Genomic DNA, 57,671 nt, shown 5'->3' with positions numbered 1-57,671 from the left:
TTTTTCTCTAACTATGTAGAAACGCCATTACCTCCCCGCCAAGAATACGTTATGCTTAGGTTGGAATTGATCACGAAACATTCAGTGGAGGCAGTAAATGATTATCAGAAAACGGAAGACAAATGAAGAATTTCCAATGGAATTGCTCCTCTTGGCAGATCCTTCAGAGGAGATTGTGAAGGAATACGTTTCAAGGGGCGAATGCTTTGTAGCGGAGCTTGAACAAAAGGTTGTCGGCACATACGTATTACTTCCCACAAGACCCGAAACGATTGAACTAGTCAATGTAGCCGTTTTAGAAGACCTGCATGGAAAAGGTATCGGGAAACAGCTGGTAAGGGATGCTGTAAAGATTGCCAGGGAGAAAGGCTACAAGACCATCGAAGTTGGGACTGGGAACTCAGGCGTTGGCCAGTTGGCCCTTTATCAAAAGTGTGGATTCAGAATTGTCGGGGTGGATTTGGACTTTTTTGTCAGGCACTATCCTGAACCAATTTTTGAGAATGGGATCCAGTGCAGGGATATGGTTCGGTTGTCGCAGGATTTATAAGGTATAAGAGACCCGGTTCCGTTTTAGGGACCGGGTCTCTTTAGTATTTGATTAAGGAATGAATAAGATTTTACCAGTACTTTTTCTACTCTCTAAATATTCATGAGCTTTTGCACCCTCGCTTAAAGGAAAGACCGTTGGTTCAGAAACCTTCAACTTTCCTTCCTGAATCCAACCGAATAACTCGTGTGAGCGGGTCACCCGTTCTTCGTGAGATGTCAACACATTCCACAGATCTCCGCCAGTCAGGGTTTTCGAGGTGTCCATCAGCATACGGGGATCAACGGAAACCGGATCGCCTCCCGCCATACCGAAGAATACGACCGTCCCTCCGATCTGTGTGACCTCGAAACTGTCCATCAATGTGGAACCCACTGATTCATAGACAACGTTTACGCCTTTACCATCAGTCACAGCCTTCACCAGTTGCTTCCAGTCGTCGCTATATAAAAACATGTTGTCGGCTCCAATAGACAGGGCCGCTTCTCTCTTTTCTTCTGAAGAAGTCAACCCGATGACGGTTCCGCCTAAGATCTTTACGATTTGTACAAGGAGCTGTCCGACCCCACCTGCAGCTGCATGGATCAAAACAGTATCCCCATTTTTTATCTTATAGCTGTCTTTCGTTAAATAATGAGCAGTAAGACCCTGCAACAAAAGGGATGCAGCCGTTTCATACGATATATCATTTGGCAGCGGGATGGCTTTTTCTTTTGGGACTGCCACAAGTTCAGCGTTGGCATACGGTACATCGGCAAAAGCGATTCGGTCTCCAGCTTCTATTCCCGTGACGTTGCTTCCTGCTTGTTTGACGATCCCTGCTCCTTCATACCCACATATGTACGGAGGGTTTCCAGCCAAGTGATAGTTGCCTTTTCTTCTATATACATCGGCGAAATTCAGGCCGATTGCCTTCATTTCAACTAAAACGTCATCCGGTCCGATTTCGGGCGCATCGATTTCCTGGTAATGCAGGACCTCCGGTCCACCGAACTTTTCAAACACAAGTGCTTTCATCATCTACTCTCCTCTATAACATCATTCCTTTTTTAGTGTACCCACTTCCCAGCCGTTTGACTAGGAAAGAGCTTACCGTTCATAGGTACTTCCAGGTGCCTATGCCACTTCAAAGTGCGTTCTTCCCAAAAAGTTAGCTATCCCTCATAATTCAGTTTAGCTTTTCAAACAGTACCTGCCGGATTCAGCGGAAGGGGTTTGAAAGGCGTATAGGCACTTGGAAGTCCCTAGGTTACAAAAAAGTACCTACATGACTTTAAAGTGTGTACTTCCATAAGTTATTTGTACTCATTATCATAATGTGTACAGAGAAATGAAAGGCGCCTTCGTTTCTTATTTCATTTTAAATCATACAACCAATTAAGGAGGAAGTTACGTTATGAGTTCAACTTCAGCTACTATAGATCAATCAAAAACGAAAGGCGGCACACCGGCGTTACTTGCCCTGGCCATAAGTGCCTTTGGAATTGGAACGACAGAATTTGTGCCCGTAGGATTATTATCATCGATTGCCGATGATTTATCGATATCGATTACACTCGCAGGATTGTTGATTTCAGGTTATGCCATAGGAGTGGCCATCGGAGCACCGGTGTTGACGGCATTGACCGGTAAGATGAGCAGAAAATCTCTGCTTATGTCCTTGATGCTCGTATTCATCGTAGGAAACTCGGTTGCGGCGATGTCCACAAGCTTTGGACTATTGTTAGTTGCCCGTTTTATCACAGCATTTTCACACGGAATATTCTTCTCAATCGGATCGACGATTGCGGCCGATTTAGTGCCTGCCCATAAGCGGGCAAGTGCCATTGCCTTTATGTTTACAGGATTGACAGTTGCGACAGTTACTGGAGTACCACTTGGAACCTTCATCGGACAGGCATTCGGATGGAGAGCCACATTCTGGGGAGTTGCTCTTCTCGGTATTGTAGGAATCATTGCCAGTTCCATCCTTGTACCGAAAGATTTGAAAGAAGCACCGCCTGCTAAGTTCAGCGAACAATTAAAAATTCTTGCGAATGGCCGATTACTATTAGCCTTTGCCATCACCGCACTGGGGTATGGAGGTACGTTTGTCGCGTTCACGTATTTAACACCACTATTGCAAGACGTAACGGGGTTCAGTGCGAAGTGGGTCAGTATTATCCTGCTTGTATACGGAATTGCCGTCGCCATCGGAAATGTCGTTGGAGGGAAAGCATCCGACAAGAGTCCATTAAAAGCGTTATTCTGGATGTTTGTTCTGCAAGCCATCATTCTAGTAGCTCTTACCTTTGCAGCACCCTTTAAAGTGGCAGGTCTGATTGCAATCTTCCTAATGGGATTATTCGCTTTCATGAACGTGCCAGGGCTGCAGGTCCTTGTTGTGAACCTGGCTGAAAAATATGTTCCTTCAGCGGTCAATGTGGCATCTGCACTGAATATTGCCGCATTTAACGTCGGGATTGCCATCGGTTCCTTTGTCGGAGGAATGATTGTGGATGGAATCGGTTTGATCCATACACCTTGGATCGGTGCCATCATGGTGGCAGGAGCTGTACTGTTAACAGCGTGGCTACGAGGCATCGAACGAAAGTCAGCCTAAAGGGGACGATAGAATGGTTGAAATATGGAAAGAGCATGTAGAACAAAGGAAGAAGCATTCTTCCTTGCACTGTTTGACAGTCAGCGTGCGGCTGATCTAAAGATAATAAGAGGTTACTAGCGACGAAACAAGCTCGGAGTATAAGGCCCTGAGCTTGTTTTTTTATCGGTAAAATTTAAAAGATTGTTTTCCGGAATTCTTTTATGATTTTTTCTTCGTTGGATTAAACAATGTCACAAATGTTTACTAGTTTGCCCCGGCGCCTCAAATACTTGACGTAATTCAATCTGACCTTCCCCATGTCCTTGTGGATCCGGCATCCGCATCGCCCACTCGATGGCTTCTTTCCTCGACTTCACATCAATTAGAAAAAAACCTGCAACTAATTCGGCCGTTTCAGGGAATGGACCTGCCGTAAGCACCGGTTTTCCCCCTGGTTCCGGGTACGAGAGGCGAATCCCATTTGAACTTGGATGAAGTCCTTTTGCCGCTACCCGCACACCTGCCTTAACCAGTGCTTCATTGTACTTAGTCATGCTTTCAATAAGTTCAGGGTTTGGGAGATTTCCAGCTTCCGAATTCTTGGAAGCCTTGACAATCATCATAAACAGCATAAAACATTCCTCCTTCTATTTAAAAACCTCATTATTAATACAACGAACAGGTATCATCAAACTCTCTCCTCTTCCTATTCTTTAAATTTAAAGGATATTCCTTCCATTACCCCGAACTATTTCATAGATATAACTTGTAATTTATACTCTATTAAATGCTATAGCATGTTGGATAAAAAATTTGATTCTTCATTGATTATAAACAGGAGGGATGATGATGGTAACTCAAAAATGGGTGTGGATACTTTCCGTTATTCTCTTTATTCTGACCGGATGCGGGGAATCAGATCAGGCTGCACAGCCTGCTGATGGAGAGGGTTCTGAACTGAATGCTGATGTGATGGATATGCACGGTGGAATCACAGGGCTGGATAACATGGAGAATTATTTTCAGCAGGTAGAAAAGGATGAAAAAGGAGATTTAAGAGTCATCCACTATACGATAGAAGGGGATCCCATTATAACGGATTTATCTTACGATGGGCACTATATAGAGGTGAAAAACGACTTTACGAGAGATCAATATGGAAATGGCGGTGTGGATACCTTTCAATGCCGAAAAATGAATAAAGAAGAAAATCCAACCAACCTGACGTATTATCTGACGGGTTGTAAAGGAACCCACGGGGATATGAGTGAGGTCCTTACGGTTTCTTACAATGTAAAACGGCAGGACGTATTTGAAGCAGAATTATCCTATGGTGAAAATGGTCAAAAACAAAAAACCATACAACTAAATGAAAAGGATAAGCAAGAAGTGTACAAGCAGCTGGTGTTGGCGAATTATTTGAATTCAAAGCCCTCGAGTGATGCATGTACTAAAGAGAAACAAACGGATACCTATTCCATGTATGTGAAAATAAATGGAGCAGACCGAACGTTCAACTGGAAATCCTGTGAATCTAGTGAAAAAACGAACAAGTTTACAGATATCGCTGAGTACATCATTCATTCATCTGAAAACCCTACCCAAACCAGTGAAAATGTCATTTATGGTTACGTCATGGAAGTTGAAGAGAATCAGATATTGATTGGAGAGGATTTGACTGCCACCGACTACGAGTCGTTGAAGAATGTAAAACGGGAAGAATTAGCGAATTTTGTTATGACCTTTTTATATGTAGAGACTGAAAATGCCCAAGGTTTTTCTGAGGGAGATAAAATTGTTGTTGAAGTTGACGAAATGTTAGAAGAAGGCTCACTTGGAAGGGTGAGCGCTAGTGATATTAAAAAGATAAGTGAGTGGGAATAGTGTCATATGATTGACGGGCAGAAGATTGGTAGGGATCGTCCCGGATCAGGTGAGACCTTTTTAAAAGTATAAAAAGAGGGGTGTAGAGATGAAAAAATGGGAAAGAAAATTACTGCATACAACTCGTGGAGTATTTGAAGTTTTTATCAAAGGACAGGGAGATCCCCTATGTGTCACACACCATTATTCTGAGTTCAATCATACTGGAGACTATTTTGCAGAGGCGTTCACAGGAACCAACCAGGTCTTCTTGATCAACTTGCGGGAAGCAGGGGGCTCTGACAAAGCAACTGAATCATATCAGCTGAGTATGCTGGAAACCATATTTGATCTGGAATCGGTACGGGAAGAGTTAGGGTTTCGTCAGTGGGGTTTTGCCGGTCATTCTACTGGAGGGATGTTGGGCGTCCTCTACGGAATTCACTTCTCAAAAAATCTGGATTTCACTGTGATTGTCGGGGCGGCTGCGAGAGAGTATATGACCTTTTCGGAAGACTGCATCTACAACAAAGCACACCCTGATTTTGACAGGATGCAGGAGTTGATTGAAACACTGAAGCAACCGAATTTACCACTTGAAAAAAGAAAAGAGCTTTCAGCGGAAAGGACGAAATTGTCATTATATAAACCTGAAAAATATAGTGAACTTTTTTCGCTTGATATTCATAAAGGGATGTCTGCCGCAAGAATGAACTTTTTTATTCGTGAACTACAAGTGTATGATATCACAAGAAAACTGGAGTTTATTTCAGTCCCCACGTTAGTCATGTGTGGGAGATATGATGTCCAATGTCCATTAAAGTACTCGATTGAAATGGCTGAAGGTATACCGGATTCCAGATTGATCATCTTTGAGAAGAGTAACCACTACCCGTTTCTTGAAGAGGCAGAGCGGTTTGCAGAGGAGTATGAGTTGTTTTGGAAGAATAGGAAATAGAGGAGGCAGATATATAGTGCCCATCCATGAAAAGAGAATAAGAGAAGTCTACCCTGAGTTTGAGATTACTCACAGTGAAGTGAATGAAATCGGTCAGAATAATGATGTTCTCATTGTTAACCATTCCATCGTGTTCCGATTCCCCAAGTACATGGAAGGGATCAGGAAGTTGAAGAAAGAAACGGGCGTATTGGAAAGTATAAAGGGAAACCTCTCATTGCCGGTCCCATACCCCCTTTACCAATCCATGGAGCCCGCAGAAGTGGGGAAAGTGTTTACCGGATACAGGTTGATTGAGGGTGATCCTTTATGGCCAGGGGTTTTTAAAGAGTATGAAGAACATAGTCTTAAAATCGCTTCCCAATTGGTGAAATTTTTGACTGAATTGCACTCCCGGCCTGTCGAAGATTTAGAGGTTGAAAAGAACAGCATCGATGATATTCGGAGCTCGATTGAAGATTTATACGAAAGATTCAGAGAGAAACTCTTTCCCCATATGAATGTGAAAGCTAAGCTGGAAGTCAGCCGGCACTTCGATTCGTTCTTATCCAAAAATGAACTTCTGGATTTCAAACCGGTCCTCACACATGGAGACTTTGGTGCATCGAATATTCTCTGGAATAGGGAAAGAAATGAAGTATCCGGAATCATCGATTTTGGTGAATCGGAAGTGGGCGATCCCGCTTATGACTTTGCAGGACTATTATCCAGTTACGGCGAACCTTTCGTCAGAAGGTGCCTGGAGATGTATCAGAATGGGGACCGGATTTTTGCCAGAATGAACTTTTACCGGGGTACATTTGCGTTGCAGGAAGCACTCCATGGAGTTGAGAATGACGACCCGGAAGCATTTGAGAGTGGGATGAAGGGATACAGGTAATGCTTATGGATGAAATAGTATCAAGATTGATTCAATCCGATATCGGGACGCTATAATCCTTTGAAAATAAATAGATCCCCTATTAAAGTCCTTCAACTTCGATAGGGGAAGAAGAAATTATTATTCTAAATCAATGATAATGGGTTCGAGTTCCATTTCAGTATGATCTTTCCCGGACCCCAGACTGGCAATTTCCACGGGTTTGATGATGAGTTTAGTTGCACCTTCTTGAATGGTACTGAATGTTGTTGTGCCTTCCAATGTTTTGCCATTATCCGCTGAAAAGCCTCCGCCCCCCGTTCCATCCAGGTAGACATGGCCCAGGTCGTCCGTCACTTTGAATACCGGTGAAACTTCCGGCCACTCCAGGAGAAGTGTGTCTGTGACCACCTGTTCATAGGCGATCACTGTTGAAACATCGGTAAGCTCAACTGATTTTAATGTAAAGTGAATATCGTTCGTTTTAACGGTTTCGTTTACGAGCCTGACGTCTCCTACCAGTCGTTTTAAGGAAAAGGCGAATGACCATTCTCCATGGACCTTTACATCATTCGACGTGCTGTAAAGCGTCTGTGGTTCCCATGTGATATCCACCTTTTCCGGAAAGTCCCCGCCTTTAAAGCTCGGCGTGATGGTAGACAAACCGACATAGCGATTAGGGCCGATCTTCGTGATTTCACTACTCCCGCCGCTTCCATTCGAACCTGCGATGTCGAACCAATGTGCCCCGCTGTTCATGCCTTCCCCGAAGTCTTTATCCGTTTCAATCGCATAGGAGACCGTTATATTCGTTCCGTCATACACGGCATTATCGATCATGACGGTCACCCCGTTGCTCATCTCAGCCAGACCGATATCCGTCGAGAACTCGTCGAATTCTTTGCCTGCCTCGTCATTACTGAAATACTGTATGACATCATCCATGAAGGGAACCTGCGATGCCAAGGAAGGGTAGGCATAACCCGCAGCAGTGGAGATTCCGATCAGCATAACGGATGCCACAGCGATATTCCTCCATGCGTGCTTATTTTCGAGCTTCTTCAGTACATGCTGTTTCACGCGCTTTTTTTCCAACTCTGTCACTTCTTCAAGTTCAAGTGACTCTATATCTAAATCCATCCATTCCTTCATGCTCATACCAGCCGCTCCTTTAATTTCACATTCGACGCTAACTTTTTCTTTCCGCGGTATAAACGGTTATCCACTGCCGCTTTCGAAAGGTTTAATTGATCTGCAATTTCCTTGTTCGTTAAATCTAAATAATATTTCATCATGAAAATATCCCGGTCCAGGTCCTCAAGCTGGCTGATCGCCGCTAATAATTCATTTTTTTCTTCCCGCTGCAATACGGAGGTATCGGTTTCGAGAGAACTTCCTTTTTGAAGTAGGGATTCGTCCGTTTGTTCACGTGCGTTGCGCTTCTCTGCCTGCCGGTATCGGTCGATTGCTTTATACTTTGTGATCATCCCAATCCATTTTTTGAAGTCCTCAGGTTCTCCTTTAAACTGATGGGCATTTTGCCAGACGGTCAGGAACACATCGTTGATACATTCATCGATATCAAGTCGATTTCTGTTGTGCAAAATCTTTTTGGCAATGGTTTTCGCGAGTGGCATGTAAGCATCGATAATGTACTCCAATGCATCCTCTTTTTTCTTTTTTAACCTGATGATGAAATTGGTCGGTGAACTTTTCATTTACTTCGCTCCTTATATGGTTGAAAGGCCTTTACATGATGTACAACGAATGGATGTTGGAGTTATTCTCATGTTTTTTATTGAATGATTGGATTTTTCACTATGAGTGCAGCCCTAATAAGAATTAATTTAAATGTAAAAAGGGGATTTCACTATCATCAGTATATATGTATTTATTGCGATTGAGCTCGTCTTGAAAGGTATGTTTTTTTCGAATCCAGTATTTAAGGAAACAGTTATCATAAATATTCAAAAGTATGGAAAAATAAAGGTATTATTTAATTTTTGGGGATGGGCTCTTATTGGATAACTATACGAACGATAACACTGCAAGGAGATATACCGCTCATGTCAGTATACTTGGAACAACCCAAATCCATTTAAGGAATCCGTACATCATTGCATGGTGGTCAGTGTCTTTTCCCGGGTTTGGCCATTTATTACTTTCTAAGTATATAAGAGGATACCTTTTGTTAACTTGGGAAGTCGTGATAAACCTGAAAGCACATGTCAATCTGGCCATGATTTATTCTTTCCAGGGGAACGTACCTATGGCAAAAGAAGTATTGGATACCCGCTGGCTCTTGATTTATATTCCAGTCTACATCTTTGCGATCTGGGATAGTTACCGCACGACCGTGGATTTGAATAACGTTTATATTCTCTCTGAACGTGAGGATCACAAAATAAACACCTTTAGTATCGCGGCATTGGAAATGAATTATTTGGATAAAAGAACCCCCTTCTTAGCAGCATTATGGTCTTTATTTATGCCTGGGTTGGGGCAGCTTTACATTCATCGGATCGTGACAGCACTTGTCGTAATCGTTTGGAGTGTTGTGTTCTTTTACTACTCTCACATGTTGGAAGGAGTATCCTTGCTTTTTATTGGGGAAATCGAAAGAGCTACTGAGGTATTGAATCCTGAGTGGTTGCTGATGTTTCCCTCCCTATATGGGTTTGCTATAGTCGATGCCTATATGAACACAGTCGAAAATAATAAACTTTATCAGAAAGAACAGAGGCGTTTTTTAAAAGAACATTATCAAAAAAGAACATTTCACATTCTGAAAGGAAAAAAACGTATATGACCATGCAATTGTTTTCAACTTTCGAAAATCATATCTTTTTAGAAATTGCTATCGCAAACTTAGAGAAAATAGGGATAAAAAAGGAAGATATATATGCAGTCCCACTTGATAATCGGAAAGAAAGCAGGAAACTATTTGATACGTTGCACCGGTCCGACGGATTATCCCTTATTGATATTGCGATGCCTCTGGCCACAGCATCTGCTGTCGTTACGGCTAGCATCGGTTTTGAACTGAAGTGGGGTCCCATCTATTGGGGGTTAATAGGTGCAATTGGAGGGTTTGTGGTTGGACTGGTGATCCGGTTGTTCCTTGTCTCTTTCAAAAATCGGGGAAAGCATAGATTAAAGGGGAAGCAATCTGAAGTCATTCTCATTGTGGAGTGTGACGAAACAAAATCTCAGATTGTAGAGAAAATCCTTTGGGAGCATCTTGCTTTAGGACTAGCGAAAGTCATAAAGTAAAAGTCTATCTTTCAATTTTTTCAACTAAAGGCCAGGTGATCCCCATGAATCGAGCCTGTCTTTGTTATAGGCACCAAGCGTTTTGATCATTTTATTGGAAGATACAGAGGGGGGAGAGGAACGTGAGGTGAATTTGGCTAATCTTGGAAATTGGCGCAATTAACACTGAAAATGATGCAATCAAGCCCTCTTTTGACGCAATTCCTAAAATAACGACGCAATAAATTGAATTTTGACGCAATCACAGCCTCAAATGACGCAATCAAGTAAAAAGGGAGATAGAAAATACCACCAAATGCGTATCGAATAGGGATACCGACAAGCAAATGACCGCTCTAGATGCCGGTTTCACTATTAAAGTGCACGAATTCAACAAAAAAGAACCTGTCATCCATCCGACAGGTTCACAACAAAACTAAGCTCATCACTCCTCATACCTCAACTCCAACGTAATCTGTGTAGTCGTATAAAAGTACATCTCCCGCACTTTCAAATTAAAGGACTTGTCATTCAATTTAACGGTTTTATTTTCAATGATCTTCTTGATGAGTTCCTTATTCCCGTACACCGTTTCTAAGTCTTTGGTCAAAAGGCTCCGCAAATCCTCGCTCAACCGGTCCTCTGTTTCGTGTATACTGAGTAATTCCACTTTTGTTTTCGTATTGTTGATGATCTTTACTTTGACTTCCTGGATGGTGAGTTCGTCTTCGTTTTCGTTGTTTAATTGTTTGTATTCTTCTTGAAGATAGGAGAGGGTGTTTTTCAGTTTGCTAATGTCATGTTTTTGTTCTTCTATCTTCTGCGCTTGCTTCTCATGCATGGTTCCGAACATGAATAAGAAGATCATCCAGCTGATGATTCCGCCTACAACCATTCCTGCAAAGAATCGCTGCCAGGAAGGAAGCCGGTAAAAGGGTGGGATTCTCATGACGGCATATGCTCCTGTGTGAGCCATGAAATGATCATGGCAGCGGTGTTAGCTCCTCCTAAAGCGGAAAGAATCAATAGGAATTGTTTGAAGAGTTCTTTCGTTTCTCCATTCAGAAAGCCTTTTTCAAAGCTGTAAACCGTATCGAAAGTGCCGCCGATTGCCGCGATGATGGCCCAGATGCGCAGGAAATCGGAAAGTCGTCTCATTTCAATGAATAAAGGCTGCCCCATGGCGAAGGAGGCCAGCCCGCCAAGAAGGGAGCCCCCCAGCAGTACCCCCATAGCAATAAAGAAGCTTTTGAATAATTCCGGAAAGAAAGCTTCTGCCATTTCATCATCTCCATCTATTACGTGTCTTTACGATAACTATATGGGATTAGGGGACAAGATATGAGGGAGAACATATTTTCTTTTTTGCGGTTTCTTACCTATAATAAAGGTATATTGAGAAAAAGGTTGTGCATAACATGTCATTTGTTCATTTACAGGTAGCGAGTGCCTATAGTCTCTTGTCTAGCACGATTTCGATAAATGGACTAGTACATAAAGCGAAGAATTCAGGGTTTAAAGCACTGGCTTTAACCGATAAAAATATGATGTATGCCGCCATCCCTTTTTATAAGGCGTGTTTAAAAGAAAATATAAAACCGATCATCGGGTTGACCGCTGATATTTTAACAGAAGACGAAGAAAGGTCCTATCCGCTTGTTCTCCTCGTGAAAAATCAGACGGGCTATCAAAATCTGTTAAAGATTTCGAGTGCGATCGGGGCCAAGTCCAAAAATGGGATTCCGTTGAAGTGGCTCGGATCCTATAGTGAGGGATTAATCGCGATCACTCCAGGAATGAAAGGGGAGATTGAAACCCTTTTGCTGGAAAATGAAACAGAACAAGCGATAAAGTGCATTCAAACGTTCCAAAGCATGTTCGGTAAACATTCATTTTATTTGAGCCTTCAAAAGCATGGCATCCCGGCTGAAGAAGAACTCATCCCCTTATTAAAGAAGGCGGCAGACGAAACGGGTGCCGGAATCGTCGCTACCAATGATGTTCAATATCTTGACCAGGAGGATCATTTTGCCCATGAGTGCATGAGTGCGATCCGGGACGGAGTGAAGCTTTCTGAAGATGACCGGGACGTGTTGGGTTCACAGGAGTATTACTTCAAGTCCAAAGAGCAGATGGTGGATTTGTTTTCTGATCATGTCACGGAACTCGAAAACACGATGAAAATTGCCGATCAGTGCCACCTGACAATCCCTTTCCATCAACAGCTCCTGCCGAAATATCCCCTGCCTGAGGGAGTGTCCGCCCTTCAGGAATTGACCCATCTTTGTGAAAAGGGGTTGAGTGAGAGGGTAGAAACGGTTTCGGATGAGTACATAGAACGATTGGATTATGAGCTTGAAGTCATCGGCAGGATGGGATTCAGCGATTACTTCCTGATTGTTTGGGATTTTATGAAGTTTGCGAAGGAAAGAAAGATCCTGACGGGACCTGGAAGGGGATCGGCAGCGGGTTCCTTGGTATCGTACGCATTGAGGATTACAGATGTGGACCCGATCGAGCATCATTTGCTGTTTGAACGATTTTTGAATCCTGATCGGGTGTCGATGCCGGATATTGATATCGATTTTCCCGATCACCGGCGGGACGAGGTGATCGAGTATGTGGAAGGGAAGTATGGGAGCCTTCATGTTGCTCAGATCATTACGTTCGGGACCTTTGCTGCAAAGGCGGCCATGCGTGATACAGGTCGTGTATTCGGCTTGAATATGAAGGAGCAGGAGCAAGTATCCAAGCTTGTTCCCAATCAGTTGGGTATCACGCTTAAGGAAGCCTATGAAAAGTCTAAGGGATTCCGGGAATTTGTGACAAGCTCTGATCATTACAAGAAGTTATTCGAGACGGCATGTAAACTCGAAGGACTTCCGAGACACACGTCCACCCATGCTGCGGGAGTCGTGATGAGTGAAGCCCCGCTAGTGCAGTGGGTACCCATCCAGGGCAGTGCATCCGGTATTCACTTGACTCAGTTTTCTATGGACATACTGGAAGAAATCGGATTGTTAAAAATGGATTTTCTGGGACTCCGTAATCTAAGTATTTTAGAGAGAATTGTGAAGAACGTCCAAATGGGAACAAATAAATCCTTCTCACTGGACTCGATTCCCATGGATGATCCAAAAACCTTTGAATTGCTGAGTAAAGGACAGACCAATGGAATTTTCCAGCTTGAATCAGAAGGAATGCGAAATGTATTAAAGAGATTGAAGCCTAATTCTTTTGAAGATATTGTGGCCGTTAACGCATTATACCGTCCAGGCCCGATGGAAAACATCCCGACGTATATCAAGCGGAAACATGGGGGCGAGAAAGTGGAATATCCTTTGCCTGACTTAAAGCCGATCCTTGAAATGACCTACGGCGTCATTGTATATCAGGAACAAATCATGCAAATTGCTTCGAAAATGGCCGGCTTCTCACTTGGAGAAGCAGATTTGCTCAGAAGAGCGGTTTCGAAGAAGAAAAAGGATGTCCTTAATCAGGAGCGGGAGCATTTTGTTTCCGGTTCGACTCGAAAAGGTTATACCGAAGAAGTGGCGCATACGATCTATGATCTTATTGTGAGATTCGCAGATTATGGATTCAACCGGTCGCATGCCGTCGCGTATAGTATGATCGCCTATCAACTGGCCTATCTAAAAGCGCATTATCCTGCTTTTTTCATCTCTTCCCTCTTAACATCTGTAGTGGGAAATGAGACGAAGGTGGCTCAATACATTAGGGAAGCAAAGCTTTATGACCTTGAGATTTTGCCTCCTTCCATTAATACGAGTCAGTTTGTTTTTACTGTGGAAGGAAAGAATCGCATCCGTTATAGCCTGGGGGCAATTAAGGGAATAGGAGCGGCAGCTTTAAAGGAAATCATTCGTGCGAGAAAAGAAAAGCCATTTCAGGACCTGTTTGATTTTTGCATGAGGGTTTCTTCCAAAAGCATCAACCGTAAAATCCTCGAAAACCTGGTGTTGGCAGGGGCTTTCGATGAATTTGAAGTAGATCGGGCTATTCTCCTTGCGAGCCTGGATGTGGCGGCTCAACATGCTGAACTGGTGAACCCTGAAGATGATCCTGATTTGTTTCATGAAGAAGAGGCCTTCATCTTGAAGCCTAAATACGTGGAAGTGGAGGCTATGACGATTGATACCATGCTTCAATTCGAGAAGCAGGTACTGGGGCTATACTTATCCAATCATCCCGTTTCTTCTCATCGTCCCCTGTTTGATCAGTGTGGACTGCAGCAGATAGCCGATCTTCAGAAAGGTTCGAAAATCACATTTGGCGGTTATATTATGGGAGTGAAATCCATCCGGACCAAAAAGGGAGAAGTGATGGCATTCCTTGAAATAGGTGATGAAAGTGGGGAAATCGAAGCAGTGGTGTTCCCAAATGTGTATCGCCATAACATGACGCTTCTGAAAGAAGGGAACATCCTCCTGTTTGGCGGTAACGTGGAAGATCGCAATGATAAGCTACAGTTCATTGTGAATCACCTCGAAACCATGCAAGAGGCAGAAAGGAAAGTGAAAGAAAGGGATCAGAAGCTATATTTGAAAATTGCCAGGGAGCAGGATGAAGAGGCGTGCATGCAGCACATCCACCAGACCATTAAACGGTTTAAAGGGAAGAACCCGGTGATCGTTTATTATGAACGTGAAAAAAAGAGCATTCAGCTTCCAGACAATTTACGCGTGATTCCGTCTGTAGAGGCAATACGTGAATTACATCAAATTCTTGGTAAAGCAAATGTGATATTGCAATAACATACTTTACTAATACCATTATTTATATTATTGTTTAATAGAAAAAGGTGGTCTGACCACCTCTGAACTTATCATTTTTATTATACATTTTACATTTAGAAGATTCGTCTAAGTACGGATCGATCCATAGCATGTAAAACAATCAGAAGGAGTGAGTCAATTTGTCATTACGTGAAGAAGCTCTGCATATGCATCGAGTGAATAAAGGGAAATTAGAATCAAAATCCAAGGTGGAAGTCCGAAATGCGGATGACCTGAGCCTGGCTTACTCCCCCGGGGTAGCCGAACCTTGTAAGGTTATTTATGACAAGCCTGAAACGGTTTACGATTATACGATGAAAGGGAATATGGTGGCCGTTGTTTCAGATGGCACAGCTGTTTTAGGGCTGGGTAATATCGGACCGGAAGCTGCCCTGCCTGTTATGGAAGGAAAAGCGGTTCTATTTAAGAGCTTTGCAGGGGTAGATGCGTTCCCAATCTGTTTGAACACAACGGATGTGGACAAGATTGTAGAAACGGTGAAACTTCTTGAGCCTACATTTGGCGGAGTGAATCTTGAAGACATTGCGGCTCCAAATTGCTTTGAAATCGAAGAACGTTTGAAAAAAGAGACGAATATTCCTGTGTTTCACGATGATCAGCATGGTACGGCAATTGTTACCGTAGCGGGCCTTGTGAACGCTCTTAAAATCGTCGGGAAGAAGATGTCTGAAATCAAAGTAGTGGCAAATGGAGCTGGAGCTGCCGGCATGGCGATCATTAAGCTTCTTTACCGCTATGGAGTGAGAGATATCATCATGTGTGATTCCAAAGGAGCGATTTACGAAGGCCGTCCTGAAGGAATGAACGCCATTAAGGACGAAGTGGCGAAGTTTACCAATAAGGATCACATCAAAGGCGGACTGACAGAAGTATTAAAAGATGCAGACGTATTTATCGGTGTATCTGTTGCAGGGGCATTAACGGAAGAAATGGTTGCTTCCATGAAGAAGGATCCAATCATCTTCGCCATGGCCAATCCTGTTCCGGAAATTATGCCGGCGCTTGCTAAAGCGGCTGGAGCTAAAGTGGTGGGAACCGGTCGATCCGATTTTCCTAACCAGGTGAATAATGTTCTGGCATTCCCGGGTATTTTCCGCGGGGCACTGGATGTCCGCGCCACTCATATCAATGAGAAAATGAAGCAGGCTGCGGTTGAGGCGATTGCGTCGTTAATCAGTGAAGATGAGTTGAATGAAGACTATGTCATTCCTGCACCGTTCGATAAGCGTGTAGCACCTGCCGTAGCGGCTGCGGTTGCAAAGACAGCCATGGAGACGGGAGTGGCCCGTCTGAAAGTGGATCCTGAAGAAATCCGTAAAAAAACGGAAGATTTAGCGGTTATCGGGAAGAGTGAATGATGACGGAAGTGAACTCTCTCCATACTCACGCTAAGGTATATATTGGAATTGTTCACCAACTACGAGAAATGATATCGAAGGATGGCCTTCAGCCAGGCGACAAAATCCCATCTGAAAGAGAACTGTCGGAACGGTTGAACGTTGGGCGTTCTTCAGTCAGGGAAGCATTACGAGCCCTGGAATTATTGGGATTGATTGAAACCAAAAGAGGCGAAGGAACCTTTTTAAGAGACTTTCGGGACCATCATCTGATCGATCTTCTGGGCATGTTCATCCTGCAGGATCATAAGGCTCAGGAAGATATACTCTACACGAAAATGATGATTGAGAAGGAAGCGCTGAAAGATCTGTTTATTGAAGAAAAGAAGATGGCAGCACTTCTGGAAACAGCTGCAAAAGCTGAAAGCCTGGATGATGTGTTCAGGGACATCGTGATGATGAGCGCCAATCATTTGGCTCAACGGATCTGGAATATCCTGAATGATTTTGAAACATTGATTTGTGGCGAAATCAAGATAACGGATCAAATGAGAGAAGAGATTACCCGAATGCTTCAAGGAATAGAAAGACAAGATAAAGAGACTGTGCAAGAGACGTATAAAAGGGTCAGGGAAATTGTCGATAAAGATGCGACAATTTCCAACATCTTTTTTTAAACCTTTCCATTAAACTGATAGTCAAGCAGTTTTATATCGTGCATTTACTACTAGAAACGAAAGCGGCAGCTGGTCCCTGGGAAATTGATTTTTTAGCATTTATTCTCTTCATTTTTTCCTTCAGAAGACGTACAAGCTACTGTAATTAGTTAAGGAGGTTTCACCTTGCTTAAGGAACTTTTTAATAAATCCAAAAAGAAAAAATATGCAACGATCCCTTCTGAAGCGGCTAAACATGACGTTCCGGAAGGCATCATGACCAAATGTCCTGATTGCAAAAAAATCATGTACACAAAAGAACTTCAAAAAAACTTAAAGGTGTGCATTCATTGCGGATACCATCATGGGATGAGCTCACCAGAGAGAGTCGATAGTTTTATAGATGAAGGTACGTTCAAAGAGCTTGACCATGACCTTACATCCGGTAATCCTTTGAACTTTCCTGATTATGAGGGGAAAGTGGAAAAGGACCGTAAAAAGACGGGTATGAATGAAGCCGTGTTAACCGGGTCCGGAAAGGTGAATGGAATCGAAGTCGTCACTGCCATCATGGATTCCCGTTTCAGAATGGGGAGTATGGGCTCTGTGGTAGGAGAGAAAATCACGAGAGCCATCGAAGAAGCCGACAAACGAAAAGTACCATTCATTATCTTCACGGCATCTGGAGGCGCGAGAATGCAGGAAGGTGTCCTTTCCTTGATGCAGATGGCCAAAACCAGTGTGGCCCTTAATCGATTGAGCGAGAATGGGGGACTCTTCATCTCCATCATGACGCACCCAACGACAGGCGGGGTATCCGCAAGTTTTGCTTCCGTTGGGGACTATAACTTTGCTGAGCCCGGAGCCCTTATCGGCTTCGCAGGCAGAAGGATCATTGAGCAAACCATCAGGGAAGACTTGCCGGAAGACTTCCAAACATCCGAATTTTTATTGAAGCATGGTCAACTTGACGGAGTCATCTCGAGACTCGAGTTAAAAGAGAAAATCGGGACAGTACTTGATATACATCAGTGGGACGGTGATCTGCCATGGTAAATGAGATGGAATTTGAAAAGCCTGTAGTTGAGCTCAAGAAAAAAATAGCCGAGCTTAAGGAATTCACTCAGAATTCGGACGTGGACTTATCGAAAGAAATCGAAAAGCTCGAGTCGCGTCTGGGAAAACTTGAGAATGACATTTATGAAAATATGAAGCCGTGGGAAAGAGTGCAAGTTGCCCGTCATCCCAATCGCCCGACAACGCTTGATTATATCGGGTATCTCTTTACTGACTTCATCGAAATGCATGGAGACCGTCTGTATGGGGATGACGAAGCCATTGTTTCAGGCGTAGGGAAATTTCATGGGGTACCGGTTACCATCATCGGGCACCAAAGAGGGAAAGATACGAAAGAAAATATTCGCCGGAACTTTGGAATGCCTCATCCGGAAGGATATCGAAAGGCCTTACGCTTGATGAAGCAAGCGGACAAGTTCAATCGTCCGATCATCTGCTTTATTGATACAAAGGGTGCGTATCCCGGTAAAGCAGCAGAGGAAAGGGGTCAAAGTGAAGCCATTGCAAGAAATCTTGTGGAAATGGCGGGATTGACCGTTCCTGTCATCTGCATGGTCATCGGTGAAGGTGGTAGTGGAGGTGCCCTGGCACTGGGAGTCGGAAACCATATTCATATGCTTGAAAACTCCACTTACTCCGTTATATCACCTGAAGGGGCAGCGGCCATTCTGTGGAAGGATTCCACTCAAGCGAAACGAGCTGCTGAATCCATGAAGATCACTGCACCGGATTTAAAGGAGCTTGGGATCATTGATGAAATCGTCACGGAAGTTAAAGGCGGTGCTCATAAAGATGTCGAAGAGCAAGCACAATATATCAATGATGTATTGATAGCCTCCCTGAAAGAATTAATTCCCATGAAGAAAGAAGAATTGATTCAGCACCGATATGAGAAATTTAAAGCGATGGGTGAATATTCTGTTTTAAATGATTTAATTGGGGTAAAATCATAAGGAACGATGGACTGACAAATAGGAATAACCTTTTGTCAGTCTTTTTTCATTAATTTTCCTTTAAATCAAGATTTGTGACGATATTTTGAAGCTTTTAACAATTAAAACGCTTCCATTTTATAGATTATTTCGTCTTTTGCATTTCGTTAGCGTAACTTGTTGAGAACCTTGAATCTTCATGTTATTTTAGAAATAATCCATAGTCTATTGGTCCATAATAATGTAATGAATGAAACAGGATAGATTGTTCCGTTTTCCTTTTCTCAGATATATGTGAAACCATTAACAAGTTTGTACCATTCATTTACATAAAAAGGCATATTTCTTAATGAGGTGATCGTAGTGAAAAAGATTGGTGTATTAACAAGTGGTGGAGATTCACCAGGTATGAATGCAGCCGTTCGTGCGGTTGTACGTAAAGCCATTTTCCTTGATATAGAAGTGTACGGTATTTATCAAGGGTATAACGGATTGATTAACGGAAACATCAAGAAGCTTGAACTTGGTTCCGTTGGTGACATTATTCATCGTGGAGGTACGATGCTGTATACAGCTCGTTGCGAAGAATTCAAAACAAAAGAAGGTCAGCAAAAAGGCATACAACAATTAGAAAAGCATGGAATTGAAGGTCTTGTTGTCATTGGTGGAGATGGATCTTACCAAGGAGCAAAAGCTTTAACGGAATGGGGATATCCATGTGTCGGTGTACCGGGAACGATCGATAATGACATACCGGGAACTGAATATACAATCGGATTCGATACAGCCCTGAACACGGTCATCGATGCGATTGATAAGATTCGCGACACGGCAACCTCACATGAAAGAACCTTCATCATCGAAGTAATGGGTCGCAATGCGGGGGATCTTGCCCTGTGGTCCGGTCTTGCAGGCGGAGCAGAAACCATCCTGATCCCTGAAGAGAAATTCGATCTTGACGATGTAGTGACTCGTCTTAAAAAAGGTCAGGAGCGTGGGAAGAAGCACAGTGTGATCATTGTGGCAGAAGGCGTCATGTCGGCAAATGAATTTGCTAATCGTTTCACTGAAGCGACTGGAATGGATACCCGGGTCTCTGTATTGGGTCATATTCAGCGTGGGGGAACACCAACTGCATCAGACCGCGTGCTAGCAAGCCGTTTAGGTGCACGTGCAGTAGAGCTTTTGATTGATGGAAAAGGCGGAAGAGCAGTAGGAATTGAGAAAAATCAACTAGTTGATTACGATATTATTGAAGCACTTGCCAAGCCACATCAAATTGACTTGGATATGTACAGACTTTCCAAAGAGCTTTCAATCTAAATTGTTGTAAGATTTCAGGAGGTAAAGAAAATGAGAAAAACGAAAATAGTATGTACCATTGGTCCTGCAAGTGAGAGTGTAGAAAAGTTATCTCAATTAATCGAAGCCGGAATGAACGTTTCCCGCTTAAACTTTTCACACGGTGACCACGAAGAGCATGGGCAGAGAATCGTCAATATCCGTGAAGCAGCAGAAAAAGCCGGGAAAACAGTCGGGATCCTTCTCGATACAAAAGGTCCGGAAATTCGTACGAATAATATGGAAGATGGTGCAATCGAATTAACTCAAGGTTCAAACGTCATCGTTTCCATGAATGAAGTACTGGGAACAACTGAGAAATTCTCCGTTACATACGAAGGATTAATCGATGATGTTCATGTTGGTTCAAAAATTCTTTTAGACGATGGTCTGATCGGATTGGAAGTAACGGAAATCGATAAAGCGAATGGCGAGATTCATACGTATGTTGCCAACAGCGGTGTTTTAAAGAATAAAAAAGGTGTAAACGTACCGGGAGTTTCCGTAAACCTTCCAGGGATTACGGATAAAGATGCAAAGGATATCGTATTCGGTATTGGGCAGGGCGTTGACTTTATTGCGGCATCATTCGTTCGCCGTGCATCTGATGTACTTGAAATTCGTCAATTATTGGAAGAACACAACGCTTCTCACATTCAAATCATCCCTAAGATCGAGAATCAAGAGGGTGTAGATAATATCAATGAAATCCTCGAAGTATCAGACGGATTGATGGTGGCTCGTGGAGATCTTGGTGTGGAAATCCCTGCTGAAGAAGTACCATTGGTTCAGAAGATGTTGATCAAGAAATGTAACTCACTAGGTAAGCCTGTCATCACGGCAACTCAAATGCTTGATTCCATGCAGCGCAACCCTAGACCGACAAGAGCGGAAGCAAGTGACGTAGCCAATGCAATCTTCGATGGTACAGATGCGATCATGCTTTCTGGAGAAACTGCTGCAGGTACGTATCCTGTAGAAGCGGTCCAAACGATGCATAACATTGCTTCAAGAGCAGAAACGGCACTGGATTTCAATGAAATCCTATCGGCACGCAGCAAAGACAGTGAGCATAATATGACAGATGCCATCGGTCAATCTGTAGCTCACACGGCCCTTAACCTTGATGTAAATGCGATTGTGGCTCCAACGGAAAGTGGACATACAGCACGCATGATTTCTAAATACCGTCCTAAAGCCCCAATCGTAGCAGTAACGGGAACAGATTCCGTATCACGCCGATTGGCACTTGTCTGGGGTGTTTACCCTACTGTCGGACGTAAAGTGACGACTACGGACGAAATGCTTGATATGGCTGTAGAAGAAAGCGTCAATTCAGGCATGACGAAGCATGGAGATCGTATTATCATCACAGCAGGTGTTCCGATTGGTGAGTCAGGAACAACAAATCTGATGAAAATCCATGTGGTAGGCGATATCGTGGCAAAAGGCCAAGGAATCGGCCGTAGATCTGCTTACGGTAAAGCGGTTGTGGCAACTACTGCAGAAGAAGCCGTTAAGAACACTCAGCCGGGAAATGTTCTTGTTACGATCGGAACAGATAAAGAAATGATGCCGGCCCTGGAAAAATGCTCGGCTCTTATCGTAGAAGAGGGCGGTTTAACAAGCCATGCAGCAGTAGTAGGGATTAATCTAGGAATCCCTGTCGTTGTTGGTGTAGACAATGCCACTTCTCTATTCTCAAATGGCCAGGAAATTACAGTAGATGCCACTCGCGGTGTCATCTATAACGGTCATGCCAGCGTACTATAAGAAATGAATGAAAGCCGGAGTCTTATGTGGACTCCGGCTTTTTTTGGCTAAATAAGTAGGCTATCCTGACTGTGTTGACCGGTGTTCACAATTTGGCACAAGTTTTGTTGAAAGTGGCACAAGTTTAGCTCAAAGTGGCACAAGTTAGATGGAAAATGCCCCAGCAACCGGCGAAAATGCCACAACAAACGCCAATAATTCCGCAACAATCCCCAAACTATAATCTTTTTCACATCCAATGGCTTAAACATGCTGTCTTTCTCTAAGACAATCCTCACATAATACCTTGAAATTCTTAATATGTTATAATAGAAAGTAATAAGGATTAAATGTATGGAGGAATCCCTCATGAGATATATCTTGTTATTGTTAATTATCGTGCCCGCATTGGAAATTGGGTTGCTGGTTCTTTCCGGACAAGCGTTTGGCTTGATCCCGACTGTTTTACTGATCATTACAACAGGAATTTTGGGAGCTTATTTAGCAAAGAAGCAAGGAATGGAAACGCTACGGAAAGCGCAGCAGGATATGCAGTACGGTCAGCTACCGGGTGACGCGATCATAGATGGGTTATGCATCCTGGTTGGAGGGGTCGTTCTATTGACGCCTGGTTTTATTACCGATGCGATCGGATTCCTGCTATTACTTCCACCAACCCGTAAAATGTTTAAACCGTTCATTTATAAGCTATTCAAACGCTGGATTAATAATGGAAATGTGATTATTTACAGATAATAAAAAAAGCACTGCTCGGTAGCAGTGCTTTTTCCTATTTTACACCCATGATAAACTTCCACGTATCTTCAAAAACCCCGGCTCTTTTTAGAGTGGATAGAATGACTAATACAACAGGCCCAACGATTAAACCTAGAAACCCGATTAGCTTAAAGCCGACAAAGAGAGCAATCAGAGTGGCGAGAGGATCGAGTCCGATGCTTGATGACAGTACTTTCGGCTCCATGATTTGACGCTGAACCACGACAACCAGATAGAGAACGGATAAACCGATGCCTAATCCGACGTTTCCTGTAATAAATTCATATATGATCCAGGGAACGAAAACCGCTCCAGTCCCTAGATAGGGTAGAATATCAACGAGACCTGTGACGAGCGCAATGGTGATCGCGTAATCTACTCTCAGAATGATCAATCCGATTAAGACGATGATCGCCGTAATCGATATGAGGGTAAACTGAGCCCTGATAAATCCGAATAGCGCCCTTTTTAGATCAATAAATACTTTTCTGCCGCTGCTCATGGCTTTACCGGGAATGACTTTCTCTGCTTTAGCAGATAATGTATACCAGTCCTTACTAATAAAGAATGTCGCTAAGGCTGCAAAAATCAGTACGGATGCCGCATTTGGGATCCAAGAAATTAACTGAGGCAATTTGGTGAAAAAGTTTTGCAGGAAATCCCCTGCTGATGTGGCGATTTTCGTTCCGGCATTCTGGACATTCTCTAATATGGTGTCCTGTTGTCCGGCATCAAGGTTCTTGAATAAACCTGCCAGCTGGTTGTATAGTGGAATGACTTGGCCTACGACGATATCCTCGGCATATTTGACTAAGGTCTGCACATGCTTAGGGAGCTCTTCAGCTAAATAATTCGCACCGGAAACAATCTCAGCAATCAGTAAGGTGATAAGCCCAACAAAGATTGCAACAATCAATATGAGAGACAAAGCAACAGCCCATATCCTCGGAAGCCATCTTTCAAGCCAATTCACCAGAGGATTGATCAGCAGTGCGATGGCAATGGCGATGATAAACGGATAAGCAAGTTTCCATATGTAATAGAATGAAATCAATGAGAGTATAACGATAGCTAAAACGATCAAGAACCGAATCGTTCGATAAACATATTCTACATTCAACGGCTTCCCTCCTACCCGATCTTCTACTTCTATTTTAAAGGAGACAGGAAATGAAAGGAAGTTTAATTTAAAGAGGCTGCTCATTTTTATAGAGAATCCTAAAAGTTGATATGGTAGGATAATGATTGGATTTATGATAGGGAGGAAGAGTATTCATATGTCACAGCCATTCATGTTTTTACTGCTCTTACTGGGAATAGGCTTTATTGCCAAAAACCAATCCATTATTATAGCCGTAGCATTTTTAATCATTCTTAAGCTGGCAGGCCTCGATGAAAAGGTGTTTGCGACCATTCAGTCCAAGGGGATTAACTGGGGGGTCACCATTATTACGATTGCTGTATTGGCACCGATCGCTACAGGTGAAATCGGATTTAAAGATCTTTATGATTCATTAAAGTCACCCTATGCGTGGATTGCTCTTGCTTCCGGAATGGCGGTGGCCTTAATTGCGAAGAGTGGATTGACACTGTTGGAAGACGATCCCCATATTACGACAGCTCTTGTACTCGGAACCGTCCTGGCGGTGGCGTTCTTTAAGGCTGTAGCCGTCGGACCGTTGATTGGAGCAGGAATTGCATACCTCGCGATGAAATTATATGAGTTCTTTTTATAAGATCATCCGTGCCGGGTGAAGCGTACACTACCCGGCCTCAATTGCAGGAAATCGGATTAACTTCTTATGAGAAATAAACACTTAACTGAATAGCTATGAATTTGATTATACATTTTCTGCATCTATCCGTCCTTTTTATGCAGGCTTATAAATATCTTGAAATGCTTGTACTCTCTCACTTTATGACCTCCCGCTTACATGGTTTATTTTTCTAGAAAAATAATTTTTATAGAAATTAGTGCGTTTTCATTCACAAAAGTCAGATAATTGTTTATAATAGGAAATGTAAGCGCATCCCAAGCTCGATCAAGTAGAACTTTCACTACGGAAGAGCCGGGAATCATTTTTTGTATAGGGATTGAGCAAACGCTCAACGTCTTATTTATGTTCTTTTTAAACAAGCCTACTGACTTATTTCATAGTCTTGTAGGGTTTTATGCTCATATGAAAATGGGTAAAGAGAAATACTTAACAAAAGGAGAGGTTATTATGACAGCAACTCGCGGATTAGAAGGAGTTGTAGCAACGACATCGTCCATCAGTTCGATCATTGACGATACACTTACATATGTGGGCTACAACATCGATGATTTAGCAAACAATGCCAGCTTTGAAGAGGTTATTTACCTGTTATGGCATCTGAAACTGCCTACATCATCAGAACTTCAGGAATTTACAGAGCTGTTAGCAGCTAACGCTGAACTGCCTAAGGAAGTTATCGAGCATTTCAAGATGTACAACATCAAGGAAGTTCATCCTATGGCCGCTTTACGTTCTGCTGTATCTTTACTTGGATTATATGATGATAAAGCAGATGTAATGGACGAAAAGGAAAACTATTTAAAAGCTGTTCGACTACAAGCGAAGATCCCTACGATCGTAACGAGCTTTTCACGGATCCGCAACGGACAAGATCCGATTGCTCCTCGCAAAGATTTAGGATTCGCTGCTAATTTCCTATATATGTTAACAGGTAAAGATCCTGAGCCGGTTGAGATCGAGGCTTTCAATAAAGCACTTGTTCTTCATGCGGATCACGAGTTAAACGCTTCCACATTCACTGCACGTGTTTGTGTCGCTACTCTTTCTGATGTGTATTCAGGCGTCACTGCTGCCATCGGTGCTTTAAAAGGACCGTTGCACGGTGGAGCAAACGAGCAGGTAATGAAGATGCTTACTGAAATCGGTTCAGTTGATAAAGCAGAATCCTACATCCTGGACAAATTAGAGAAAAAAGAAAAAATCATGGGCTTCGGCCACCGTGTTTACCGTCAAGGAGACCCACGTGCCAAGCACCTTAAAGAAATGTCCAAAAAATTAACTGAATTAACTGGACAAAGTGAATACTACGAAATGTCCGTTAAGGTAGAAGATGTATTTACATCCAATAAAGGCTTACCGCCTAATGTTGATTTCTATTCGGCATCTGTTTATCACAGCTTAGGCATCGACCACGACTTATTTACGCCGATCTTCGCTGTAAGCCGTGTGTCCGGCTGGTTAGCTCATATTCTTGAGCAGTATTCAAACAACCGCCTGATCCGCCCTCGTGCTGATTATGTAGGGCCTGGCAAGCAGGAATATGTGCCTGTAGAACAGAGAGGTTAATCATCAATATTTACAAACAGTGAAAATATTGGTGTAATATTAAATAAGGGAGGGGACTGACTCTAAATGCATAAGGCACTTATGGGTCATCCCCTTTGATAATGAATAAATGGAGGTTACATAATGACACAAGGTGAAAAAATTACAAACCAGAACGGGCAGCTTAATGTGCCAAACAATCCAATCGTACCATTCATTGAAGGAGACGGAACGGGTCCTGATATTTGGGCGGCAGCTCAACGCGTTTTAGATGCTTCTGTTGAAAAAGCATATAAAGGTGAACGCAAAATCTCATGGAAAGAAGTATATGCCGGAGAAAAAGCATTCAACAAAACGGGTGAGTGGCTTCCAAACGATACACTTGAAGCAATCCGTGAGTATTTTATCGCCATCAAAGGTCCACTTACGACTCCTGTCGGCGGCGGAATCCGTTCATTGAACGTTGCACTTCGCCAGGAATTAGACCTGTTCACATGCCTTCGTCCAGTACGCTACTTCGAAGGTGTTCCTTCACCGGTTAAGCGCCCTGAAGACACTGACATGGTCATCTTCCGTGAAAACACAGAAGATATCTATGCAGGGATCGAGTACGCTAAAGGTTCTGATGAAGTGAAAAAGTTAATCAGCTTCCTTCAAGATGAAATGGGTGTGAACAAAATCCGTTTCCCTGAAACATCTGGTATCGGTATCAAGCCTGTTTCTGAAGAAGGAACAAGCCGTCTTGTACGTGCTGCGATCAATTACGCGATCACTGAAGGCCGTAAATCAGTAACGCTTGTTCACAAAGGGAACATCATGAAGTTCACTGAAGGAGCTTTTAAAAACTGGGGTTACGAGCTTGCTGAGAAAGAATTCGGCGATAAAGTATTCACTTGGGCTCAATATGACAAGATCAAGGAAGCTGACGGATTGGAAGCGGCTAACAAAGCTCAATCTGAAGCTGAAGCAGCAGGTAAGATCATCGTGAAGGATTCAATCGCTGATATCTTCCTACAACAAATCCTTACTCGTCCAGCTGAGTTTGATGTTGTAGCAACAATGAACTTAAACGGCGATTACATCTCTGATGCACTTGCAGCTCAAGTTGGCGGTATCGGAATCGCGCCTGGTGCAAACATCAACTACGAATCAGGACATGCAATCTTTGAGGCGACTCATGGAACAGCTCCTAAATATGCAGGTATGGATAAAGTAAATCCATCTTCTGTTATCCTTTCAGGTGTCCTAATGCTTGAGCACCTTGGTTGGACAGAAGCTGCTAACCTGATCACAAAATCAATGGAAAAAACAATCGCTTCTAAAGTGGTAACATATGACTTCGCCCGTCTAATGGATGGAGCAACAGAAGTGAAATGTTCTGAGTTCGGTTCTGCTTTAATCGAGAACATGGAGTAATTTTAATTTGAAATTGGGTGGGGTGCTTCGTACTGGAGCACTCCTTCCTTTACATAATGACACGAATGGGAGGAATTATGATGGCAATTAAACGTAGAAAAGTATCTGTTATCGGTGGGGGATTCACAGGGGCGACCACAGCATTGATGCTCGCTCAGAAAGAGCTTGGAGATGTTGTACTGGTTGATATTCCTCAAAATGAAGACCCAACGAAAGGGAAAGCGCTGGATATGCTGGAAGCGAGCCCTGTACAGGGATTTGATTCAAACATCATCGGTACTTCCAATTACGAGGATACAAAGGATTCGGATATCGTTGTAATCACTGCCGGGATTGCCCGTAAGCCAGGAATGAGCCGCGATGATCTGGTTCAAACCAATCAAAAGGTCATGAAATCGGTCACGCAGCAAATCGTTAAGTATTCTCCAGATTGCTACATCATCGTTCTGACAAACCCGGTGGATGCTATGACGTATACAGTATTCAAGGAGTCCGGATTCCCTAAGGAGCGCGTAATCGGGCAATCAGGCGTTCTGGATACAGCCCGTTTCCGTACGTTTGTCGCACAAGAGTTAAACCTTTCGGTAAAAGATATTACTGGCTTCGTTCTTGGCGGTCACGGGGATGACATGGTTCCTCTTATTCGTTACTCATACGCTGGAGGAATTCCCCTGGAAACATTAATCCCTAAAGACCGTTTAGACGCAATCGTCGAGCGCACACGTAAAGGTGGAGGGGAGATTGTGGGCCTTCTGGGTAACGGCAGTGCTTATTATGCCCCTGCTGCTTCACTTGTTCAAATGGTAGAGGCAATCCTTAAAGATCAACGCCGTGTGATCCCAGCCATCGCATATCTGGAAGGTGAATACGGTTTCGAAGGTATCTACCTTGGTGTTCCAACCATCCTTGGTGGAAATGGTCTGGAAAAAATCATTGAACTTGAACTAACCGAAGAAGAGAAAGCTGCACTCTCCAACTCCGCAGACGCTGTTAAAAACGTCATGTCTTCTTTGGCTTAATACACAATCAATTCAAAACTGGCTTCCATGTAGGAGGCCAGTTTTTTTGGTAAAAGAAGTGACCGTTAAAAAACCTTGTTGTATGATTCACAACAGGGTTTTTTTATTCAACAAACGGGCCATTTATTGGAACAACTCTTTACACTTGTTTTGTTATTTTCTGGTATGATTCTTTTGGGGAGATTCATTCATTGTGAGTGCTTCACTTAAGAAAGAGAAAGAGAAAGAGAAAGAGAAAGAGAAAGAGAAAGAGAAAGAGAAAGAGACTGGGACAAAACTAGTTTCTTATTATTTTTTAGTGGATGAATTGAAAGTTAGCATAATTGCGAACCCTAAGCGAAATGTTGAATGGATTATCAAACGGTGTATAGAAGCTTTTTGTATGTTATTACTAGATTATTGGATAATTAAGCTCGTAACTTGGGTAGCAATAGTATGGTGGTCTAAGTCCTATTTTAGACATTGGCCAGGAATCCTCCATATAGACCATCTTTACTTTTTCATTTGAATGGTTTACTAGCAATAGCTTTACTTCTGGATTAAATTCATATCTCAAAATGGTAACTCCCTTCCATTAGGAATGTGTGGATTCTCCCCCATCAACATGAAGGACTTGACCAGTAACAAAACGAGAATCATCAGAAGCAAGATAGACAAAGGTTGGTGCAAGTTCAAATGGATGGGCAACTCGTTCCATTGGATTAAACGCTCCATATACAGCTACTTGGTCTGACGAGAAACTTGCTGAAATAAGCGGGGTCCAAATTCGGCCGGGGGCGACAGCATTGACTCGAATCCCTTGCTTCACGACATTATTAGCCAATGCACGTGTCCAACCAACTATTGCGCCTTTTGTGGCTGTGTAATCAATCATTTGCTGCTCACCTACATACGTTACCACTGAAGAAGTGCCAATGATTGAGCTGCCTGGTTTTAAATGAGGAAGCGCTGCTCTTGTTGTGTAAAAATGAGAGTATATATTAACTTTGAAGGTATCATCGAATTGCTCATCTGTAATGTCAAGCAGACTTAGTTGTTGGAATTGGATACCAACGTGGTTACAAAGAATATCTAGACGTCCAAACGTATTTACTGTTTGTTCTACAATGGAGATACACTGTTGTTTGTCTCGCAAGTCACCAGGCATTAGTAAACAACGTTGTCCGAGTTGTTCAATCCTCGTTTTTGTTCTATTTGCATCCTCATGTTCATCTAAGTATGAAATAGCAACATCTGCGCCTTCTTTAGCAAACGCAATTGCTACTGCTGCACCAATACCACTGTCACCCCCTGTAATAAGTGCTACTTTTCCTGTTAACTTTCCACTCCCTTTATAGTTCGGGTTTTCGATAATTGGAAGGGGGACCATTAATTTTTCCACTCCGGGGTGACGCAGCTGGCGCTGTTCAGGTAAACTTATAGGAATTTCTTCGTAACGTGTGATTTTCCCATAGTTAGGGTACATGGGATAAGGTTGAGTTTTCATGTTCGCTTTAAACATTTGTTGCATTTGCTTTATTTGGTCTAATTGACGACTTTGATCCTTTTGATCCATAGAAACCTCCCATAGAAATAATTTTCTTCTAGGGAATGTATATGTTGTTCACTACAAATAAAGTAATTAAAGTGTGAAAAAAGTTGTTTGCTTTCAACACAGAAGCGTATTCTACCTCCTTTTTTTACTGAACTGACCTTTAGGAAAAGGAGCTTACTCAACATTCTACCCCTTGATAGTGGTAAGAGCTTCGAAGAAAATTTGCTTGTTCATCCATATAAGTTCAAAGTACCTACAACTTGGAAAGATGAGCGAGGCAACCCCCCGCTCAAAAGTGATACACCACTTTGGAAGTGAAAGATAAGGATTCTAATTCGGTTTTTAAAGCAGAATCTTGGTTTTGAAAAGTGTAATTATAAACCAGATATTACTATGTTAAAAATGATGTATAAATGGACAAGAGATTTTGAGAGGGATAGGGCAAATTTTGAAGCAAGGTTAGATCAATATAGAAATAAAGTGATTATAATACCAGATACTAAAAGCATAGCTTCTACTTTGCATTTGATGCATACTAATCGTACAGGCTAAATAAGAGGAGATTTTTTATAAGAAATATTCAACTAACGGGGCAATAAGCGAAGATCAGCCAACTTGTTCCCAAGCCATTGCCTCTTCAATTATTGGGCAGCATAGTTGAACAAACTTTATAGCTCTGTTCATCGACTTCTTACTATCAATCACCAAACTCATTGAACAGAGCATAACCGCAGAGTCAGTAGCAAAATAGTAAACGAAGAGAATCCTCTTAAAAATAACCACCCCATGCGTAAAAACTCTTTGTATGGAAACCCTATAAATGTTAAAATATTAATAGACAGATAATAAAAACAATTTTTATTATTTAAAATTGTAATCGTTTACATACACGGAGGTGCTTCTTATGTTATTAGGGAAAAAGAGAAAACTGGGAAGAAAAATCGAGGAAATGACGATTGGTGAAAAGCTGACCCTTACAGAAAAAATAGAAGATAACGAACTGCTTCTTTACTTAGGGCTCACAAATGATGCCAATCCATTATACATCCAGCATGATTATGCTTCTCAAACGCCATTCAAAAAGCCGATTGTTCCTTCAATCATGTTAACAGGCATCATCACGTCAGCCGTTTCTAAATATCTACCTGGTCCGGGCTCTCATATAGTAGAGCAAAATATTGAATTCCCTAAGCCGGTCTATCACTATGCCACAGTACAATTTCTATTTGAAGTGACAGAAGTGAATCCGGATAATCATTTAGTAACCATCAATGTATCGGCTACGAATGAAGAGAGTGAGACGGTTATTAACGGGACAATCAAGGTTTGTCCACCTCATCGCTTAGAAAAAATGAATAGTCATGCATTAGAAAACTTCTAAAAACAAGAGGGAGCTATGATATCCATAGCTCCTTTTATTATGCATAAAAATGATAATGAAAGCGGGAATCGTACATCCTATTAAAGAAGAGAACAACGTTTGAGTCACTTAGTAACGCACTGCAAGAAAACTAAAAAGTGTTAAATCTCTTTAAATGATGGTAAGCCCCGAGATTTATATTATAATGGAAGTACAATTACATAATTACGTTGGATGTTGGGGTTAATTTTCTTTTGTATGGAGGCACATTGAATGAGCAAAAAAATCTTGGTAGTCGATGATGAACAATCTATTGCAACACTCTTAAAGTACAATCTTGAACAATCCGGTTATTCCGTTACAACGGCACATGATGGTGAAGAAGGAAGGGATAAAGCGATTGAGCAATCCCCGGACTTAATTATTCTTGACCTCATGCTTCCTTCCATGGATGGAATTGAAGTGTGTAAAGAACTGCGACAAAGGAAGATTAATATCCCCATTCTTATGTTAACGGCTAAGGATGACGAATTTGATAAAGTTCTTGGATTGGAGCTCGGGGCGGACGACTATATGACAAAACCGTTCAGTCCACGTGAAGTGGTTGCTAGGGTCAAGGCGATCCTTAGACGCAGCCAGGCCATTCAGGAAGCGGCAGAACCAGTTGCCCAGGAACCTACGGATTACAAGGAAGTAGGGGAATTAAAGGTGTATCCTGAACAATATGAGGCGTATTTCCAAGGAGAATTACTGGAATTAACACCCAAGGAATTCGAGCTTCTATTATACTTGACGGATAATAAAGGCAGAGTGTTGACGAGAGATCAACTGCTGAGTGCGGTATGGAATTATGATTTCGCAGGAGACACCAGAATAGTCGATGTTCATATCAGTCATCTACGAGAAAAAATAGAATCCAACACGAAAAAGCCAATATATATTAAAACCATCCGTGGTCTTGGATATAAATTGGAGGAGCCTAAAAATCGATGACCAAGTTTAGAACAAAACTTCTTTTTGCTCTAATCACCCTGATCATCGCTGTATTAATAGGGCTTGGTTTGCTTTTAGGTCAAATCTTCAAGAATTTCTATCTGGACACATTTAATTCCCGTATTCAAAAAGAGGCAAGGTTACTGGCTAATTCCATTGAAGAAAACGGGACACCGAAAGAAATCAATCCGGACATGATCAAAGAATTGAGTGACATATTGGATGTCAGGATTACCATTCTAGATAAATCAGGGAGTGTAGTCCATGATACGGAAACCTCGGAATCACTGGTTGGTCCTCAGCAAAAGAGGATCATCAATGAAATCCAGGAGAACTGGGATGTAAAGCAAAAGCATAGAAAACTTGTGACTTCGGGTGTGGAGTACAGGTATTACTGGTACCCGCTTAAGGGGGAGAATGACCAATTAAATGGACTGCTTATCATGAGTACCGAAGTAGAAGCCTTCGAGAAAGGGATACAGCAAATTTGGTTTGTGCTATCCGTTTCCCTGGGTCTTGCGTTAATTCTCATTATCATTTTGGGTTCGAGAATTACGGTGAGGTATACAAAGCCCATTGAATCGGCAACGAATGTGGCAATGGAGCTCGCCAAGGGGAATTATCGGGCAAGGACATACGAAGACCGCCTGGATGAAACGACTATGTTAAGTACCTCCATTAACATTCTCGCGCGTAATCTTCAGGAAATGGTGAATTCCCAGGAAATGCAGCAGGACCGCTTAACAACGCTGATTGAAAATATGGGGAGTGCCCTTCTATTAATTGATCATCGCGGGTTTGTTGTACTGACGAACAGGACCTTCAGGGATTTCTTTAATCTGGAAGAAAGCCAGCTGAAAAAAGTAAGATACCATGAGGTCATTCACTATCAGGAAGTGAATAAGCTTGTGGAAGAAATCTTCATGACAGAGGAACGGTTAAGAAAGCAGATCCTTCTTCCTCATAAAATAGAAAGAAAGCATTATGAAGTATATGGAGCTCCGATCATCGGTCATAACGATGAGTGGAAAGGGATTGTCGTGGTATTCCATGACATCACGGAGCTCAAAAAGCTCGAGCAAATGAGAAAAGACTTTGTCGCGAATGTTTCCCATGAGTTGAAAACACCGATCACCTCTATTAAAGGTTTCTCGGAAACGTTATTGGATGGGGCGATGAATGATCCTGAAACGTTAAAATCTTTCCTGGATATCATTCTGATGGAAAGCGACCGTCTGCAATCTCTTATACAAGACTTGCTGGAATTATCCAAGATTGAAAAACAGGGGTTCGAGCTCTCCCTTCAAGAGGTTGAGGTTGCTGCTTTAATTGAAGACGTGATGCCTATTCTGAATGAAAAAGCGAAATCAAAAGACATCTCTCTTCAAACTTCCTTTGATTCAAGGGGGCTTGCAGAAGTAGACTCCTATCGATTAAAGCAAGTTTTTATTAATTTGATCAGCAACGCCATTGTTTACACTCCAAAGGGCGGAGATGTCTTGATTTCAGTGATGGAAGATAAAGAAAAGGTTCATGTGAGCATCAAGGATAATGGCATGGGAATCAGTAAAGAAGAACTTCCACGCATTTTTGAACGATTTTACCGGGTGGACAAAGCAAGAAGCCGTAATTCTGGCGGAACGGGCTTAGGTTTAGCCATTGTGAAGCATATAATCGAAGCCCATGAAGGAAATATTGAAGTGGACAGTGAAGTGAATGAAGGCACGACGTTCACAGTCTCCTTATACAAACAGTCTTCAAGCTATACGTTGGGTGAAGGGACGAGCAAATCTTAGTAAGTTTACAATTATTTTACATTGCATTTACAATAGATTTAAGTCCTGTTAATAAAAGGGTGTTACGATACTAAGTGAAACCCCTTCATCCAAGGTGTTAAGAAAAGGCGAGAACTAACCCCGTTCTCGTCTTTTCGCTTTTCATTTTGAAAGCGTTGCCTTTAAATGAATGTCGGTGTGGGTCGAAACTATACGTACCGGCTTTATCCATCCCCTTTTTCCTCAAGTTAATTTTTCATTAAAAAGTATACTGCCTCTATTTGTCATATTCTCTTAATATTCTTGAAACCTTTTTGTAGTAAGTCCGTATATCTTAGTAAGCGCTTAATAAGATATAGAGATAGAAAAGGGAGGGTGCATATGACTTTAAAACGAATTTACATGGTAACAGGGATGGTTGTGGCAGCGGTTATTTTGATTGTTGTGCTATTGACTTCCTGGTATACCGTTGATGAATCGGAACAAGCTCTTGTGTTGACATTTGGGGAAGCCGGTGAGCCGGTTGTGGAGCCTGGCCTGCATTTCAAGATGCCATGGCCAATGCAATCCGTAGAAGTCCTATCGAAAGAAACCTTCAGTCTTCAATTCGGGTATGAAGAAAAGGATGGGAAGATAAAGGATTTCCCAAAAGAAACGAAGATGATCACAGGAGATGAATATATCGTTCTCGCCGATCTCGTGGTTCAATGGAAAATCACGGATCCTGAAAGTTACTTATTTAACTCTGACAACCCGAAGGAAATTCTTTATGATGCCACTTCATCTTCACTAAGAAGCATTATAGGAAGCTCCTTGATAGATGATGCGTTAACGTCGGGAAAAGCTGAAATCGAGGCAGACGTGAGGGATTTATTAACCACCCTTATAGATGATTATGATATTGGTATTTCCATACTCGCTGTCAAATTACAGGACGTAGAGCTACCGAATGCAGAGGTTCGATCAGCTTTTACAGCCGTAACGGATGCGAGGGAAACGATGAATACGAAAATCAACGAAGCAAAGAAATACCGGAACCAACGATCAAATGAAGCACAAGGTGAAAAAGATGCGATCATGTCCAGGGCAAAAGGGGATAAGATTGCACGTGTGGAGCAGGCACGTGGAGATGTAGCCGTTTTCGATAAGCTCTACAATGAATATAAATCGAATCCTGAGATCACAAGAAAACGTCTTGTGTTGGAAACCCTGGAAAATGTTCTGCCAAATGCGGAAATCTACATCATGAAGGATAGTGGAGAAACGTTGAAATACTTCCCTATCCGTCAACTGGAAAATCAAAACGCCCCGGTTAAACAGGAAGGAAGTGATGAGAATGAGTGATCAAAACGTCTTTGACATCAATCGCAAAAAAAGGGAACCGATTGAGTGGAAACGGTATACAAAGCTAGGGATCTTCCTTGTCATTCTCCTTGCTGTCCTCCTTCTCCTATTTACAAATCTCTTTATTGTCAAAGAAGGGGAATATAAAGTCGTCCGTCAATTTGGGGAAGTTGTAAGAATAGACAAAGAACCTGGCTTGAAATATAAGATTCCGTTCATTCAGTCTGTCACAACCCTACCTAAGCATCAAATGACGTATGATGTAACGGAAGCCGAAATCAATACGAAAGACAAAAAGCGGATGCTCATCGACAACTATGCCGTCTGGCGAATCGAAGATCCTCTTAAAATGATCAAGAATGCAAGAACGGTGATCAATGCGGAGACGAAAATGGAAGAGTTCATCTACTCTGTCGTCAGGTCAGAGCTTGGTCAGCTGGAGTATGATGAAATCATCAATGATGAAAAGTCTTCACGTGGAAGCTTAAACGATCGAGTGACTGCCAAGGTGAATGAGCTGCTTGACAGGGATGGATATGGGATTGTCGTTCAGGACGTTCGCATGAAGCGTACGGATTTACCGGAAGCAAATGAAAACTCTGTTTATACGCGCATGATTTCAGAGCGTGAATCAAAGGCTCAGGAATACCTTTCCATGGGGGATGCGGAGAAACAAAGAATCACGGCTGAAACAGATCGTGAGGTGAAGGAGCTGCTGGCAAAAGCGGGGGCGGACGCCAATGTCATCAGGGCAGAAGGAGAATCCGAAGCGGCACAAATTTACAACAAGTCGTTCTCGAAGGATCCCGACTTCTACGACCTCTATAAAACACTGGAAACATATAAGAAAACAGTGGATGATAAAACGGTCATTATTTTACCAGCCGACTCCCCTTATGCAAGGCTGTTGATGGGATATACGGAATAAATGAAGAAGCTCTTGAAGATGGGTAAGTATCCAATCTTCAAGAGTTTTTTTATGTAAGCTGGCTTCTGAAAGATAGCTGATATGCTAAGCTCTGTTTTGGTGGCACGCAGTTCTGAGATGAAAGCTGCAATCTCCTTCCCTATTATAAGTGCCCCATTTTTCCTTTCATTCCCCAACATGATAGAATATACGTATAGAAACAGAAGCCTTTACAGGAGGTACTTACATGTCCAAAAAATTAGTATTGATCGATGGCAATAGCATTGCTTACCGTGCATTCTTTGCACTGCCTTTATTGAATAACGACAAGGGTGTACATACAAACGCAGTGTATGGTTTTACCACCATGCTGCAAAAAATATTGGAAGACGAAAAACCATCGCATATTTTAGTCGCGTTTGATGCAGGAAAAACGACTTTCAGACATAAGACATTCAAGGAATACAAAGGTGGCAGACAAAAAACCCCACCAGAATTGTCCGAGCAGTTCCCATATATCCGTGAACTATTGGATGCTTACGGAATTAAGCGCTATGAAAAAGAAAACTATGAAGCGGATGACATTATCGGAACACTCTCTCTACAAGCGGAATCTGACGGATTTGAGGTAAAAGTGTATTCCGGGGATAAGGACTTAACACAGTTAAGCTCGAAGACTACGACGGTTTGTATTACGAGAAAAGGCATAACGGATATCGAAGTGTATACTCCCGAGCACATTAAAGAAAAGTGGGAAATCACACCTGATCGCATCATCGATATGAAAGGCCTTATGGGGGATAGCTCAGATAATATTCCCGGTGTGCCGGGTGTAGGTGAGAAAACAGCGATCAAACTGCTAAAAGAATTTGATTCCCTTGAAAAGCTGCTTGACTCCGTTGACCAGGTGAGTGGGAAAAAATTAAAAGAAAAGCTCGAAGAAAATAAAGAACAAGCGATCATGAGTAAAGAGCTGGCGACCATCCTCAGAGAAGCTCCAATCGAGATCGGAGTAGAAGAATTGAATTATGATGGTATGGATGAAGGAAAACTAAAGGAAGTATACCGGGATCTCGGATTCAACTCATTACTTGAGAAGATGGGTGAGTCCACCCAGGAGGAGCCCCAGGAGCTGGATGATATCTCCTTTGAAATAGTTGAAACCATCACAGAAGAACATCTTTCAGACGAAAGTTCTTTATACATTGAAATGCTTGAGGAGAATTATCACCTCGGAGAAATAATCGGGATGAGTCTGCACAATGAGAAAGGCACAATTTTCTTTACGCTTGAGACCGCATTGAATTCTGAAGCCTTTAAGGATTGGGCTGAAAACGAAAGCGCAGCGAAATATGTTTACAACTCGAAGGAAACCGTCGTTGCTTTAAAAAGACAAGGAATTGACATGAAAGGGATTGAGTTCGATCTCCTGTTAGCGTCTTATATTATTAATCCTTCTGAATCGAGTGAAGACTTTGCTTCTATTTCAAAAGGACACGGTCAGCCTTCTATCGAATCGGATGAAGCGGTTTATGGAAAAGGTGCCAAGCAGAAAATTCCTTCTACTGAAATTCTATCAGAGCATCTTGCACGAAAAGCATTCATTCTTCATGAGTTAATGAACACATGCATGGAAGAGTTGAAAGAAAATGATCTCTATGAATTATTCACCGAGTTAGAATTACCCCTTGCCCTTATTTTAGCCGAAATGGAATTCACGGGTGTGAAGGTGGATCAGGAGCGTTTGCTCACCATGAAGGATGAGCTAGCTCACCGTTTGGAAGAATTAGAAAAGAATATCCATGAACAAGCTGGCGAAAGCTTTAACATAAATTCTCCCAAGCAGCTTGGGGTGATTCTTTTTGAAAAATTGGGTTTACCAGTCGTCAAGAAAACGAAAACCGGTTATTCCACTTCTGCGGATGTATTGGAAAAACTGCAGTCCAAACATGAAATCATTGATCATATCCTTCATTACCGTCAGTTAGGGAAGTTACAATCCACTTATTTAGAGGGGTTATTGAAGGTCGTCCATAAAGATTCCAGTAAGATTCATACACGGTTTAATCAGGCCCTTACACAAACTGGCCGACTAAGCTCGACAGACCCTAACCTGCAAAACATTCCGATCAGACTTGAGGAAGGAAGAAAAATTCGTCAGGCGTTCATTCCATCTGAAGAGGGCTGGGTCATGTTCGCTGCGGACTATTCTCAAATTGAACTGCGTGTACTGGCTCATATTGCCAAGGATGAAAAATTAGTGGAAGCCTTCAGGAATGATATGGACATTCATACGAAAACAGCGATGGACGTCTTTGGGGTGGCAAAGGAAGAGGTCACATCCAATATGAGAAGGCATGCGAAAGCCGTTAACTTCGGAATCGTTTACGGAATCAGTGACTACGGTCTTTCTCAAAGCCTGGATATTACACGAAAAGAAGCAGGGGAATTCATTAAGAAATATTTAGAAAGCTTCCCCGGGGTAAAAGAGTATATGGATGACATCGTTCAGGATGCAAAGCAGAAGGGGTATGTGACGACCCTGCTGAATCGACGACGCTACCTTCCTGAAATCACGAGCCGTAATTTCAACTTAAGAAGTTTCGCTGAACGTACAGCGATGAACACGCCGATTCAAGGAAGTGCAGCCGATATCATCAAGAAGGCGATGATTGATATGGCAGCGCGATTAAAAGAAGAAAATCTTCAATCGCGATTATTGTTACAGGTGCATGATGAATTGATCTTTGAAGCACCTGAAGAAGAAATTGAAGTATTGAAGAAGATTGTTCCTGAAGTGATGGAGAATGCAATGGAGCTTGAGGTTCCATTAAAGGTCGATTACTCATACGGACAGACTTGGTACGACGCGAAATAGAGTTTGAGAAGGAGGTGGCATAGTGCCGGAGCTGCCTGAAGTAGAAACGGTCAGAAGGACGTTAGAGCTTCTTGTTATTGGGAAGAGAATCAAAGACGTCTCGGTTTTTTGGCCAAAGATGATTAAAAACCCCGACGAGCCCGATGAGTTTGTTCATAGCTTGAAGGGGCAGGAAATTCTTGAGATGAGAAGAAGAGGGAAATTCCTGATCTTTTACTTAAACGACGTGGCCCTTGTTTCTCACTTGAGAATGGAGGGAAAGTATAACGTATCCGATAGCCGGGACCCGATTGAAAAGCATACCCACGTGATCTTTCATTTTACGGATAACACAGAACTCAGATACCGTGATGTCCGGAAGTTCGGGACGATGCACCTTTTCAAGAAAGGGGAGGAGTTGCTTCACCTTCCCCTCCTGCAGTTGGGACCGGAGCCATTCCAATCCGAGTTTACAACAGACTACTTAACAGAGAAGCTGAGCAAGACAGAAAGAATCGTAAAAGCCACATTATTAGATCAGACGGTCCTCGTGGGACTGGGGAACATCTATGTAGATGAAGCGTTATTCCGTGCGGGTATACATCCTGACAGGAAATCAAAATCCCTTTCAACGGAAGAAATTGAACGTTTGCATAAAGAAATTATTCATACGCTAACCGAAGCCGTTGAAATGGGTGGAAGTACGATTCGATCCTACGTGAATTCCCAGGGTCAAATGGGGATGTTCCAACAGAACCTCTACGTGTATAGCCGGAAAGAAGAGCCGTGCCGTCAATGTGGGACTCCCATTGAGAAGAAGGTTTCTGCAGGGAGAGGGACTCACTATTGTCCTGATTGCCAACGGTAGAAAGAACATTTAACATCTGATAAGCCCTTACCATATAGTATTGTAATGATTTTTGGGAGGGCTATTAGATGAGTGAAACAATCTCCTTATTACTGCTGGCGTTTGCTGTAAGTCTTGATAGTTTTAGCACCGGTTTAACCTACGGATTACGAAAAGTGAAAATCCCTACAAAATCAATCAGCATCATATCCATTTGTTCGGCAAGCTCTTTATTGTTAGCCATGTTGCTCGGTCAAACCATCGGATCCATCATCACACCGGTTTGGGCTGGCAGAATTGGCGGGCTGATTCTAGTTGTAATAGGAGCGGCCGTATTGTACCAGTTCTTTAGACCGGAAAAAGAAACGGTATTATCCCAGGAAAAGACGCTGATTAACTTTGAGATCAAATCCATAGGCCTGGTGGTTCAAATTTTAAGAAGGCCGTTAACGGCAGACTTTGATAGATCGGGTACGATTACGGGAATCGAGGCATTCATGCTTGGGATCGCCCTGTCACTCGATGCATTCGGTGCCGGAATCGGTGCCGCGTTATTAAATTTCTCGCCATTATTACTTACTTTGGCAATCCTGTTGATGAGCTTTACGTTCTTATTCTCAGGATTGAAGATGGGAGAGTTCTTCTCTCATTTACGGTGGATTCATCGAGTATCATTTCTTCCGGGAGTTCTCTTGATCCTTATAGGGATCCTCCGGTTTTAGTGGCTGAGCTAGAAAGGAATACGATAATGGGAACCATTATAGGATTAACAGGTGGTATTGCAAGTGGTAAAAGTACAGTTTCAACTATGTTAAATGAAAAAGGATATACGATAATAGACGCCGACCTTGCCGCCCGTATGGTGGTTGAGGTTGATCAGCCTGCTTATCTTGCGATTGTGGAAGAATTCGGTGAACACATACTGCACGATCACGATTCAACCATCAATCGGGAAAAACTCGGTCAAATCATCTTTAACTCTGAAGAAAAACGAAAAAAGCTGAATGGAATCGTTCATCCTGCCGTCAGAAGCATGATGCTCGCACATAAAGATGAAGCCATTGCAGCTGGTAAACACACGATTTTCATGGATATCCCTCTTTTATTCGAAAGTGATTTGACGTGGATGGTTGATCGCACAGTCGTGGTATACGTGGACCAAGAAACCCAACTATCCCGCCTGATGGAGCGGAACAACTTTAACCGTGAAGACGCATCATCCCGCATCGCTTCCCAATTCCCCTTAAAGGATAAAGCAAGCCTTGCCGACGCAGTCATCGACAACAACGGATCTCTACATGAGACCAAAGAACAGCTTGATGCACTCTTAGTGGAGTGGAATCTAAAACCATAGAATGACAAATGAGCCGACAAGAAACCTCTTGTCGGCTTTTTATTTGGTCCACTAGATGAATTAGTAGTTATGACGATAAATATTTGTTTTTGGGTATGCGTTTGTATATAGGACAATCTCTAAACGTATCTATATAAGCCTCATGGTGTTTGTCTGTCAAAATGTATAGTTAGTAAATATGTATCAGCACAGAGTGGATTGTAGCGTAAGGCACTTTACTCCTGCGGGAAATAGAGGAAAGGTCGAGACCCCGCAGGCGCAGCCGAGGAGCCTCGACTTCCTCCCCGCGGAAAGAAAGTGCCTGGAGCGGAAAGGAACGATCAATGTTAAAATCAAAATCTATTTCATTGAAAAAATGTATGAATCCAATCCATAAAAATATACATTCAATAAGCTGATTTGTCAGAATAATAAAACATTAAAAATCCGCAAAATACTTATTAACTAATTCTCTAAATATGTTATACTATTTTTAGCAAATAAACATATAAGTATAACATTAATATAGAGGGGAGCCGGATTTATGAAGGCGAAAATTGCAATCAATGGTTTTGGACGTATTGGGAGAATGGTTTTCAGAAAAGCAATATTAGAGGAAAACTTAGAGGTTGTAGCCATTAACGCAAGCTACCCAGCTGAAACGCTAGCCCATTTAATAAAGTATGACACAAATCATGGAACATTCCAGGCAGATGTAGTGACAGAAGATGATGCACTCATCGTCAACGGGAAACGTGTCCTACTATTAAGCAATCGTGATCCTAAAGCATTACCTTGGAACGAATTGGATATTGATATTGTCATTGAAGCAACAGGAAAATTCAATTCAAAAGACAAAGCGAGCCTGCATTTAGAAGCGGGAGCCAAAAAAGTCATCCTGACGGCCCCAGGTAAAAATGAAGACGTTACCATTGTGATGGGTGTAAATGAAAGCGCATTAAATATTGAAGAACACAGCGTGATTTCAAATGCATCTTGTACAACGAACTGCTTAGCACCAGTTGCGAAGGTATTAGATGAGCAATTTGGTATTGAAAACGGACTTATGACGACAGTCCATGCTTACACAAATGACCAAAAAAATATTGATAATCCCCATAAAGATTTGAGAAGAGCGAGAGCGTGCGGCCAGTCGATCATCCCGACAACGACTGGTGCAGCAAAAGCATTATCATTGGTTCTGCCTCAATTAAACGGCAAGCTTCACGGAATGGCATTACGTGTCCCTACACCAAATGTTTCACTAGTGGACCTGGTTGTAGATGTGAAAAGAGACGTAACAGTAGAAGAAATCAACGAAGCATTTATTACAGCATCTCTTGGTTCTTTACATGGAGTGCTGGAATACACAACAGAACCTTTGGTTTCGATCGACTTTAATACAAATCCTCATTCAGCGATCATCGACGGATTATCCACGATGGTAATGGGAGATCGAAAAGTGAAAGTACTTGCCTGGTACGATAACGAGTGGGGCTATTCATGCCGCGTCGTCGATCTGGCTAAATTCGTAGCAACAAAAATGAACGCAAAACAAAAAGTCAACGTTTGAAAGAATCAACATAAACAATAAGCATCATCCTTAGAACGTACCTTTCCAGGTGCGTTTTTTTTCTTTTATTTCGCTTTTTAAGAATGATGGTATAGAACACTTTATTTAATGGGGATGTATTAAATATTTTAGGAACAAATTCTGCAAAGGAGCTTTTTTATGTTTATCTATCAAAAAGTATAATTAGAAAAAGTGTAGCATCACAGAGTGGATTGTAGCGGAAGGCACTTGACTCCTGCGGGAATAGCGGGACAGGTGAGACCCCGCAGGCGAAGCCGAGGAGGCTCACCGCCCGCCCCGCGGAAAGCAAGTGCCTGGAGCGAAAAGGAACGGTCAACATTTAGAACATAATCCAAAACTCACTTTACTATTTTGGGTGATAACCCGCATAATCTCGTTGCAATCAACCGATCGTCCACCCATATAAAAAAGTTTATAAAAATTTATTGCAAAACAGTTTTAAACAAAGTATACTATTTTTCGTGAACTTCTTATTAGCAAATGAATACTGATTTAACTACTTAAAGGGTTAGGACCTCTTCGGACTAACTTTCCCCCGTGGTAGTTAAGATTTTGCCAAAGGACACGTTCATTTTGACGAAAAAAATTATGTCAAAGGGGGAAACACTCAATGGAAACAATGGGTCGTCATGTAATCTCGGAATTATGGGGTTGCGATTTTGAAAAATTAAACGATGTAGTAGGAATTGAAAAAACATTCGTCGATGCTGCACTTAAATCAGGTGCAGAGGTTCGTGAGGTAGCTTTCCATAAATTTGCTCCTCAAGGTGTGAGTGGAGTTGTGATCATTTCAGAATCACATCTGACTATTCACAGTTTTCCTGAACATGGTTATGCCAGTATAGATGTATATACTTGCGGTGATTTAGATCCTAACATCGCTGCTGAATATATTGCAGATGCTCTTGGTGCTGACACGCGTGAAACAATCGAATTGCCACGTGGTATGGGTCCGGTACAAGTGAAGAAGTCTCAGGCACAAGCCCTTTAATTGAAAATAACTCAGAAGAGATGCGTATTGGATGCATCTCTTTTTTTGTGCTTTTGTAAAGGAATTGATTTTGAATTTTCATTCGTGCGGTTTTCGTGTAAAATAAGGGTAAATAAAGGGAGGAACTTTATATGAGCGGAATACGTACCCTGTTTAAACGATTTCAATCAGAATGTGAGACATCTGATAAGCACGAAGATAAAGACCTGCAATCACGATATTATAAATCCATGCATCAAGGTGCATTTAATGCAGTACTAGAGTTATTCTCATCCTCTGAATATGAGGTGATTTCCCAGTCTAAGGACAGAGGGGAAATCACGGTTCGTAAAAATGGGACTCCCCAACTGTTCATCGTCGCAACAGTCATCACCGTAAGGCCTTTTGAAACGGCAGTCGATTTCAAGGTGAGTGCAGACAAAGGGAAGGTCTTTGGTACATATACGGTGTTAAAAGCGCAGATCAGCCATTATTATCAGAAGCTTGATAGTGAATTGACAAAAGTGAAATAACGGTAAATCCCATAGAAGCTTGTGTACAGCGCAGCTTTTTTATATGATGAAAGTAAGAGTATGTAATAACGGAGCTGATATTATGAAATGCCCGTCTTGCCAGCATAATGGTACCCGAGTGGTGGACTCCCGGCCTGCTGATGAAGGACGTTCGATCAGGAGAAGAAGAGAATGTGAAGAATGCACTTTTCGCTTCACGACCTTCGAGAAGGTAGAAGAGCTTCCTTTAATTGTGGTGAAAAAAGAAGGGGTAAGAGAAGAGTTTAGTCGAGAGAAGATTTTGAGAGGGTTGATCAAGGCTTGTGAGAAGCGCCCGGTACCTCTTGAGAGATTAGAAAAGATCTCAACGGATATTGAAAAGGAACTCCGAAATCAAGGTGCTTCTGAGGTAGAATCCGTTAAGATCGGTGAGATGGTCATGGATCAACTTGCCAAGGTAGATGAAGTTGCATACGTACGCTTTGCATCTGTTTATCGACAGTTTAAGGATATTAATGTATTTATAGACGAACTGAAAGAATTAATAAAAAAAGAGTAGAAGAATGAGCTGAAGATGTAATTCTTTAGCTCTTTTCTCTTTATTTCTTTGAAAGGTAGAATCCAACTATGATGAAGAAGCATTGGAATGAAATACAGCCAATCGATCCCTACACGGTAGGGACAAATGGGATGCTTCAGGAATATGACCGGAAAATCATTACATTTCTGTACCAGCCTTTAATTGGTTCAGTGTGCTACAGTCTTTATATGAGTTTATGGGGAGAAGTCGAAGAAAATCGGCTCTGGTCGACTGATTCCACCCATTATCACCTTATGAACATACTGTCCGTGAATCTTCAGGACGTCTACGAAGCGCGGATGAAGCTTGAGGGAATCGGCTTGTTAAAGGCATATGAAAAAAGGGACAACGGGGACCGCAGCTTTCTCTATGAACTGCAGCCTCCTCTTTCCCCTCAGGAATTCTTTCATGATGGTATGTTGAATGTGTATCTTTACCGGAAAATCGGCAGAACTCATTACTTGCGTTTGAAGAAGTTTTTCACTGACGAATCGGTTGATAAACAGCAGTACTCGAATATCACTCGATCCTTTCAGGATGTTTTTACATCGGAGCAAATTAATTTTCTTCACCATGATGCAAATGTGGATTCGGAAACCAAGTCTGGTGAACAATATATGAACTATGGAAGGAATGAAGGGATTCCATTAGACGACATCGATTTTGATTTTCAGTTATTGCTGGCGGGATTATCCGAATCCATGGTTCCGCGAAAAGCCTTTACAGCGACTGTGAAGGAAACGGTACTGAAGCTGAGCTATTTATACGGCATCGATCCTATTCAAATGAAAAATATCGTCTTAAGTTCCCTGGATGCTGATGATACCATCGATATAGAATTATTGCGTAAAACTGCACGGGATTGGTATGGGCTACAAACAGGGGATCAATTGCCCGATTTGACTACCAGAATCGAGACCAAGAAACCTGAACCAGCGTATAAACCCCTCTCCAAAGAAGAGGAGCTGATTGAATACCTTGAAAACACGTCTCCAAAAGACGTACTATCTGATATTTCGAATGGCGGTGCCCCTTCTAAGTCTGATCTGCAGGCCGTAGAAGAAGTGCTCATGTCACAGAAGCTGCCGCTTGGTGTTATGAACGTTCTTATACAATATGTCCTATTAAAAACAGATATGAAGCTGACAAAGGGATATATGGAAAAAATCGCATCTCATTGGTCGAGGAAAAAGGTTACGACTGCAAGCGAAGCAATGGATTTAGCCAAGAAGGAACACAAGCAGTATTTGGAGTGGGCTGAAGGGAAAAAGGAAAATAAAACGAATAGGCGAAGAAAGCCGATTCGGACAGAAAAACTCCCGGAATGGTTCCAAGAAGGAGAAGTGGAGAAAGAAAACGATTCCTCTCAGGAAGAATACGATTTCGAGGCAGAGAAGAAAAAACTCGAAGAAGAGCTTAAAAATTTTCGGAAGTAGGTGAACATAGCGGTGGAAAGAATAAACAACACCCTGAAAAGGTTGGCGGCTTCTGGTTCGTTTCAACAAAGATATGAGCAAATGAAAAAAGAGATTCTTGAAAACAATGATGTGAAGGATTTTATTCGCAGGAATGAAGACCGTGTTACAGGGGAAATGGTGAATGAGAGCCTTATGAAGTTATATGAATACATTTCTCAAAGTAAGGAATGCCGTTATTGCCCTTCTTTACAGGAGTGTAAGAATATGATGGAGGGGTATGATCCCCACTTAGTGATCAGGGGCAACACAATCGACATTGATTATCATCGCTGCCCTCGAAAAGTCATCCACGATGAAAGGACGAGCGCCCAGCGTCTAATCAAAAGCCTGTATGTACCGAAGGATATTTTACAAGCATCTTTCTCAACCCTTGACCTTGATTCGAAAAGCCGTCTGGAAGCAGTGCGGCTTGCAAAGAATTTCGTGGAGACCTATACAGAGGGCACGAAAATGAAAGGACTCTATTTTTACGGGAAGTTCGGGGTCGGCAAGTCCTATTTGTTAGGGGCCATGGCCAATGAACTCGCCGAGAAAAAAATCGGTTCTCTTATCGTGTATGTTCCCGAGTTCTTCAGGGAGATCAAACAATCACTCGGTGATAATACGGTGAATGAAAAGCTTGAGATGGTAAAATCAGCCCCGATACTCATGCTCGATGACATCGGCGCAGAAACGATGTCTAGCTGGGGGAGAGATGAGATCTTGGGGACGATCCTCCAGTACAGAATGCTTGAGAACCTGCCTACATTCTTCACCTCCAACTTCAACTTCAGCGAGCTGACTCATCATTTGACATACAGCCAAAGAGGAGAAGAAGAAAAGCTGAAGGCGGCAAGGATCATGGAGCGGATTAAATATCTATCCCAGCCTGTGTTGATCGATGGAAGGAATAGAAGAGAATAGATTGAAAGAGAGGAAATTACATGCGATGCGATTTCCTCTCTTTTTTATGTGTGTAAATTTAGGTGTAGACATTGGACATTTTGATGTGATTTTTTTACAATTATTGCAAAACGGCTGGATTATGGAGGTTTTCGGCTGGATTATCGAGAGAAACGGCTGGATTATCGAGAGAAACGGCCGGATTTCCGAAAGAAACGGCTGGATTTCCGAGAGAAACGTCCGGATTTCCGAGAGAAACGTCCGGATTATCGAAAGAAACGGCCGGATTCACTCATCGTGCACGGAAGCGAACGCATGTTCATGGTGTCCATAACTACATAGTGAAGAAAAGAGTCAATTAAATTCCCTCATCAACTTCTAAATGATACAAGCCTCCCATATATATAAATCAGGGAATTGGGTTTAAGGAGGCGAGAAAGTTTGATTGAATTTATTTTTAAGCAAAAAAGTGATGCGGTAAAGCTTCAAGAATACCTCAATAAAGAGTTCATCCAATCATGGTTTCATGAAACGCTTTTTCAACATACAACTCACTATAATCTGACGATAGAGGTTTCCCCCTTCTTCAAGGAAAGAGAAAAGCTATTCAATGGGGTTTCACACTTTGTCTTAAATGATAAATGCATGGACTGGTCCGAATCAGCCCTGAAAGAAAATTATTTCTATGAAGATGTTGATGAAATCAATCAAATATTAGAAGTCGTATCAGAGATGAGGATGGGTGAACGACCTGAATTGATGGAGCTGATTGGTGAATGGGACGAGGTCAAATACGTCCATGACAGCCTGGAGCTATTGTTGGAAGGAAAGACTCCCATATCATTCGACTCTTTTAGCAAGTTCAGGCTGAAGAACCTTCAGGAGAGACTCCTCCTCATGGTGGATCTTGCTATAGATGAATATAAGATGGAGCAGGAATATCAAATGTTTGTTCATATGCTGCGGGAGTATCTAGCATCGAGGGAGCAGAAAATGCGCACGATCCATCTGTACTCGACGGGTTACGGCTATCGTTTCTTTGATGAAGACATGAAAGAGCTGACACGCCAGGAACTGACAAAGGCGATTGATAAACGATTATTGACGAATCATCCCTTATATGTTGATTCGTACACCATTGCTCCGTTATTATCCATTGCCCCGGAAAAGATACTCGTCTATGGAAATGGTGACCATCAATTGATCAGGACGCTTCAGAACATTTTCGAAGAACGGATCGATCTCCTGCCGTTGAGTTATTTTCCTGACACGCTTCTGTATCCTTCGTGGGATATCGCGAATGAATAGGCTTGCTTTTCAAAACATAACCGATTATAATACCTACATAATAAGTCAATAAATAAAGGTTATGATGAGGACAAGAATATTCCTATTCCATTCACAGAGAGGGAAGTCTCCCGGCTGCAAGCTTCCTAATTCGGTAGTGATATTTACCACCTCGGAACTTCAATTATGAACTGAATCTTGACGGATTCACAGTAATGATTGACGGCTAAATGTCGTTATTCGTTTTCAATGAAGTCATTGTCTGTATTTTGGGCACAATGAGAAGTTGGGTGGAACCACGAGTTTACTTATTAACCTCGTCCCTTCAAACGTGAAGGGGCGGGGTTTTTTATGTTTTATAGAGATTATTTAAGGAGTGAAATTACATGTCAGAAGTAGTGAAAATTCAGTTCCCTGATGGAAATGTAAAGGAGTTTCCTAAAGGGACGACAACAGAAGAGATTGCTGCGTCCATCAGTCCCGGACTGAAAAAGAAGGCGCTCGCTGGTAAAATAAATAATGTATTAATCGACTTGCGTACAGGGATCCAAGAGGATGGGGCGATAGAAATCGTTACACCTCCAGGAGAAGATGCTCTGGAAATTCTTCGTCACAGTACAGCTCATTTAATGGCTCAGGCGATTAAACGTTTATACCCTGAGACAAAGCTCGGAATCGGACCGGTCATCGAAGGCGGGTTTTATTATGATATTGATTCCGAGCACACGTTTACACCAGAGGACCTGCCATTGATCGAGAAAGAAATGAAGAAGATCACTGGTGAAAACTTAGAGGTGGTTCGTAAAGAAGTCAGTCGCGACGAAGCTCAGAAAATGTATGAAGAAATCGGTGACGAGTATAAGCTTGAATTACTTGAAGCGATTCCAGAGGGCGAGCAAGTCTCGATTTACGAGCAAGGTGAATTCTTCGATCTATGTCGTGGGATCCACATTCCGTCCACTAATAAAATTAAAGAGTTTAAGCTGTTGAGCATCGCCGGGGCATACTGGCGCGGGAACAGCGATAACAAAATGCTTCAACGAATTTACGGTACTGCCTTTTTCAAGAAAGAAGACCTGGAAGAGCATCTGCGTCTTTTAGAAGAAGCGAAAGAGCGTGATCACCGTAAAATCGGAAAAGAATTAAACCTATTCATGAACTCACAAAAAGTGGGACAAGGTCTGCCGATGTGGCTGCCTAAAGGTGCAACGATCCGTCGCATCATCGAGCGCTATATCGTGGATAAAGAAGAGCGCTTAGGCTATGATCACGTGTACACTCCTGTCATGGGAAGTGTTGAACTTTATAAAACAAGCGGTCACTGGGATCACTATCAGGAAAACATGTTCCCGGTTATGGAAATGGATAACGAAGACCTTGTTCTCCGTCCAATGAACTGCCCTCATCATATGATGATTTACAAAAACGGCATTCACAGCTATCGTGAGCTTCCGATCCGTATCGCCGAGCTTGGTCTGATGCACCGTTACGAATTATCAGGAGCACTATCAGGACTTCAACGTGTACGTGGAATGACTCTGAACGATGCTCATATCTTTGTCCGTCCCGATCAAATCAAGGAAGAATTCAAGCGTGTCGTACGCCTGGTTCAGGAAGTGTACAAAGACTTTGATCTGAAGGACTATTCCTTCCGCCTGTCTTATCGTGACCCTGAGGATACTGAGAAGTACTTCGATGATGATGAGATGTGGAACCGTGCACAAGGGATGATCAAGGAAGCCATGGATGAACTCGACGTTGAGTACTTTGAAGCTGAAGGGGAAGCGGCATTCTACGGCCCTAAACTGGACGTTCAAGTGAAAACAGCCCTTGGTAAGGAAGAAACTCTATCAACGGTTCAACTGGATTTCCTGCTTCCGGAGCGCTTTGACTTAACATATGTAGGGGAAGACGGGAAGCAGCACCGTCCGGTAGTCATTCACCGTGGTGTCGTATCCACAATGGAACGCTTCGTGGCATTCCTGATTGAAGAATACAAAGGAGCATTCCCGACATGGCTCGCTCCAACGCAGGTTCAGGTAATCCCGGTTTCTCCGGATGTTCACTTTGACTATGCGAAAGAAGTGAAAGAAAAGCTTCAAGCTGAAGGATTACGTGTCGAGATTGACGATCGTAATGAAAAGATCGGCTACAAAATCCGTGAAGCACAGATGAGTAAAGTCCCTTACATGCTTGTAGTGGGAGACAATGAAATCAAGGAAACGGCTGTCAACGTCCGTAAATACGGAGAGCAGAAATCAGAAACAATCTCCCTTGAAGAGTTTATCGGAGACATCACAAAAGAAGCAAAACGATAAAATGAGGAAGAGGGACGGACCTTGCATCAAGGTCCGTCCCTCCCATATAAAATTCAAAAAAACTGTTGCACTCTCCTTAGATGTCTGATATTATGAAATACGTTGTGATATTAAATGATTATTTGACAGCGGTTTTGTCATGTGATATAGTATCTAAGGTGAATTGAATACAGTTTGGTACAAGTAGAGGCTACCCGCTTCTCACCTGAATAACGCTTTCTAAAGTTGTTTCCAGGTATGTGATTGACTATTAAAGCCATTTATATATGCTTAATAATCAGGTGCGGGTGTTTCGACACTCGCATCTTTTTTTGTTTGCTTCAAGCATGCAGAAAAAGGTCCGAGTGCGTCGACCAAAGCCGTGTATTCTTTTAATAAACCTTGGAGGTGGCTAATTATTAGCAAAGACATGATCTTAAACGAAACGATTCGTGCCCGTGAAGTACGTCTTATCGATCAAAACGGTGAGCAACTTGGGATTAAAACCAAGAATGAAGCTCTTGAAATTGCTGAACGTGTAAATCTTGATCTTGTTCTTGTTGCTCCAAATGCAAAACCGCCCGTTGCTCGTATCATGGACTACGGTAAGTTTAAGTTTGAACAACAGAAGAAAGAAAAAGAAGCACGTAAGAATCAGAAGATCATCAATCTTAAAGAGGTTCGTTTAAGCCCGACGATTGATGAGCATGATTTCAACACTAAGCTTCGTAACGCTCGTAAGTTCCTTGAAAAAGGAGACAAAGTTAAAGCGTCAATCCGATTTAAAGGTCGTGCGATTACGCACAAAGAAATTGGTCAACGTGTTCTGGATCGCTTCAGTGATGAGTGTAAAGATGTAGCAACCGTTGAATCAAAACCGAAAATGGATGGTCGCAGTATGTTCTTGGTGCTTGCACCAGTTAACGAAAAATAAAGGACCCGAGGAGGAAAAGCATCATGCCAAAAATGAAAACTCACCGCGGCTCAGCTAAGCGTTTCAAGAAAACAGGTTCTGGTAAACTTAAACGTTCACACGCTTACACAAGCCACTTATTCGCAAACAAATCTACTAAAGCAAAGCGTAAGCTACGTAAAGCGGCTGTTGTCTCTAAAGGAGATTTCAAACGCATTCGTCATATGCTTGACAACCTAAAATAAGAGTAATAGAAACAGGAGGGAATTATTATGCCACGCGTAAAAGGCGGAACAGTAACACGCAGACGTCGTAAAAAAGTTCTTAAATTAGCCAAAGGTTATTTCGGTTCAAAACACACTTTATATAAAGTAGCAAATCAACAAGTCATGAAATCATACATGTATGCTTATCGTGACCGTCGCCAAAAGAAACGTGACTTCCGTAAACTATGGATCACACGTATCAATGCGGCTGCACGTATGAACGGTCTTTCTTACAGCCGTTTAATGCACGGATTAAAGCTTGCTGGTATCGAAGTAAACCGCAAAATGCTTGCTGAGCTTGCGATTTCTGACGAAAAAGCATTCAACCAATTAGCTGACGCTGCTAAAGCTCAACTAAACAAATAATAAACTGCTAAGTTAGCAGACAAAAAGGACTGGCCCCTGGCCGGTCCTTTCTTATATAAATCTCATTGGAAAGCAGGTAGAAATCATGGGTACATTAACAGGTATCTTATATCTATATGCCATTGTCATCAATATCATCGGTTTTATCATCATGGGCAGAGATAAAAGAAAAGCTCAGCGAAATGAATACCGCATAAAAGAGAATACATTGTGGCAGGTCGCGATTCTGGGAGGCAGCATCGGCGCCTATATGGGGATGAAGGTATACAGACATAAAACGAAACATAAAGTATTCGCTTTCGGGTTTCCGCTGCTCGTCATGCTTCATAGTCTGCTTTTTATCTGGCTGAATACTAAATTGTAGATAGAAAAATTTTCATTCTTTAACCCGTCTTCATTACATACTATATAGAGAGTGTCTATAACAGCTTAGAAAAGCAGAAGGAGGTCACCTTAGCCATGGACGAACGGTTAGTTGCTGCATTCGCCCTCATGGAAGCTAGTGGATATATGGCTCCTGTTCTGTTTATCTTGTTTCATATCCTGAGGCAATTTTTGTTTATCCCGGTAGCCCTTGTATGTATGGCGGGAGGAGTGCTATTCGGAAGCATATTCGGCACTCTGTATTCATTAATCGGATTGACGCTCTTATCCATTACTTTTTACTTTGTTATAAAGAGCTTTACATCTTTCTATGAAAAGCTTCTGAGACTGAAGGAAAAATGGTTTGGAAGGAATGCTACTCTCACAACCGGTCAAATTGCTATACTGCGGTTAATTCCTTTTGTCCATTATCAGTTGTTGAACCTTTGTTTACTTGAACGCAAGAAAAAGCTTAAACCTTTCATCCGGGCCTCTGTTATTTCCAATATTCCCCTGGCGTTTTTTTACACGGTTTTCGGTCAATACATCAAACAATTTTCCCCTCCTATTCTCGTTATGATTTTCCTGGCACTCATCGTCCTATTTTATCTTCTAAGAGAAAAAGTAAGAGTGATTGAATGGAGAGAGTTCTTTCCGGGTAAATAAAAAACGGCTGGCCAGCCGTTTTTTTTACTGCTTTCTTTGAAGGAATTCACGGATCGGACTTTTCCAATCCAGCTTTGCGTTAGGGTATCTTTCTTTAATTTCATTTTGAAGGTATTGAAAATCTTCTTGAGTCAATCCCTTTAAAGAAGAGATGTTTTTTGACCAAACAAAGATGGAAACCACCTCGAAGGATTTTTCTGTTGCCCCTAAATACTTTTCTCCTTCAAATAGAACTCCTTTATACGTCACGTGGAAATTCTTACGTACATTTTCCTGATCATCGAGAAAGTAAAAACGTTTCTGCTCCTGGGCAAGTTCCAGCTTTCGCTTTGGGTCCATAATGTATTTCACACTGCGGTATAATAGATAAAGAATAATGAAAAAAATCACTAACCGAATAAGCCAAAGCATTACCATTACCTCCCTAGGCATAAGTCTTCTCCTAATATTTACGATAAAAACAGAAAAAGGTTTCATTTTATTTAAAATTTATTTGAAAATTTGTCATACTAAGAGAGAACATCAGAAATATAATAGGCATCATGAGGGGAGAAAACGTCATGAATATTGAAAAGTTATTGGATATGCAGGAGAAGCTGGATCAGCATATTGAAGAAGAACACGGATTGCAAAACGCAGATTTAATTGAAAAGAAAATCCTTGCCCTGCTTGTAGAAGTTGGGGAACTGGCAAATGAAACAAGAAGCTTTAAGTTTTGGAGTAAGAAATCATCTTCATCAAAGGAAGTGATCCTTGAAGAATTTGTAGATGGAATCCATTTCATCCTATCACTGGGACTTGAAATCGGCATCCAGCAATTTGATTTAGGGGAAACCAATTACGGAAATGAAGATGTCACGAAACAATTCCTGGAAGTATTCAAAGCGGCCAATCATTTTGCTGAAGAGCGTTCCGTTGGGCATTTTCAACAATTGTTCAGGCATTATGTGTATTTGGGTGAGCTGTTAGGGTTCTCTCATGAAGAGGTATTTGATGCTTATGTAAAGAAGAATGAAGTGAATTATTATCGTCAAAAAGAAGGATATTGATCCGTGACATCTGCTGCTGGATAGTAAAGAAGATTCAGGAAATTTTGATGAATCGGACAGGTTTTAGTATAATGAGAGTGTATAAACATTTAGGGGGTCGAAACAGTGGCGAAATTAGATGAAACATTGACAATGCTCAAGGATTTAACTGATGCAAAAGGTGTGCCGGGAAATGAAAGAGAAGTACGAAACGTAATGAAGCGATACATAGAGCCATTTGCAGATGAAATGACAACAGATAACCTTGGAAGCTTGATTGCTAAAAAAGTCGGAGATGAGAACGGACCTAAAATCATGGTGGCCGGTCATCTTGATGAAGTTGGATTCATGATCACTCAAATCGACAGCAAAGGGTTCCTGCGTTTTCAAACAGTAGGCGGCTGGTGGTCACAAGTCATGCTTGCCCAGCGTGTGACGATTGTGACGGGTAAAGGAGAAGTAACGGGTATAATTGGCTCGAAACCACCACATATCCTGCCTCCGGAAGCTCGTAAAAAGCCTGTTGATATTAAAGATATGTTTATTGATATCGGTGCTTCAAGCCGTGAAGAGGTACAGGAGTGGGGAGTGAAGCCAGGGGATATGGTTGTCCCTCATTTCGAATTTACGGTGATGAACAATGAAAAAATGCTTCTTGCGAAAGCCTGGGATAACCGCATAGGATGCGCGATTGCCATTGATGTACTGAAAAACCTGAAAGGTCAAGAGCATCCAAACGTGGTATATGGTGTAGGAACAGTGCAGGAAGAAGTCGGCCTGCGTGGAGCGAGAACGTCAGCATCTAAGATCCAGCCTGACATTGCATTTGGTGTAGATGTTGGAATTGCAGGAGATACACCTGGTGTTTCTGATAAAGAAGCATCGAGTAAAATGGGTGAAGGCCCTCAAATCATCCTTTATGATGCATCCATGGTTTCACACAAAGGACTTCGTGACTTTGTAACAAATACAGCGGATGAGCATAACATTCCTTATCAATTTGATGCCATTGCTGGTGGTGGTACAGATTCAGGTGCGATTCATTTAACGGCAAACGGAGTTCCTGCTTTATCGATTACCATTGCGACCCGCTATATTCATTCCCATGCAGCAATGTTGCATCGCGATGATTATGAGAACGCGGTTAAACTGATTACAGAAGTTATCAAGAAGTTAGATAAAGATACAGTGGCGAAGATTACATTTGATTGATTGAAATGAAGAGACCCTATTCGATTAGGGTCTCTTGTTTATGAAAAAAGTAGATCTGCCATTAAAAAGTCATTTGCTCCGATAAGGTCATGTCAGCATCGATTGTCTTTTTGATAATGCGAATGGCACTCTCATTGTCCTCGTCTGTTTCTGAGGCCATGCAATCCTTCGGTATCGATATTTCATACTCCCTCATATAGGCATCATTGGCGGTATAAAGCACACAGATATCCCCTGCAATTCCTGTTAAAATCAGATGTTCTACATCCAGCTGGTGAAGCAGGATATCAAGTTGCGTCCCAAAAAAACACGAATGCTTCGGTTTGATGATAAAATAGTCATCTGTATCAGGGTGAAGTCTGTCGATAACGGTTTCTCCTTTTTTCATTTTGCAGTGCTCGATGATGTCATTCATATTGTCCTGCCATAGACCGTAGTTATCATTCACATAAATGACCGGAATGCCCGAATCCTTCGCTTTCCTCTTGAGTCCGCGGATATTATCTACAATCTCCAGAGTGTTTTCGTATAACTTCTCTCCACCATGGAAATCAAAAGTATTAATCATATCGATGATCAATAATGCGCTTTTCTTTTGGTTCATACATTCGTTTCCCCTTCCGTTTACCTTTGTATGTTTTCATTACCACTGAAAGAGTAATACTAAAACAAAACTGGAGAAAAATTTATAATGGGGAAGGAAAAAACAAGGGCAACCCCTAGAAAGGGTCGCCCTTGTTCTTACTGTGTTTGTTGCTGTTGCAATGATTCCTCTAATGTTTCGAGGACCATTTTTTGTTCCTGGGGATCTGCGTTTTGCCAGAAGACTTCAAGGAGTACACCCAGTCCAGGGAGGGTTTTTTCTTCTCCGCCTTGGATTGCATCGACGATGGTGTCTCTCAGTTCGTCCTGGTTGTTGCCAGATACGTTGTGTATGATTGCTTTTCGTAAGTTAAGATTCATCACACATTTCTCCTTTTTGATTGTTGAGGAATTCATTGTTATCTTGTCTCAAATTGAATTTATTATGTAGGAAAGTTAAGGTATAATGAGACCTTGAATAGTAACCTAAAGGAGCGGATACGATTGAAGTATATTCAATCCTCGAAAAATCCTGTTGTGAAGCAGTGGAAGAAATTATTAACCAAAAAAGAACGAGACCTTACTCGCACATACATAGTTGAAGGCTTTCACCTGGTGGAAGAAGCATTAAAGCAAGAAGATACTGTTCTTGAACTCATCCTTGTGGAAGGAATTGATCTGCCGCAGAAATGGACAGTAGACTCAGTTACCATGACGATGGTATCAGAAGAGGTCGGTAAAGCTTTGACCGATACCGAGACACCACAAGGAGTTTTCGCCGTATGTAAGCAAAAAGAAGATGAGCATGACATTGAGAAAGCACAAGCCCTCATGCTCTTAGACGGACTTCAAGATCCGGGGAATATCGGGACGATCATTCGAACAGCTGATGCAGCTGGCATTGATATGATCGTGTTGGGAAAGGGGACAGTTGATCCTTATAATCCTAAGGTATTACGCTCTGCACAAGGAAGTCACTTTCATATTCCTATCGTCAGAAAAGAACTGCCTGAAACCATTTCAGCACTGAAAGAGCGCGGCATTCCCGTTTATGGGACGGCTCTTGAAAATGGTGTGGAGTATACCAAGATAAAGCCACAATCTTCTTATGCCCTCATCGTAGGAAATGAAGGAAATGGCATGTCGAAGGAGCTCTTAAGGGAGACCGATCAAAACCTTTACATTCCTATCTACGGAAAGTGTGAATCATTA

Annotated in this window: 57 protein-coding genes and 1 other annotated feature (1 of these 58 cut by a window edge); of the genes, 46 read left to right on the top strand and 11 right to left on the bottom strand. The window is 42.1% G+C overall.

The annotated features are described in order from the left end of the window. Positions 1 to 97: 97 nt before the first annotated feature. On the top strand, positions 98 to 550 hold the full coding sequence (locus tag Q1B03_RS05455) for a GNAT family N-acetyltransferase (protein WP_299739002.1): 453 nt from the start codon (positions 98 to 100) through the stop codon (positions 548 to 550). 51 nt (positions 551 to 601) lie between these two features. Here the strand turns inward: Q1B03_RS05455 and Q1B03_RS05450 are convergent, their stop codons facing one another. After that, the gene (locus Q1B03_RS05450) at positions 602 to 1,567 is read right to left on the bottom strand and encodes a quinone oxidoreductase (RefSeq protein ID WP_299739661.1); all 966 of its coding nucleotides are present in this window, start codon (positions 1,565 to 1,567) and stop codon (positions 602 to 604) included. Positions 1,568 to 1,946: 379 nt separating this feature from the next. Here Q1B03_RS05450 and Q1B03_RS05445 point away from each other — a divergent pair, with 379 nt between their 5' ends. Further along, positions 1,947 to 3,152 (top strand): MFS transporter, encoded by a 1,206-nt coding sequence (locus tag Q1B03_RS05445; protein WP_299739001.1) that lies wholly within the window; start codon positions 1,947 to 1,949, stop codon positions 3,150 to 3,152. A 233-nt stretch (positions 3,153 to 3,385) separates the two neighbouring features. Here the strand turns inward: Q1B03_RS05445 and Q1B03_RS05440 are convergent, their stop codons facing one another. Further along, a complete protein-coding gene (locus Q1B03_RS05440) occupies positions 3,386 to 3,766 on the bottom strand; it encodes a YciI family protein (RefSeq protein WP_299739000.1) in 381 nt (126 codons plus the stop codon). A 217-nt stretch (positions 3,767 to 3,983) separates the two neighbouring features. On the opposite strand from Q1B03_RS05440, the gene Q1B03_RS05435 reads away from it, so the two are divergent. From Q1B03_RS05435 to Q1B03_RS05425, 3 genes are all read left to right on the top strand, one after another. Beyond that, positions 3,984 to 5,018 carry a DUF4362 domain-containing protein gene (locus Q1B03_RS05435; protein WP_299738999.1) on the top strand — a complete coding sequence of 345 codons (1,035 nt, stop codon included), beginning with the start codon at positions 3,984 to 3,986 and terminating at the stop codon, positions 5,016 to 5,018. An 88-nt stretch (positions 5,019 to 5,106) separates the two neighbouring features. Continuing rightward, a complete protein-coding gene (locus Q1B03_RS05430) occupies positions 5,107 to 5,955 on the top strand; it encodes an alpha/beta fold hydrolase (RefSeq protein WP_299738998.1) in 849 nt (282 codons plus the stop codon). A gap of 16 nt (positions 5,956 to 5,971) precedes the next feature. Continuing rightward, positions 5,972 to 6,835, top strand: coding sequence for a phosphotransferase family protein (locus tag Q1B03_RS05425; RefSeq protein ID WP_299738997.1), 864 nt, complete (start codon positions 5,972 to 5,974; stop codon positions 6,833 to 6,835). 120 nt (positions 6,836 to 6,955) lie between these two features. Here the strand turns inward: Q1B03_RS05425 and Q1B03_RS05420 are convergent, their stop codons facing one another. Both Q1B03_RS05420 and Q1B03_RS05415 read right to left on the bottom strand, forming a co-directional pair. Continuing rightward, positions 6,956 to 7,972, bottom strand: a complete 1,017-nt coding sequence (locus tag Q1B03_RS05420; RefSeq protein WP_299738996.1) for a DUF4179 domain-containing protein — start codon at positions 7,970 to 7,972, stop codon at positions 6,956 to 6,958. After that, complete coding sequence (locus Q1B03_RS05415; RefSeq protein WP_299738995.1) at positions 7,969 to 8,532, bottom strand: sigma-70 family RNA polymerase sigma factor; 564 nt, start codon at positions 8,530 to 8,532, stop codon at positions 7,969 to 7,971. Before Q1B03_RS05415 ends, Q1B03_RS05420 begins: the two co-directional genes overlap by 4 nt. Positions 8,533 to 8,834: 302 nt before the next feature. On the opposite strand from Q1B03_RS05415, the gene Q1B03_RS05410 reads away from it, so the two are divergent. Together Q1B03_RS05410 and Q1B03_RS05405 are read left to right on the top strand one after the other, a co-directional pair. Then, complete coding sequence (locus Q1B03_RS05410; protein WP_299738994.1) at positions 8,835 to 9,623, top strand: hypothetical protein; 789 nt, start codon at positions 8,835 to 8,837, stop codon at positions 9,621 to 9,623. A gap of 2 nt (positions 9,624 to 9,625) precedes the next feature. Continuing rightward, on the top strand, positions 9,626 to 10,087 hold the full coding sequence (locus Q1B03_RS05405; RefSeq protein WP_299739660.1) for a hypothetical protein: 462 nt from the start codon (positions 9,626 to 9,628) through the stop codon (positions 10,085 to 10,087). A 424-nt stretch (positions 10,088 to 10,511) separates the two neighbouring features. Here Q1B03_RS05405 and ytrI read toward each other — a convergent pair whose 3' ends face one another. After that, positions 10,512 to 11,015: a sporulation membrane protein YtrI gene (ytrI, locus tag Q1B03_RS05400; RefSeq protein ID WP_299738993.1), complete on the bottom strand. Its 504-nt coding sequence runs from the start codon at positions 11,013 to 11,015 to the stop codon at positions 10,512 to 10,514. Then, positions 11,012 to 11,347, bottom strand: a complete 336-nt coding sequence (locus Q1B03_RS05395) for a YtrH family sporulation protein (RefSeq protein ID WP_044339284.1) — start codon at positions 11,345 to 11,347, stop codon at positions 11,012 to 11,014. Before Q1B03_RS05395 ends, ytrI begins: the two co-directional genes overlap by 4 nt. A 137-nt stretch (positions 11,348 to 11,484) precedes the next feature. On the opposite strand from Q1B03_RS05395, the gene dnaE reads away from it, so the two are divergent. The 8 genes from dnaE to Q1B03_RS05355 all read left to right on the top strand — a co-directional run bounded on the left by dnaE (position 11,485) and on the right by Q1B03_RS05355 (position 22,734). Further along, positions 11,485 to 14,841, top strand: a complete 3,357-nt coding sequence (gene dnaE / locus Q1B03_RS05390; protein ID WP_299738992.1) for a DNA polymerase III subunit alpha — start codon at positions 11,485 to 11,487, stop codon at positions 14,839 to 14,841. A gap of 161 nt (positions 14,842 to 15,002) precedes the next feature. Beyond that, positions 15,003 to 16,241 carry an NADP-dependent malic enzyme gene (locus tag Q1B03_RS05385; protein WP_299738991.1) on the top strand — a complete coding sequence of 413 codons (1,239 nt, stop codon included), beginning with the start codon at positions 15,003 to 15,005 and terminating at the stop codon, positions 16,239 to 16,241. Beyond that, the gene (locus tag Q1B03_RS05380; RefSeq protein ID WP_299738990.1) at positions 16,238 to 16,897 is read left to right on the top strand and encodes a FadR/GntR family transcriptional regulator; all 660 of its coding nucleotides are present in this window, start codon (positions 16,238 to 16,240) and stop codon (positions 16,895 to 16,897) included. The genes Q1B03_RS05385 and Q1B03_RS05380 overlap by 4 nt, the downstream gene beginning before the upstream one ends. A 165-nt stretch (positions 16,898 to 17,062) precedes the next feature. Beyond that, positions 17,063 to 17,932 (top strand): acetyl-CoA carboxylase, carboxyltransferase subunit beta, encoded by an 870-nt coding sequence (gene accD / locus Q1B03_RS05375; RefSeq protein ID WP_113969601.1) that lies wholly within the window; start codon positions 17,063 to 17,065, stop codon positions 17,930 to 17,932. Further along, complete coding sequence (accA, locus tag Q1B03_RS05370) at positions 17,926 to 18,906, top strand: acetyl-CoA carboxylase carboxyl transferase subunit alpha (protein WP_299738989.1); 981 nt, start codon at positions 17,926 to 17,928, stop codon at positions 18,904 to 18,906. The genes accD and accA overlap by 7 nt, the downstream gene beginning before the upstream one ends. A gap of 342 nt (positions 18,907 to 19,248) precedes the next feature. Continuing rightward, complete coding sequence (gene pfkA, locus Q1B03_RS05365) at positions 19,249 to 20,208, top strand: 6-phosphofructokinase (RefSeq protein WP_299738988.1); 960 nt, start codon at positions 19,249 to 19,251, stop codon at positions 20,206 to 20,208. A gap of 30 nt (positions 20,209 to 20,238) precedes the next feature. Next, positions 20,239 to 21,999, top strand: a complete 1,761-nt coding sequence (gene pyk / locus Q1B03_RS05360) for a pyruvate kinase (protein WP_299738987.1) — start codon at positions 20,239 to 20,241, stop codon at positions 21,997 to 21,999. Between the two features lie 348 nt (positions 22,000 to 22,347). Further along, positions 22,348 to 22,734, top strand: coding sequence for an FxsA family protein (locus Q1B03_RS05355; RefSeq protein WP_044339278.1), 387 nt, complete (start codon positions 22,348 to 22,350; stop codon positions 22,732 to 22,734). Positions 22,735 to 22,768: 34 nt separating this feature from the next. Here Q1B03_RS05355 and ytvI read toward each other — a convergent pair whose 3' ends face one another. Next, on the bottom strand, positions 22,769 to 23,875 hold the full coding sequence (gene ytvI, locus Q1B03_RS05350; RefSeq protein ID WP_299738986.1) for a sporulation integral membrane protein YtvI: 1,107 nt from the start codon (positions 23,873 to 23,875) through the stop codon (positions 22,769 to 22,771). 157 nt (positions 23,876 to 24,032) lie between these two features. On the opposite strand from ytvI, the gene Q1B03_RS05345 reads away from it, so the two are divergent. The 5 genes from Q1B03_RS05345 to Q1B03_RS05325 all read left to right on the top strand — a co-directional run bounded on the left by Q1B03_RS05345 (position 24,033) and on the right by Q1B03_RS05325 (position 29,021). Further along, positions 24,033 to 24,491, top strand: coding sequence for a DUF441 domain-containing protein (locus tag Q1B03_RS05345; RefSeq protein ID WP_299738985.1), 459 nt, complete (start codon positions 24,033 to 24,035; stop codon positions 24,489 to 24,491). A gap of 489 nt (positions 24,492 to 24,980) precedes the next feature. Then, positions 24,981 to 26,099, top strand: coding sequence for a citrate synthase (gene citZ, locus Q1B03_RS05340; protein WP_299738984.1), 1,119 nt, complete (start codon positions 24,981 to 24,983; stop codon positions 26,097 to 26,099). Between the two features lie 123 nt (positions 26,100 to 26,222). Continuing rightward, positions 26,223 to 27,494 (top strand): NADP-dependent isocitrate dehydrogenase, encoded by a 1,272-nt coding sequence (gene icd / locus Q1B03_RS05335; RefSeq protein WP_299738983.1) that lies wholly within the window; start codon positions 26,223 to 26,225, stop codon positions 27,492 to 27,494. Between the two features lie 80 nt (positions 27,495 to 27,574). Next, the gene (gene mdh, locus Q1B03_RS05330) at positions 27,575 to 28,513 is read left to right on the top strand and encodes a malate dehydrogenase (protein WP_044339272.1); all 939 of its coding nucleotides are present in this window, start codon (positions 27,575 to 27,577) and stop codon (positions 28,511 to 28,513) included. A gap of 193 nt (positions 28,514 to 28,706) precedes the next feature. After that, positions 28,707 to 29,021 (top strand): hypothetical protein, encoded by a 315-nt coding sequence (locus tag Q1B03_RS05325; protein ID WP_299739700.1) that lies wholly within the window; start codon positions 28,707 to 28,709, stop codon positions 29,019 to 29,021. A 66-nt stretch (positions 29,022 to 29,087) separates the two neighbouring features. Here Q1B03_RS05325 and Q1B03_RS05320 read toward each other — a convergent pair whose 3' ends face one another. Next, positions 29,088 to 30,068 carry an SDR family oxidoreductase gene (locus tag Q1B03_RS05320; protein WP_299738981.1) on the bottom strand — a complete coding sequence of 327 codons (981 nt, stop codon included), beginning with the start codon at positions 30,066 to 30,068 and terminating at the stop codon, positions 29,088 to 29,090. 883 nt (positions 30,069 to 30,951) lie between these two features. On the opposite strand from Q1B03_RS05320, the gene Q1B03_RS05315 reads away from it, so the two are divergent. The 23 genes from Q1B03_RS05315 (at position 30,952) to Q1B03_RS05205 (ending at position 53,637) form a co-directional block, all read left to right on the top strand. Then, entirely contained in the window at positions 30,952 to 31,428 is a 477-nt protein-coding gene (locus tag Q1B03_RS05315; RefSeq protein WP_299738979.1) for a MaoC/PaaZ C-terminal domain-containing protein, read from the top strand. A 252-nt stretch (positions 31,429 to 31,680) separates the two neighbouring features. Next, complete coding sequence (locus Q1B03_RS05310; protein ID WP_299738977.1) at positions 31,681 to 32,400, top strand: response regulator transcription factor; 720 nt, start codon at positions 31,681 to 31,683, stop codon at positions 32,398 to 32,400. Beyond that, positions 32,397 to 34,196 (top strand): two-component system histidine kinase PnpS, encoded by a 1,800-nt coding sequence (gene pnpS, locus Q1B03_RS05305; protein ID WP_299738975.1) that lies wholly within the window; start codon positions 32,397 to 32,399, stop codon positions 34,194 to 34,196. Before Q1B03_RS05310 ends, pnpS begins: the two co-directional genes overlap by 4 nt. A 360-nt stretch (positions 34,197 to 34,556) precedes the next feature. After that, entirely contained in the window at positions 34,557 to 35,519 is a 963-nt protein-coding gene (hflK, locus tag Q1B03_RS05300; protein WP_299738973.1) for an FtsH protease activity modulator HflK, read from the top strand. Further along, positions 35,512 to 36,447 carry a protease modulator HflC gene (locus Q1B03_RS05295; RefSeq protein ID WP_299738971.1) on the top strand — a complete coding sequence of 312 codons (936 nt, stop codon included), beginning with the start codon at positions 35,512 to 35,514 and terminating at the stop codon, positions 36,445 to 36,447. Before hflK ends, Q1B03_RS05295 begins: the two co-directional genes overlap by 8 nt. Positions 36,448 to 36,673: 226 nt before the next feature. Then, positions 36,674 to 39,304, top strand: coding sequence for a DNA polymerase I (gene polA, locus Q1B03_RS05290; RefSeq protein WP_299738969.1), 2,631 nt, complete (start codon positions 36,674 to 36,676; stop codon positions 39,302 to 39,304). Positions 39,305 to 39,326: 22 nt separating this feature from the next. After that, positions 39,327 to 40,151, top strand: coding sequence for a DNA-formamidopyrimidine glycosylase (gene mutM, locus Q1B03_RS05285; protein WP_299738967.1), 825 nt, complete (start codon positions 39,327 to 39,329; stop codon positions 40,149 to 40,151). Between the two features lie 68 nt (positions 40,152 to 40,219). Then, entirely contained in the window at positions 40,220 to 40,852 is a 633-nt protein-coding gene (gene ytaF / locus Q1B03_RS05280) for a sporulation membrane protein YtaF (RefSeq protein ID WP_299738965.1), read from the top strand. A gap of 26 nt (positions 40,853 to 40,878) precedes the next feature. Further along, complete coding sequence (gene coaE / locus Q1B03_RS05275; RefSeq protein WP_299738964.1) at positions 40,879 to 41,484, top strand: dephospho-CoA kinase; 606 nt, start codon at positions 40,879 to 40,881, stop codon at positions 41,482 to 41,484. A 523-nt stretch (positions 41,485 to 42,007) separates the two neighbouring features. After that, positions 42,008 to 43,036 carry a glyceraldehyde-3-phosphate dehydrogenase gene (locus Q1B03_RS05270; RefSeq protein WP_299738962.1) on the top strand — a complete coding sequence of 343 codons (1,029 nt, stop codon included), beginning with the start codon at positions 42,008 to 42,010 and terminating at the stop codon, positions 43,034 to 43,036. 631 nt (positions 43,037 to 43,667) lie between these two features. Beyond that, positions 43,668 to 44,048, top strand: a complete 381-nt coding sequence (speD, locus tag Q1B03_RS05265; protein ID WP_034756998.1) for an adenosylmethionine decarboxylase — start codon at positions 43,668 to 43,670, stop codon at positions 44,046 to 44,048. A 131-nt stretch (positions 44,049 to 44,179) separates the two neighbouring features. Then, on the top strand, positions 44,180 to 44,560 hold the full coding sequence (locus Q1B03_RS05260) for a cytosolic protein (protein ID WP_299738953.1): 381 nt from the start codon (positions 44,180 to 44,182) through the stop codon (positions 44,558 to 44,560). An 82-nt stretch (positions 44,561 to 44,642) separates the two neighbouring features. Further along, positions 44,643 to 45,098: a transcriptional regulator NrdR gene (nrdR, locus tag Q1B03_RS05255; protein ID WP_044340490.1), complete on the top strand. Its 456-nt coding sequence runs from the start codon at positions 44,643 to 44,645 to the stop codon at positions 45,096 to 45,098. Between the two features lie 68 nt (positions 45,099 to 45,166). Continuing rightward, positions 45,167 to 46,555 (top strand): replication initiation and membrane attachment family protein, encoded by a 1,389-nt coding sequence (locus Q1B03_RS05250; protein WP_341356699.1) that lies wholly within the window; start codon positions 45,167 to 45,169, stop codon positions 46,553 to 46,555. Positions 46,556 to 46,567: 12 nt separating this feature from the next. Next, complete coding sequence (dnaI, locus tag Q1B03_RS05245; RefSeq protein ID WP_299738949.1) at positions 46,568 to 47,500, top strand: primosomal protein DnaI; 933 nt, start codon at positions 46,568 to 46,570, stop codon at positions 47,498 to 47,500. Between the two features lies 1 nt (position 47,501). Then, a complete protein-coding gene (locus Q1B03_RS05240) occupies positions 47,502 to 47,813 on the top strand; it encodes a hypothetical protein (protein WP_299738947.1) in 312 nt (103 codons plus the stop codon). Between the two features lie 107 nt (positions 47,814 to 47,920). Further along, positions 47,921 to 48,787 (top strand): putative sporulation protein YtxC, encoded by an 867-nt coding sequence (locus tag Q1B03_RS05235; RefSeq protein WP_299738945.1) that lies wholly within the window; start codon positions 47,921 to 47,923, stop codon positions 48,785 to 48,787. A 365-nt stretch (positions 48,788 to 49,152) separates the two neighbouring features. Further along, the gene (gene thrS / locus Q1B03_RS05230; protein ID WP_299738943.1) at positions 49,153 to 51,084 is read left to right on the top strand and encodes a threonine--tRNA ligase; all 1,932 of its coding nucleotides are present in this window, start codon (positions 49,153 to 49,155) and stop codon (positions 51,082 to 51,084) included. 175 nt (positions 51,085 to 51,259) lie between these two features. Beyond that, positions 51,260 to 51,401, top strand: a sequence feature (ribosomal protein L20 leader region). Positions 51,402 to 51,493: 92 nt separating this feature from the next. Next, on the top strand, positions 51,494 to 51,997 hold the full coding sequence (infC, locus tag Q1B03_RS05225) for a translation initiation factor IF-3 (RefSeq protein WP_044340447.1): 504 nt from the start codon (positions 51,494 to 51,496) through the stop codon (positions 51,995 to 51,997). Between the two features lie 23 nt (positions 51,998 to 52,020). Next, the gene (gene rpmI, locus Q1B03_RS05220) at positions 52,021 to 52,221 is read left to right on the top strand and encodes a 50S ribosomal protein L35 (RefSeq protein WP_032087387.1); all 201 of its coding nucleotides are present in this window, start codon (positions 52,021 to 52,023) and stop codon (positions 52,219 to 52,221) included. A gap of 27 nt (positions 52,222 to 52,248) precedes the next feature. Further along, a complete protein-coding gene (gene rplT, locus Q1B03_RS05215) occupies positions 52,249 to 52,608 on the top strand; it encodes a 50S ribosomal protein L20 (protein WP_034757014.1) in 360 nt (119 codons plus the stop codon). Positions 52,609 to 52,693: 85 nt separating this feature from the next. Then, complete coding sequence (locus tag Q1B03_RS05210) at positions 52,694 to 52,972, top strand: DUF1294 domain-containing protein (RefSeq protein WP_299738932.1); 279 nt, start codon at positions 52,694 to 52,696, stop codon at positions 52,970 to 52,972. A gap of 95 nt (positions 52,973 to 53,067) precedes the next feature. After that, positions 53,068 to 53,637 carry a TVP38/TMEM64 family protein gene (locus Q1B03_RS05205; protein WP_299738930.1) on the top strand — a complete coding sequence of 190 codons (570 nt, stop codon included), beginning with the start codon at positions 53,068 to 53,070 and terminating at the stop codon, positions 53,635 to 53,637. 24 nt (positions 53,638 to 53,661) lie between these two features. On the opposite strand, the gene Q1B03_RS05200 is transcribed toward Q1B03_RS05205, so the two are convergent. After that, positions 53,662 to 54,048 carry a sigma-w pathway protein ysdB gene (locus Q1B03_RS05200; RefSeq protein WP_299738929.1) on the bottom strand — a complete coding sequence of 129 codons (387 nt, stop codon included), beginning with the start codon at positions 54,046 to 54,048 and terminating at the stop codon, positions 53,662 to 53,664. Positions 54,049 to 54,197: 149 nt separating this feature from the next. On the opposite strand from Q1B03_RS05200, the gene Q1B03_RS05195 reads away from it, so the two are divergent. Both Q1B03_RS05195 and Q1B03_RS05190 read left to right on the top strand, forming a co-directional pair. Then, positions 54,198 to 54,686, top strand: a complete 489-nt coding sequence (locus Q1B03_RS05195; protein ID WP_299738927.1) for a dUTP diphosphatase — start codon at positions 54,198 to 54,200, stop codon at positions 54,684 to 54,686. Between the two features lie 105 nt (positions 54,687 to 54,791). Further along, positions 54,792 to 55,877, top strand: a complete 1,086-nt coding sequence (locus Q1B03_RS05190) for a M42 family metallopeptidase (RefSeq protein ID WP_299738924.1) — start codon at positions 54,792 to 54,794, stop codon at positions 55,875 to 55,877. 61 nt (positions 55,878 to 55,938) lie between these two features. Here the strand turns inward: Q1B03_RS05190 and Q1B03_RS05185 are convergent, their stop codons facing one another. After that, positions 55,939 to 56,481: a cysteine hydrolase family protein gene (locus tag Q1B03_RS05185; protein ID WP_299738921.1), complete on the bottom strand. Its 543-nt coding sequence runs from the start codon at positions 56,479 to 56,481 to the stop codon at positions 55,939 to 55,941. A gap of 137 nt (positions 56,482 to 56,618) precedes the next feature. Further along, entirely contained in the window at positions 56,619 to 56,840 is a 222-nt protein-coding gene (sspI, locus tag Q1B03_RS05180; protein ID WP_113969566.1) for a small acid-soluble spore protein SspI, read from the bottom strand. 123 nt (positions 56,841 to 56,963) lie between these two features. On the opposite strand from sspI, the gene Q1B03_RS05175 reads away from it, so the two are divergent. After that, positions 56,964 to 57,671 carry the 5' portion of an RNA methyltransferase gene (locus Q1B03_RS05175; protein ID WP_299738914.1) on the top strand. The gene runs 54 nt beyond the window's last position, so the window shows 708 of its 762 coding nt (coding positions 1–708); its start codon is at positions 56,964 to 56,966; its stop codon lies beyond the right edge, outside the window.

This window comes from uncultured Rossellomorea sp. (assembly GCF_947488365.1).
GTDB lineage: Bacteria > Bacillota > Bacilli > Bacillales > Bacillaceae_B > Rossellomorea.
This window is presented reverse-complemented; position numbering and strand designations above follow the sequence as displayed.

What these genes read in the sequence shown, in the direction of transcription:
- coaE (WP_299738964.1), top strand. Translation starts at nt 40,879, where the DNA reads ATGGGAACCATTATAGGATTAACAGGTGGTATTGCAAGTGGTAAAAGT.
- rpmI (WP_032087387.1), top strand. Translation starts at nt 52,021, where the DNA reads ATGCCAAAAATGAAAACTCACCGCGGCTCAGCTAAGCGTTTCAAGAAA.
- pyk (WP_299738987.1), top strand. Translation starts at nt 20,239, where the DNA reads ATGAGAAAAACGAAAATAGTATGTACCATTGGTCCTGCAAGTGAGAGT.
- Q1B03_RS05260 (WP_299738953.1), top strand. Translation starts at nt 44,180, where the DNA reads ATGAGCGGAATACGTACCCTGTTTAAACGATTTCAATCAGAATGTGAG.
- Q1B03_RS05355 (WP_044339278.1), top strand. Translation starts at nt 22,348, where the DNA reads ATGAGATATATCTTGTTATTGTTAATTATCGTGCCCGCATTGGAAATT.
- sspI (WP_113969566.1), bottom strand. Translation starts at nt 56,840, where the DNA reads ATGAATCTTAACTTACGAAAAGCAATCATACACAACGTATCTGGCAAC.
- Q1B03_RS05205 (WP_299738930.1), top strand. Translation starts at nt 53,068, where the DNA reads ATGGACGAACGGTTAGTTGCTGCATTCGCCCTCATGGAAGCTAGTGGA.
- mdh (WP_044339272.1), top strand. Translation starts at nt 27,575, where the DNA reads ATGGCAATTAAACGTAGAAAAGTATCTGTTATCGGTGGGGGATTCACA.
- ytaF (WP_299738965.1), top strand. Translation starts at nt 40,220, where the DNA reads ATGAGTGAAACAATCTCCTTATTACTGCTGGCGTTTGCTGTAAGTCTT.
- thrS (WP_299738943.1), top strand. Translation starts at nt 49,153, where the DNA reads ATGTCAGAAGTAGTGAAAATTCAGTTCCCTGATGGAAATGTAAAGGAG.
- rplT (WP_034757014.1), top strand. Translation starts at nt 52,249, where the DNA reads ATGCCACGCGTAAAAGGCGGAACAGTAACACGCAGACGTCGTAAAAAA.
- Q1B03_RS05210 (WP_299738932.1), top strand. Translation starts at nt 52,694, where the DNA reads ATGGGTACATTAACAGGTATCTTATATCTATATGCCATTGTCATCAAT.
- citZ (WP_299738984.1), top strand. Translation starts at nt 24,981, where the DNA reads ATGACAGCAACTCGCGGATTAGAAGGAGTTGTAGCAACGACATCGTCC.
- Q1B03_RS05450 (WP_299739661.1), bottom strand. Translation starts at nt 1,567, where the DNA reads ATGAAAGCACTTGTGTTTGAAAAGTTCGGTGGACCGGAGGTCCTGCAT.
- Q1B03_RS05405 (WP_299739660.1), top strand. Translation starts at nt 9,626, where the DNA reads ATGCAATTGTTTTCAACTTTCGAAAATCATATCTTTTTAGAAATTGCT.
- Q1B03_RS05380 (WP_299738990.1), top strand. Translation starts at nt 16,238, where the DNA reads ATGATGACGGAAGTGAACTCTCTCCATACTCACGCTAAGGTATATATT.
- Q1B03_RS05310 (WP_299738977.1), top strand. Translation starts at nt 31,681, where the DNA reads ATGAGCAAAAAAATCTTGGTAGTCGATGATGAACAATCTATTGCAACA.
- Q1B03_RS05200 (WP_299738929.1), bottom strand. Translation starts at nt 54,048, where the DNA reads ATGCTTTGGCTTATTCGGTTAGTGATTTTTTTCATTATTCTTTATCTA.
- ytrI (WP_299738993.1), bottom strand. Translation starts at nt 11,015, where the DNA reads ATGAGAATCCCACCCTTTTACCGGCTTCCTTCCTGGCAGCGATTCTTT.
- dnaE (WP_299738992.1), top strand. Translation starts at nt 11,485, where the DNA reads ATGTCATTTGTTCATTTACAGGTAGCGAGTGCCTATAGTCTCTTGTCT.
- speD (WP_034756998.1), top strand. Translation starts at nt 43,668, where the DNA reads ATGGAAACAATGGGTCGTCATGTAATCTCGGAATTATGGGGTTGCGAT.
- hflK (WP_299738973.1), top strand. Translation starts at nt 34,557, where the DNA reads ATGACTTTAAAACGAATTTACATGGTAACAGGGATGGTTGTGGCAGCG.
- accA (WP_299738989.1), top strand. Translation starts at nt 17,926, where the DNA reads ATGGTAAATGAGATGGAATTTGAAAAGCCTGTAGTTGAGCTCAAGAAA.
- Q1B03_RS05320 (WP_299738981.1), bottom strand. Translation starts at nt 30,068, where the DNA reads ATGGATCAAAAGGATCAAAGTCGTCAATTAGACCAAATAAAGCAAATG.
- Q1B03_RS05195 (WP_299738927.1), top strand. Translation starts at nt 54,198, where the DNA reads ATGAATATTGAAAAGTTATTGGATATGCAGGAGAAGCTGGATCAGCAT.
- Q1B03_RS05345 (WP_299738985.1), top strand. Translation starts at nt 24,033, where the DNA reads ATGTCACAGCCATTCATGTTTTTACTGCTCTTACTGGGAATAGGCTTT.
- Q1B03_RS05315 (WP_299738979.1), top strand. Translation starts at nt 30,952, where the DNA reads ATGTTATTAGGGAAAAAGAGAAAACTGGGAAGAAAAATCGAGGAAATG.
- pnpS (WP_299738975.1), top strand. Translation starts at nt 32,397, where the DNA reads ATGACCAAGTTTAGAACAAAACTTCTTTTTGCTCTAATCACCCTGATC.
- Q1B03_RS05395 (WP_044339284.1), bottom strand. Translation starts at nt 11,347, where the DNA reads ATGGCAGAAGCTTTCTTTCCGGAATTATTCAAAAGCTTCTTTATTGCT.
- Q1B03_RS05185 (WP_299738921.1), bottom strand. Translation starts at nt 56,481, where the DNA reads ATGAACCAAAAGAAAAGCGCATTATTGATCATCGATATGATTAATACT.
- Q1B03_RS05420 (WP_299738996.1), bottom strand. Translation starts at nt 7,972, where the DNA reads ATGAGCATGAAGGAATGGATGGATTTAGATATAGAGTCACTTGAACTT.
- infC (WP_044340447.1), top strand. Translation starts at nt 51,494, where the DNA reads ATGATCTTAAACGAAACGATTCGTGCCCGTGAAGTACGTCTTATCGAT.
- icd (WP_299738983.1), top strand. Translation starts at nt 26,223, where the DNA reads ATGACACAAGGTGAAAAAATTACAAACCAGAACGGGCAGCTTAATGTG.
- Q1B03_RS05455 (WP_299739002.1), top strand. Translation starts at nt 98, where the DNA reads ATGATTATCAGAAAACGGAAGACAAATGAAGAATTTCCAATGGAATTG.
- polA (WP_299738969.1), top strand. Translation starts at nt 36,674, where the DNA reads ATGTCCAAAAAATTAGTATTGATCGATGGCAATAGCATTGCTTACCGT.
- Q1B03_RS05415 (WP_299738995.1), bottom strand. Translation starts at nt 8,532, where the DNA reads ATGAAAAGTTCACCGACCAATTTCATCATCAGGTTAAAAAAGAAAAAA.
- Q1B03_RS05250 (WP_341356699.1), top strand. Translation starts at nt 45,167, where the DNA reads ATGATGAAGAAGCATTGGAATGAAATACAGCCAATCGATCCCTACACG.
- Q1B03_RS05270 (WP_299738962.1), top strand. Translation starts at nt 42,008, where the DNA reads ATGAAGGCGAAAATTGCAATCAATGGTTTTGGACGTATTGGGAGAATG.
- nrdR (WP_044340490.1), top strand. Translation starts at nt 44,643, where the DNA reads ATGAAATGCCCGTCTTGCCAGCATAATGGTACCCGAGTGGTGGACTCC.
- Q1B03_RS05445 (WP_299739001.1), top strand. Translation starts at nt 1,947, where the DNA reads ATGAGTTCAACTTCAGCTACTATAGATCAATCAAAAACGAAAGGCGGC.
- Q1B03_RS05435 (WP_299738999.1), top strand. Translation starts at nt 3,984, where the DNA reads ATGGTAACTCAAAAATGGGTGTGGATACTTTCCGTTATTCTCTTTATT.
- Q1B03_RS05430 (WP_299738998.1), top strand. Translation starts at nt 5,107, where the DNA reads ATGAAAAAATGGGAAAGAAAATTACTGCATACAACTCGTGGAGTATTT.
- Q1B03_RS05295 (WP_299738971.1), top strand. Translation starts at nt 35,512, where the DNA reads ATGAGTGATCAAAACGTCTTTGACATCAATCGCAAAAAAAGGGAACCG.
- Q1B03_RS05440 (WP_299739000.1), bottom strand. Translation starts at nt 3,766, where the DNA reads ATGCTGTTTATGATGATTGTCAAGGCTTCCAAGAATTCGGAAGCTGGA.